54 protein-coding genes, 2 pseudogenes and 1 riboswitch (1 of these 57 running past the window's edge) are annotated in these 55,739 nt (G+C 69.8%); of the genes and pseudogenes, 21 read left to right on the plus strand and 35 right to left on the minus strand.

The annotated features are described in order from the left end of the window. Both GA0115254_RS01010 and GA0115254_RS01015 read right to left on the minus strand, forming a co-directional pair. Positions 1–1,493 (minus strand): DUF885 domain-containing protein (locus GA0115254_RS01010; RefSeq protein WP_093893437.1); only part of this gene is annotated, 1,493 nt, incomplete at its 3' end. 48 nt (positions 1,494–1,541) lie between these two features. After that, on the minus strand, positions 1,542–2,039 hold the full coding sequence (locus GA0115254_RS01015) for an Lrp/AsnC family transcriptional regulator (RefSeq protein ID WP_093893346.1): 498 nt from the start codon (positions 2,037–2,039) through the stop codon (positions 1,542–1,544). 59 nt (positions 2,040–2,098) lie between these two features. On the opposite strand from GA0115254_RS01015, the gene GA0115254_RS01020 reads away from it, so the two are divergent. Next, positions 2,099–3,373 carry a trans-sulfuration enzyme family protein gene (locus GA0115254_RS01020; protein WP_093893347.1) on the plus strand — a complete coding sequence of 425 codons (1,275 nt, stop codon included), beginning with the start codon at positions 2,099–2,101 and terminating at the stop codon, positions 3,371–3,373. On the opposite strand, the gene GA0115254_RS01025 is transcribed toward GA0115254_RS01020, so the two are convergent. The 5 genes from GA0115254_RS01025 to GA0115254_RS01045 all read right to left on the minus strand — a co-directional run bounded on the left by GA0115254_RS01025 (position 3,309) and on the right by GA0115254_RS01045 (position 12,329). Further along, positions 3,309–4,742 (minus strand): GNAT family N-acetyltransferase, encoded by a 1,434-nt coding sequence (locus GA0115254_RS01025; protein WP_176739925.1) that lies wholly within the window; start codon positions 4,740–4,742, stop codon positions 3,309–3,311. The two genes, GA0115254_RS01020 and GA0115254_RS01025, sit on opposite strands and share 65 nt — an antisense overlap. A 310-nt stretch (positions 4,743–5,052) precedes the next feature. Then, positions 5,053–7,725: a DUF7824 domain-containing protein gene (locus GA0115254_RS01030; RefSeq protein ID WP_093893348.1), complete on the minus strand. Its 2,673-nt coding sequence runs from the start codon at positions 7,723–7,725 to the stop codon at positions 5,053–5,055. Beyond that, the gene (locus GA0115254_RS01035; protein WP_093893349.1) at positions 7,722–9,095 is read right to left on the minus strand and encodes an SWIM zinc finger family protein; all 1,374 of its coding nucleotides are present in this window, start codon (positions 9,093–9,095) and stop codon (positions 7,722–7,724) included. Before GA0115254_RS01035 ends, GA0115254_RS01030 begins: the two co-directional genes overlap by 4 nt. 72 nt (positions 9,096–9,167) lie before the next feature. Continuing rightward, on the minus strand, positions 9,168–10,748 hold the full coding sequence (locus GA0115254_RS01040) for an alkaline phosphatase D family protein (RefSeq protein WP_093893350.1): 1,581 nt from the start codon (positions 10,746–10,748) through the stop codon (positions 9,168–9,170). Between the two features lie 111 nt (positions 10,749–10,859). Next, entirely contained in the window at positions 10,860–12,329 is a 1,470-nt protein-coding gene (locus tag GA0115254_RS01045) for a MocR-like pyridoxine biosynthesis transcription factor PdxR (protein WP_093893351.1), read from the minus strand. 47 nt (positions 12,330–12,376) lie between these two features. Here GA0115254_RS01045 and GA0115254_RS01050 point away from each other — a divergent pair. Continuing rightward, positions 12,377–13,225, plus strand: a pseudogene (locus GA0115254_RS01050) (DMT family transporter); the annotation flags it as partial. Between the two features lie 57 nt (positions 13,226–13,282). On the opposite strand, the gene GA0115254_RS01055 reads toward GA0115254_RS01050, so the two are convergent. Further along, complete coding sequence (locus GA0115254_RS01055; RefSeq protein WP_093893352.1) at positions 13,283–14,113, minus strand: alpha/beta fold hydrolase; 831 nt, start codon at positions 14,111–14,113, stop codon at positions 13,283–13,285. 152 nt (positions 14,114–14,265) lie between these two features. Here GA0115254_RS01055 and GA0115254_RS01060 point away from each other — a divergent pair, with 152 nt between their 5' ends. Both GA0115254_RS01060 and GA0115254_RS01065 read left to right on the plus strand, forming a co-directional pair. Next, a complete protein-coding gene (locus tag GA0115254_RS01060; RefSeq protein ID WP_093893353.1) occupies positions 14,266–15,150 on the plus strand; it encodes an RNA polymerase sigma-70 factor in 885 nt (294 codons plus the stop codon). A gap of 306 nt (positions 15,151–15,456) precedes the next feature. Then, positions 15,457–16,224, plus strand: a complete 768-nt coding sequence (locus GA0115254_RS01065) for a GntR family transcriptional regulator (RefSeq protein WP_093893354.1) — start codon at positions 15,457–15,459, stop codon at positions 16,222–16,224. A 49-nt stretch (positions 16,225–16,273) separates the two neighbouring features. Here the strand turns inward: GA0115254_RS01065 and GA0115254_RS01070 are convergent, their stop codons facing one another. The 3 genes from GA0115254_RS01070 to GA0115254_RS01080 all read right to left on the minus strand — a co-directional run bounded on the left by GA0115254_RS01070 (position 16,274) and on the right by GA0115254_RS01080 (position 19,359). Then, positions 16,274–17,431 (minus strand): ROK family protein, encoded by a 1,158-nt coding sequence (locus GA0115254_RS01070; RefSeq protein ID WP_093893355.1) that lies wholly within the window; start codon positions 17,429–17,431, stop codon positions 16,274–16,276. A 100-nt stretch (positions 17,432–17,531) separates the two neighbouring features. Next, entirely contained in the window at positions 17,532–18,182 is a 651-nt protein-coding gene (locus GA0115254_RS01075) for a response regulator (protein ID WP_093893356.1), read from the minus strand. A gap of 4 nt (positions 18,183–18,186) precedes the next feature. Then, positions 18,187–19,359, minus strand: a complete 1,173-nt coding sequence (locus GA0115254_RS01080; RefSeq protein WP_093893357.1) for a sensor histidine kinase — start codon at positions 19,357–19,359, stop codon at positions 18,187–18,189. Between the two features lie 108 nt (positions 19,360–19,467). On the opposite strand from GA0115254_RS01080, the gene GA0115254_RS01085 reads away from it, so the two are divergent. The 3 genes from GA0115254_RS01085 to GA0115254_RS01095 all read left to right on the plus strand — a co-directional run bounded on the left by GA0115254_RS01085 (position 19,468) and on the right by GA0115254_RS01095 (position 21,683). Next, positions 19,468–20,406 (plus strand): ABC transporter ATP-binding protein, encoded by a 939-nt coding sequence (locus tag GA0115254_RS01085; protein ID WP_093893358.1) that lies wholly within the window; start codon positions 19,468–19,470, stop codon positions 20,404–20,406. Continuing rightward, entirely contained in the window at positions 20,403–21,146 is a 744-nt protein-coding gene (locus tag GA0115254_RS01090) for an ABC transporter permease (protein ID WP_093893359.1), read from the plus strand. Before GA0115254_RS01085 ends, GA0115254_RS01090 begins: the two co-directional genes overlap by 4 nt. 99 nt (positions 21,147–21,245) lie before the next feature. Next, complete coding sequence (locus GA0115254_RS01095) at positions 21,246–21,683, plus strand: hypothetical protein (protein WP_093893360.1); 438 nt, start codon at positions 21,246–21,248, stop codon at positions 21,681–21,683. Between the two features lie 232 nt (positions 21,684–21,915). Here GA0115254_RS01095 and mug read toward each other — a convergent pair whose 3' ends face one another. The 8 genes from mug to GA0115254_RS01135 all read right to left on the minus strand — a co-directional run bounded on the left by mug (position 21,916) and on the right by GA0115254_RS01135 (position 31,484). Beyond that, positions 21,916–22,479 (minus strand): G/U mismatch-specific DNA glycosylase, encoded by a 564-nt coding sequence (mug, locus tag GA0115254_RS01100; RefSeq protein ID WP_093893361.1) that lies wholly within the window; start codon positions 22,477–22,479, stop codon positions 21,916–21,918. Between the two features lie 19 nt (positions 22,480–22,498). Beyond that, positions 22,499–23,941 (minus strand): adenylosuccinate lyase, encoded by a 1,443-nt coding sequence (gene purB, locus GA0115254_RS01105; protein WP_176739926.1) that lies wholly within the window; start codon positions 23,939–23,941, stop codon positions 22,499–22,501. Positions 23,942–24,000: 59 nt separating this feature from the next. After that, on the minus strand, positions 24,001–24,849 hold the full coding sequence (locus tag GA0115254_RS01110) for an SGNH/GDSL hydrolase family protein (RefSeq protein WP_093893363.1): 849 nt from the start codon (positions 24,847–24,849) through the stop codon (positions 24,001–24,003). A gap of 93 nt (positions 24,850–24,942) precedes the next feature. Beyond that, positions 24,943–25,599 (minus strand): LysE family translocator, encoded by a 657-nt coding sequence (locus tag GA0115254_RS01115; RefSeq protein WP_093893364.1) that lies wholly within the window; start codon positions 25,597–25,599, stop codon positions 24,943–24,945. 138 nt (positions 25,600–25,737) lie between these two features. After that, positions 25,738–26,757, minus strand: coding sequence for a hemolysin family protein (locus GA0115254_RS01120; protein ID WP_093893365.1), 1,020 nt, complete (start codon positions 26,755–26,757; stop codon positions 25,738–25,740). Continuing rightward, positions 26,754–28,091 carry a hemolysin family protein gene (locus GA0115254_RS01125; RefSeq protein ID WP_093893366.1) on the minus strand — a complete coding sequence of 446 codons (1,338 nt, stop codon included), beginning with the start codon at positions 28,089–28,091 and terminating at the stop codon, positions 26,754–26,756. Before GA0115254_RS01125 ends, GA0115254_RS01120 begins: the two co-directional genes overlap by 4 nt. Before the next feature lie 174 nt (positions 28,092–28,265). Next, positions 28,266–28,691 carry a GNAT family N-acetyltransferase gene (locus GA0115254_RS01130; RefSeq protein WP_093893367.1) on the minus strand — a complete coding sequence of 142 codons (426 nt, stop codon included), beginning with the start codon at positions 28,689–28,691 and terminating at the stop codon, positions 28,266–28,268. Between the two features lie 63 nt (positions 28,692–28,754). Next, the gene (locus GA0115254_RS01135; RefSeq protein WP_256102334.1) at positions 28,755–31,484 is read right to left on the minus strand and encodes a SpoIIE family protein phosphatase; all 2,730 of its coding nucleotides are present in this window, start codon (positions 31,482–31,484) and stop codon (positions 28,755–28,757) included. A 271-nt stretch (positions 31,485–31,755) separates the two neighbouring features. On the opposite strand from GA0115254_RS01135, the gene GA0115254_RS01140 reads away from it, so the two are divergent. Beyond that, positions 31,756–31,983 carry an antitoxin gene (locus GA0115254_RS01140; RefSeq protein ID WP_093893369.1) on the plus strand — a complete coding sequence of 76 codons (228 nt, stop codon included), beginning with the start codon at positions 31,756–31,758 and terminating at the stop codon, positions 31,981–31,983. Continuing rightward, entirely contained in the window at positions 31,980–32,351 is a 372-nt protein-coding gene (locus GA0115254_RS01145) for a fic family toxin-antitoxin system, toxin component (protein WP_093893370.1), read from the plus strand. Before GA0115254_RS01140 ends, GA0115254_RS01145 begins: the two co-directional genes overlap by 4 nt. Positions 32,352–32,382: 31 nt before the next feature. On the opposite strand, the gene GA0115254_RS01150 is transcribed toward GA0115254_RS01145, so the two are convergent. The 4 genes from GA0115254_RS01150 to bioB all read right to left on the minus strand — a co-directional run bounded on the left by GA0115254_RS01150 (position 32,383) and on the right by bioB (position 36,294). Then, entirely contained in the window at positions 32,383–33,060 is a 678-nt protein-coding gene (locus GA0115254_RS01150; RefSeq protein WP_093893371.1) for a class I SAM-dependent methyltransferase, read from the minus strand. A 79-nt stretch (positions 33,061–33,139) separates the two neighbouring features. Continuing rightward, on the minus strand, positions 33,140–33,829 hold the full coding sequence (gene bioD, locus GA0115254_RS01155; RefSeq protein WP_093893372.1) for a dethiobiotin synthase: 690 nt from the start codon (positions 33,827–33,829) through the stop codon (positions 33,140–33,142). A 1-nt stretch (position 33,830) separates the two neighbouring features. Next, positions 33,831–35,135: an adenosylmethionine--8-amino-7-oxononanoate transaminase gene (locus tag GA0115254_RS01160; RefSeq protein ID WP_093893373.1), complete on the minus strand. Its 1,305-nt coding sequence runs from the start codon at positions 35,133–35,135 to the stop codon at positions 33,831–33,833. Next, positions 35,128–36,294, minus strand: coding sequence for a biotin synthase BioB (bioB, locus tag GA0115254_RS01165; RefSeq protein WP_093893374.1), 1,167 nt, complete (start codon positions 36,292–36,294; stop codon positions 35,128–35,130). The genes GA0115254_RS01160 and bioB overlap by 8 nt, the downstream gene beginning before the upstream one ends. A gap of 142 nt (positions 36,295–36,436) precedes the next feature. Between bioB and GA0115254_RS01170 the strand changes: the two genes are divergently transcribed. After that, entirely contained in the window at positions 36,437–37,579 is a 1,143-nt protein-coding gene (locus tag GA0115254_RS01170; protein ID WP_093893375.1) for an 8-amino-7-oxononanoate synthase, read from the plus strand. Here GA0115254_RS01170 and GA0115254_RS01175 read toward each other — a convergent pair. Continuing rightward, entirely contained in the window at positions 37,572–37,778 is a 207-nt protein-coding gene (locus GA0115254_RS01175; protein ID WP_093893376.1) for a DUF397 domain-containing protein, read from the minus strand. The two genes, GA0115254_RS01170 and GA0115254_RS01175, sit on opposite strands and share 8 nt — an antisense overlap. A 24-nt stretch (positions 37,779–37,802) precedes the next feature. Continuing rightward, positions 37,803–38,663 (minus strand): helix-turn-helix domain-containing protein, encoded by an 861-nt coding sequence (locus tag GA0115254_RS01180; protein WP_093893377.1) that lies wholly within the window; start codon positions 38,661–38,663, stop codon positions 37,803–37,805. 204 nt (positions 38,664–38,867) lie between these two features. Between GA0115254_RS01180 and GA0115254_RS01185 the strand changes: the two genes are divergently transcribed. Beyond that, positions 38,868–39,299 carry an ATP-binding protein gene (locus tag GA0115254_RS01185; protein ID WP_093893378.1) on the plus strand — a complete coding sequence of 144 codons (432 nt, stop codon included), beginning with the start codon at positions 38,868–38,870 and terminating at the stop codon, positions 39,297–39,299. 43 nt (positions 39,300–39,342) lie between these two features. On the opposite strand, the gene GA0115254_RS01190 is transcribed toward GA0115254_RS01185, so the two are convergent. Beyond that, positions 39,343–40,278 (minus strand): LysR family transcriptional regulator, encoded by a 936-nt coding sequence (locus GA0115254_RS01190; RefSeq protein ID WP_093893379.1) that lies wholly within the window; start codon positions 40,276–40,278, stop codon positions 39,343–39,345. Positions 40,279–40,350: 72 nt separating this feature from the next. Here GA0115254_RS01190 and GA0115254_RS01195 point away from each other — a divergent pair, with 72 nt between their 5' ends. Then, positions 40,351–40,986: a LysE family translocator gene (locus tag GA0115254_RS01195; protein WP_093893380.1), complete on the plus strand. Its 636-nt coding sequence runs from the start codon at positions 40,351–40,353 to the stop codon at positions 40,984–40,986. An 82-nt stretch (positions 40,987–41,068) separates the two neighbouring features. On the opposite strand, the gene GA0115254_RS01200 is transcribed toward GA0115254_RS01195, so the two are convergent. The 3 genes from GA0115254_RS01200 to GA0115254_RS01210 all read right to left on the minus strand — a co-directional run bounded on the left by GA0115254_RS01200 (position 41,069) and on the right by GA0115254_RS01210 (position 43,104). Further along, positions 41,069–41,542, minus strand: coding sequence for a C40 family peptidase (locus GA0115254_RS01200; RefSeq protein WP_093893381.1), 474 nt, complete (start codon positions 41,540–41,542; stop codon positions 41,069–41,071). A gap of 3 nt (positions 41,543–41,545) precedes the next feature. Continuing rightward, positions 41,546–41,718: riboswitch (cyclic di-AMP (ydaO/yuaA leader) on the minus strand. Between the two features lie 434 nt (positions 41,719–42,152). Further along, a complete protein-coding gene (locus GA0115254_RS01205) occupies positions 42,153–42,461 on the minus strand; it encodes a hypothetical protein (protein ID WP_093893382.1) in 309 nt (102 codons plus the stop codon). A 7-nt stretch (positions 42,462–42,468) separates the two neighbouring features. After that, complete coding sequence (locus GA0115254_RS01210) at positions 42,469–43,104, minus strand: ATP-dependent Clp protease proteolytic subunit (RefSeq protein WP_093893439.1); 636 nt, start codon at positions 43,102–43,104, stop codon at positions 42,469–42,471. Positions 43,105–43,198: 94 nt separating this feature from the next. Between GA0115254_RS01210 and GA0115254_RS01215 the strand changes: the two genes are divergently transcribed. Then, the gene (locus GA0115254_RS01215) at positions 43,199–43,483 is read left to right on the plus strand and encodes a type II toxin-antitoxin system Phd/YefM family antitoxin (RefSeq protein WP_093893440.1); all 285 of its coding nucleotides are present in this window, start codon (positions 43,199–43,201) and stop codon (positions 43,481–43,483) included. Positions 43,484–43,564: 81 nt separating this feature from the next. Here the strand turns inward: GA0115254_RS01215 and GA0115254_RS01220 are convergent. Then, a pseudogene (locus tag GA0115254_RS01220) lies at positions 43,565–44,153 on the minus strand (ABC transporter permease); the annotation flags it as partial. Between the two features lie 274 nt (positions 44,154–44,427). Between GA0115254_RS01220 and GA0115254_RS47345 the strand changes: the two are divergent. The 8 genes from GA0115254_RS47345 (at position 44,428) to GA0115254_RS01260 (ending at position 50,974) form a co-directional block, all read left to right on the plus strand. Next, on the plus strand, positions 44,428–44,607 hold the full coding sequence (locus tag GA0115254_RS47345; RefSeq protein ID WP_370740805.1) for a hypothetical protein: 180 nt from the start codon (positions 44,428–44,430) through the stop codon (positions 44,605–44,607). Between the two features lie 138 nt (positions 44,608–44,745). Further along, on the plus strand, positions 44,746–45,048 hold the full coding sequence (locus tag GA0115254_RS01230) for an urease subunit gamma (RefSeq protein ID WP_093893383.1): 303 nt from the start codon (positions 44,746–44,748) through the stop codon (positions 45,046–45,048). A 14-nt stretch (positions 45,049–45,062) separates the two neighbouring features. After that, complete coding sequence (locus GA0115254_RS01235) at positions 45,063–45,374, plus strand: urease subunit beta (RefSeq protein WP_093893384.1); 312 nt, start codon at positions 45,063–45,065, stop codon at positions 45,372–45,374. Continuing rightward, the gene (locus GA0115254_RS01240) at positions 45,367–47,088 is read left to right on the plus strand and encodes an urease subunit alpha (protein ID WP_093893385.1); all 1,722 of its coding nucleotides are present in this window, start codon (positions 45,367–45,369) and stop codon (positions 47,086–47,088) included. Before GA0115254_RS01235 ends, GA0115254_RS01240 begins: the two co-directional genes overlap by 8 nt. Positions 47,089–47,101: 13 nt before the next feature. Continuing rightward, the gene (locus tag GA0115254_RS01245; protein WP_093893386.1) at positions 47,102–47,764 is read left to right on the plus strand and encodes an urease accessory protein UreF; all 663 of its coding nucleotides are present in this window, start codon (positions 47,102–47,104) and stop codon (positions 47,762–47,764) included. Positions 47,765–47,791: 27 nt separating this feature from the next. Continuing rightward, positions 47,792–48,469, plus strand: coding sequence for an urease accessory protein UreG (ureG, locus tag GA0115254_RS01250; protein WP_093893387.1), 678 nt, complete (start codon positions 47,792–47,794; stop codon positions 48,467–48,469). Then, positions 48,466–49,239: an urease accessory protein UreD gene (locus GA0115254_RS01255; protein ID WP_093893388.1), complete on the plus strand. Its 774-nt coding sequence runs from the start codon at positions 48,466–48,468 to the stop codon at positions 49,237–49,239. The genes ureG and GA0115254_RS01255 overlap by 4 nt, the downstream gene beginning before the upstream one ends. A gap of 157 nt (positions 49,240–49,396) precedes the next feature. Then, positions 49,397–50,974, plus strand: coding sequence for an alpha/beta hydrolase (locus GA0115254_RS01260; RefSeq protein WP_176739928.1), 1,578 nt, complete (start codon positions 49,397–49,399; stop codon positions 50,972–50,974). A gap of 75 nt (positions 50,975–51,049) precedes the next feature. Here the strand turns inward: GA0115254_RS01260 and GA0115254_RS01265 are convergent, their stop codons facing one another. The 5 genes from GA0115254_RS01265 to GA0115254_RS01285 form a co-directional block, all read right to left on the minus strand. Beyond that, positions 51,050–52,099 carry an NAD-dependent epimerase/dehydratase family protein gene (locus GA0115254_RS01265; RefSeq protein WP_093893390.1) on the minus strand — a complete coding sequence of 350 codons (1,050 nt, stop codon included), beginning with the start codon at positions 52,097–52,099 and terminating at the stop codon, positions 51,050–51,052. A 64-nt stretch (positions 52,100–52,163) separates the two neighbouring features. Continuing rightward, positions 52,164–52,883: a lysophospholipid acyltransferase family protein gene (locus tag GA0115254_RS01270; protein WP_093893391.1), complete on the minus strand. Its 720-nt coding sequence runs from the start codon at positions 52,881–52,883 to the stop codon at positions 52,164–52,166. A 503-nt stretch (positions 52,884–53,386) separates the two neighbouring features. Next, complete coding sequence (locus tag GA0115254_RS01275; RefSeq protein WP_093893392.1) at positions 53,387–54,028, minus strand: GntR family transcriptional regulator; 642 nt, start codon at positions 54,026–54,028, stop codon at positions 53,387–53,389. 49 nt (positions 54,029–54,077) lie between these two features. Then, positions 54,078–54,824, minus strand: a complete 747-nt coding sequence (locus GA0115254_RS01280) for an SDR family NAD(P)-dependent oxidoreductase (RefSeq protein WP_093893393.1) — start codon at positions 54,822–54,824, stop codon at positions 54,078–54,080. A gap of 38 nt (positions 54,825–54,862) precedes the next feature. Then, positions 54,863–55,739, minus strand: partial view of an ATP-NAD kinase family protein gene (locus GA0115254_RS01285; RefSeq protein WP_093893394.1) — the 3' portion only. The gene runs 497 nt beyond the window's last position; the window shows 877 of its 1,374 coding nt (coding positions 498–1,374); its start codon lies beyond the right edge, outside the window; it ends in the stop codon at positions 54,863–54,865.

The raw sequence follows: 55,739 nt of genomic DNA on the forward strand, positions 1-55,739 counted from the left end.
TCGCTCTCCACGAAGTCGGCCGGACGGCCGCTGTGGTTGCCGAAGAACTCCTGGGCCAGCTCAGGGGTCCACCGCTCGCCGGGGTGGAACGGGGAGTCCGCGGGAATCTCCATCTCCGCGTGCATACCGATGTCCACGATCACCCGGCAGGCCCGCATCATCTGCGCGTCCAGATAGCCGAGGCGGCGCTCGGCGTCCGGCAGGAAGCCGAGTTCGTCCATGAGCCGCTCCGCGTACAGCGCCCAGCCCTCGGCATTGGCGCTGACACCGCCGATCGATGCCTGGTAGCGGGAGAGGCTGTCGGCGACATGTGTCCACTGGGCGATCTGCAGGTGATGGCCCGGCACACCCTCGTGGTACCAGGTGGAGACCAGGTCGTACACCGGGAAGCGGGTCTCGCCCATGGTGGGCAGCCAGGTGCGGCCGGGGCGCGAGAAGTCCTCGGACGGGCCCGTGTAATACGGGGCCGCGGCGCCGCCGGGCGGCGCGATGCGGGACTCCACCTTCCTTACCCGTTCGGCGAGTTCGAAGTGCGTGCCGTCGAGGGCTTCGATCGCCTCGTCCATCAGACTCTGCAGCCAGGCCTGGACCTCATCGACCCCTTCGATGTGCTTGCCGTGCACATCGAGGTGGGCCAGTGCCTCCCAGGGACCCGCGCCGGGCAGGACCTTCTCGGCCTCGGTCCTCATCTCGGCGAGCAGCCGGTGGTATTCGGACCAGCCGTAGGCGTAGGCCTCGTCGAGGTCCAGGTCGGTGCCGTTGAAGTAGCGCGACCAGCGCGCGTACCGCTCGCGGCCCACCGTGTCCGGCGCACCCTCGACCGCGGGGGCGTACACATCGCGCATCCAGTCGCGCAGCGCCGCGACCGACTCGGTGGCACGGCGGGCGCCGTCGTCCAGATCGGTACGCAGAGACGCCGGGCCGGCGGCAGCGAAGTCCTGGAAGAATCCCGTCCCGTCCTCGCCGGACCACTCGTCGAGCTGGTCGATGAAGGTGGCCGTGGCGCGCGGGCCGCCGAGCAGCTTGCGCTCCAGGCCGAGCGCGAGCGACTCGCGGTAGCCCTCCAGGGCGGCGGGCACCGCTCGCAGCCTGTCCACGACCGCCGCCCAGTCCTCGTCGGTCTCGGTCGGCGTCACCGTGAACACCTCACGGATGCTGTGCGCCGGGGAGGAGAGGTTGGAGACCGTGCGCAACCCCTCATCGGCCTCATGGACGGCGAGTTCCGCCGTGAGCCGCTCGCGCAGCAGGCGGCCGCAGCGGCGCTCGGCATCGCTGTCCGCGCCGGGCAGCTGTTCGGCGGCATCGAGCTTCGCCAGGGTGGTGCGGGCGAGCTCGGCAAGAGCTTCCTGCCCCGCGGGGGAGAAATCGGGAAGGCGGCGCGAACTCTCCGCAACACCCAGATAGGTTCCGGCGATCGGGTCGAGTTCGATGAATGCGTCGACGTAGGCGTCGGCGACCTGACGGGGCAGCGCGCTGCTGGGAATGTCTGACATGCGGACATCCTCGTACGGCGGGGGCCTCCGCGTCATCATCATTCGGCCTCAGTGGCCTGTCCCGGCCGATCCTGCGGACGGTGGCAGCAGCGGTCCGCACTCCCACTGCTGGAATATCAGCCGGGTCTCGACCCTCGCCACTTCGCGGCGTGAGGTGAATTCGTCCAGCACGAGGCGTTGCAGATCCGCGGTGTCGGTGACCGCGACATGGACCAGATAGTCGTCGGGCCCGGTCAGATGGAAGAGCGCGCGGGACTCGGGCAGCGTCCTGATGCGTTCGACGAACGGGCCGATGAGCTCTCTGCGGTGCGGACGGACCTGTACGGAGAGCAGCGCCTCCAGGCCGCGGCCCAGTTTCGCCGGGTCCAGACGCAGCTGATGGCCGAGAATGACGCCGGAGCGGCGCAGCCTGGTCACCCGGTCCAGGCAGGTCGACGGTGCGACCCCGACTTCGGCGGCCAGCTCGCGGTAGGTGGTCCGGGCATCGTTCTGCAGCAGTCGCAGAATGTGCAGGTCCACCGGGTCCAGTACGACTGAATCGGCCATCTGCCGAACGTAGCACGGAGCTTTCGCATGAAGCCCCGGCGTTTGTTCAGGGTTATGTCATGGACACCGAATCATCGATGCCGCCCTCGACGACAACCCGCACCAGGGCGCTGGCCACCGAAGCCGTGCATGCGGGCCGCGACGATCTCGCGGCCCTGGGCCTGCATGCCCCGCCGATCGATCTGTCCACCACCTACCCCTCGTACGACTCCAGGGGCGAGGCCGAGCGGATCGACACTTTCGCCGCCACCGGAGCCAGGCTCGAAGGACCGCCTGTCTACGCACGGCTGGACAACCCGACGACGGGCCGCTTCGAGACCGCCCTCGCCCGGCTCGAAGGAACGGAGAGCGCCGTGTCGTTCGCCAGCGGAATGGCGGCGCTCACCGCCGTCCTGCTGGTCCGCGCGAGCATGGGACTGCGCCATGTCGTCGCCGTCCGACCGCTCTACGGCTGCAGCGATCACCTTCTCGGTGCCGGTCTACTGGGCACCGAAGTGACCTGGACCGACCCTGCGGGCATTGCGGAGGCCATCCGTCCGGACACCGGGCTGGTGATGGTGGAGACGCCCGCCAACCCGACGCTCGCCGAGGTCGACATCCGTGCGATCGCGCACTCCTGCGGTTCCGTGCCGCTGCTCGTCGACAACACCTTCGCCACGCCCGTACTCCAGCGCCCCGTCGAGCACGGCGCACGGATCGTGCTGCACAGCGCCACCAAGTACCTCGGCGGGCACGGCGATGTGATGGGCGGGGTCGTCGCCTGCGACGAGGAGTTCGCGGCCCGCCTGCGGCAGGTGCGCTTCGCCACCGGCGGGGTGCTGCACCCGATGGCCGGGTATCTGCTGCTCCGCGGCCTCGCCACGCTTCCGGTCCGGGTGCGGGCGGCTTCCGCCAGCGCCGCCGAACTGTCCCGCAGGCTGACGGCAGATCCGCGTATCGCCCGGGTCCACTACCCGAAGCTTGGCGGGGCGATGGTCTCGTTCGAGGTGTACGGGGATCCGCACCGGGTGATTTCGGCCGTCCGTCTCATCACACCGGCGGTCAGTCTCGGCAGTGTGGACACCCTGATCCAGCATCCGGCCTCCATCAGCCACCGCATTGTGGATGAGGGGGACCGGCAGGCGTCCGGCGTCGGGGACCGGCTGCTGCGGATGTCTGTCGGTCTGGAGGATGTCGAGGATCTGTGGGCCGATCTGTGCCAGGCACTGAGCTCACAGGAGGCGGGCGGCCGCAAGGAGATCGGTTCTCACGGCTTCGGCCGTCAGGGTGTCACCGGCCTGCCTGTTCGTACGGCGGCAGCGAGCGAACCGGAGTCGCTTCCAGCCGTGCGGTGATGACCAGCGTGCCCTCCTCGATCTGGTAGTCAAGCGGCAGGGACAGTGAACGCATGGCCGCGACCATCCCGGTGTTGGACGCCTGGGTGACGGCGTAGACGCTCTCGCAGCCTGCCTCGATGGCGAGCGTCACCAGGCGTCCGAGGAGCTCGGAGCCGATTCCGCGGCGCTGCCATTCGTCCTCGACCAGGAGGGCGACCTCGGTCTCGTCGCCGTCCCAGAGGAGATGTCCGAGGGCGACCAGCCGGCCCGAGGCCGTCTGTACGGTCAGGGTGCGGCCGAAGCGAGGGCTCAGCAGGTGGTCCAGGTAGCGGTCGGCGTCATGGGCCGGGCCGTGGTACCGCAGCCGCAGCGTCTGCTCGGAGCAGCGGTCGTGCATGGCGCGGGCCGCTTCGACGTCGCTGCGGTCCGCGCGGCGCACCGTGATCTCGTTGCCCTCGGGAAGCGTGAGCACCTGCTCGCTGCGCGGCACACGAGGGCCGAGCCGGGCGTCGAGCTCTACCAGGGCGCGGGCCCGGGCGAACTCGGTCGGGGTGAAAGGAAGGTAGGGCCGCTCGACGGTGATGGCACCGCCGGACGGGTCGCGCAGCCGCATCACCGTCTCCTCCAGCACGCCCTCGACGGGCGCGGTCTCACCGGTTGCGCGGCCGGTGATCGAGACGGCGGGCAGCGAGTGGATGGTGCAGCGGCCGAGCAGCTGACGCAGGGCGAGGGGGAGTTCGGCGGCGTCCAGGGCTGTGCGTGTGGCGAGGCCCAGGATGCGCGTCGGGGCGTCGACCAGGTCGTGCGCGTCCGCCCGCTCGATCCAGGTGGAACCGCCCCCTGCGGCGGAGATCGCCCGGCTCAGCTGCTGGGCCTGGAGCGGGGCGGGGGCGCGCAGCAGGAACTCGTCGACCGTGCCCTCTGCCAGCGGGTGCGTCTGCAGGGTGAGGATGTCGACCCGGTGCCGGGCCAGCGCGATGCACAGAGCGGCCAGACTGCCCGGGATGTCACGAACGGTGGTACGCATCCGCCACAGCGTCGTCTCCTCCGGGGAACGGGCCGGGCCTGCGGCGGTGGGCATGGTCCCGAGTGCGGTCGCGGCGGCGTCGGTGAGGTGGGACGCGCTGTCGCTCTCGGAGACGAGGCCGGTGCGCGTCGGCGGCGGGGCGTGGCTGTGACGACGTGCCCACCAGGTGTGGAACGCGGCTGTCACGGCCAAGGCCACGGCCGAGGCGATCAGGAGGTACGGTCCGTCCGGCTGGTGTCCGATCAGGTTGGCGATCGCGTCGGCCACCGCGACCGCGGTGAACAGTGCGGCCAGTTCGGTGACGTCCCGCCGCCAGTGGTGGGAGCGGCGGGCAGTCTTGGCGGATGTCACATCAGTCATGCCTTCACTGTGACTGAGCGGTGTTGCCTGACCACGAACGCTCTGTGACTGATGGGTTAAGTGTGGATCTGGTCCCCTATCGTCGGTTTTGGCGGATTAATGTCTTGATCAATTGTGGTTCGCAGTAGTACTGCGGCCCCCTCCGGGCCTGGGCCATGAGACGGCGGCACGGCAGCTGCCGTCCGGGCCCGGACCCCCGAGCGACGGGCCCGGACAAGGGGCCATCGCGCCGGACGGGACCTGCCCGGCTCGGGCCGAACCCATCGGCCCGGACGGGTCGCTGCGGGTTACGCCAGCATGTCCTGGGCGGTCAGGTCAGTACCGAACCATGCTCCCAGGCCGCTTTCAGGCGTGCTGCTTGACGTACCAGCTGCGAGGATCCGCCGCGCGCGGCAGTTTCGGCGAGCCCGGGTATCGGCTCGGTACCTGTCGCACCACAGTGCTCCACGCACTCGGCGGCCACGGAGAGCAGGTCGCTCAGCCCGCGAGGTGCCTTCTTGCGCGCCAGCAGCCGCGGCAGGACGACGGTCAGCACGGAGAGCACCGTTCGGTATGCCCCGGTGGCGGCCGCGGTGCGGGCGGAATCCGCGAGACGACTGGTCTTCACCAGGCTGTGGTCGAGGAGGGTCACCACCTCCTTGCCGAGCAACGCAGCGTCCAGCCGCTGCTGGGCCGTGAGTATCAGCAGGGCGTCCACCGCCGCCAGCCGGTCCTCCGAATGCCGGGCTCCCAGCCCGTATGCCACGGTCAGATGTGTGGCCTCGGAGGCGGGTCCGCCGAGTTCGACGAGTGCGGTGAGCGGCTGGGCCGCGCCCCTCAGCTCATCGGTCGCACACGTCGCGACGGTCGGCAACAGCCATGCGGCCAGGGTCTCGCCGTCCTCGGGCAGCGTGGCGAGCCAGGACTCCGGGTGGTCGCCCCAGTGGTAGCAGGTGCGATGGCGCGGGGTGTGCGGATGACCCAGCCAGTGAAAGGAACGAGGGAACTCCCGCTGGATGACCGGGCGTTCCTTGCTGGCCATCAGGACGCGCCGCGTCCAGTCGGTCGGCTGCCGCATCTCCCAACCATGAGCCAGGGACTGCTCCTTCTCCAGATCGAACCGGAAAACAGGCGCGAGCGGCTCATCGGCCTGCAGCCAGGCGGCCAGCCGGTCACCCTCCGGAGTGCCGAGCAGGGCGGCCGCCGCCGCAGCCTCGTGTTGACCGTTGCGGCGCACGCGCAGCAGGGCTTGAGCGAAATCCGCGTCGCCGGGCCGGATCCCGAGCTGCTGATACGTACGCAGCCGCTCGACCAGCACAGCTGGGTCGAGCGAGCCGGTGTGCCACGTCGGGAAAGCCAGCAGGAACGGTGCGCTGCCGCTCAGCACGGCGTCGGCGGCCTCCCACAGCCGGGCCTTCATCACCCCCTTGAGCGCGGCATGGACGCAAGTCCCGGTGCCGGTCCAGGCGGCACGTCCGTCATGCACGGCCTGCACCGACATCCGTCCGAGCAGTACGGCCACGACGAGCTCGATACCCGCCTCCGAGCGGAGCCGCCGATCGACCTCCGGCAACCGTTCGTCGTGGAGCCACCATTGACCCGCCAGCGCATCACGCAGTGCGTCGGCGAGCGTCGACCGATCGGCGTGGGCATGGCGGACCAGCCCGTCCAGCGCCCGCTCGAAGGCGGTGACATCCCGCGATGCGGATCTCGCCAGGACCACCACCTCCTCGACGAGCTCGGGCAGCGTCGCCGGTGCCGGTTCGACACGTTGCAGGGCCGGAACGGGGGGCAGCAACTCCTCGTACGGTTCCGTCGCCGACCGGTCGTCCAGCAGGTCGCCGAACACCTCGGCCGCAGCCGTGCGGTGCGCCGGTCCCAACAACGATGCAGCCAGGGCAAGTTCTTCCCGAACCGGGTCACCGACGGCGGGCAGGTACCGCGCCACGAGTTTGAGCGCCCGCTCCTGGACGGCGATGTCTTCGTGCCCGAAGGCTTCCGTGACGACGGGCAGCAGTTCGTCGGCCGTCGACGGATCACGGCGCAAGGCCTTGCCGATCAGCACGAGCTGGGCCCGGACCAGCTTCTTCTCGGTGCGGAACAGCATCGAACCCGACACATCCGCCAGTGCCCGCACGGGCAGTTCTCCGCGCTCATCCAGACGACCGAGCACCCCCTGGGCATGGCCGGCCACGGTGGAGATTCCGTCCGCGGCCATTCCCATCCAGTCGGCGACCCGCTCGGCCTCCTCCTGCTCGGTCAGCGCGAGCCGGCGCAACACGGCCAGGGAGAACCGGAGATTGCCGGGCTTTCCGCCGCGCAGCAGCCGGGTCACACAACTGTTGACGAGCATCGACCGCTCCAGCAGGCCCTCGTCCACGAGGCCGGCCAGTGCCTCGGGCCAGTGGCACGGGTTGTCGGCTTCGTCGATCCAGGTCACCTGTGGCGGCAGTTCCGCAACCTCGAAGAGCCGCGGCACCAGAACGGTCAAATGCGGTTCGGCACGGAGGATGTCGCGCAGCGGTTGCGTCCTCTGCCGGCGCCAGGGTGCGGCCGACACTGTCTCGGCCCAGCCCTGCACGAAGCCGTCGGTGGTGGGAACCGGGCATTGAGCGATCTTCACCAGCCCGGAGATGAGCTCGTATGCGGTCTCCGCCGTCGCGGCCCGCCCCGCCAGCCGCTGCGCGACGTCACCGAGCCAGGCGGGGTCACGGTCCGCCAGGACTTCGAGAACCAGCGGGTACGGGGACCGTGCCCAGCCCAGCAGATCCCGGGCGCCGATCCAGGTGGCGCAGCCCGCGGCGCCGGTGTGACAGCCCGCCCCGGCCACCAGCAGGGCCTTCCGGATCTTGTCCTGTTCGCGCCAGTGCCAGCTCCGGGCCTCCTTGCGGAGCACCTTCAACTCCGCCAGCGCCGAACGGCGTTCGGTCTTGTCCAGCCGGGCCAGCAGCGCCGGCACGTCCTGCTTGCGGCCTTCCCGTACCGCGGTGAGCAGCTCCTTCATCGCGCACCTCCGACGACCGGTGCACCGCGACGGACCATCCGGGCGGCCAGCGCGTGCTTGCACGGGCCCCGCCGCCCGCGGTAGTCCGCCCACCACTGGCACGTACAGCTCAGCATCCCGTCTTTCTCCCTCACCTGGTAGCGGTGCTCTCCCGAGGCCACGGCCGCCACGTCCCCGTCGAGCACGACAGCGCCCGAGCCGGCCAGCTGCCGGGCCGCCACCAGCCGCGGATTGTGCCGCTCGGCCCGGTCGGCGTCGTACGGCGGCTCGCGGTGGAAGTAGGCCGTGTCGGCGAGGTCGTAGCCGACCCGGCCGGCTGTCCCCAGCCGGGTGAGCGCGGCCCGTACCCGCTCCACCGTCAGACCCGACTGCTCCGCGAGGTCGGCGGGTTCGATCCGCGGCTCCCAGGCCAGGAGCACGGAGACCAGCTCGGCGTCGGCCGCGGCATCGTCGGTGGCCAGTGCATCGAGCACCCCGCCCTCGCCGGAGAACCCGCGCGAGGCATCGGGCGACAGCGTCAGGGTGAGCCGCATGCCCGGCAGCACCACCTCCCAGGCGCTCGCGGTTGCCGTCCCGTCGGCCACCGGCCCGTACACCCGCAGTGATGTCGCATGACGCAACACCCGCTGCAGCGCAGCCAGCCGCTCGGGGCCCGGCAGACACACTGCCCCCGCCATCGGCCGTGTCGTCGGCCGCAACGTCTTTCCGGCGGGAACCACCCACTGAGCGCCCCGCGAGGCATTCCCCGACGAACGAGGGAGCGAATGCAGGAACCGCACAGCCTCCGCGGCCGACAGCTCGGCCCGCAGATCGAAAGCGGCGGACACCACCTGCGCCTCGGCGAAGCCGCGCAACCACCGGTCGGGCAGGGGCACCTTTTTCTCCACGACGGAGCCGTCCATGGTGGTGACGGCCAACTCGTCCGGGCCCACCCGCATGTGCAACGGATCGTCCCCCGCTATCCGCGAAAGCGCCTCCCGCAGCGGATTGTTCACATCCACATTCGTCGTACCGTGACCCGTCTGCGCACCGTCCAGACCGTCCCGCAGCACATCGAGGCGCGCATACACCCCGCAACAGCCGGAGAACGACTCGAAGCGCAACCGATCGCCGTTGCCCGTCACCACCGGGTCGAGCGAGGCGGCCAGGGTGCGCCGGTAGTAGCGCGCGGATGCCACGTCCGCGACGGCCAGCAGGCCGCGGGCAGCAATCTTCGGCGATGTGAGAAAACCGGAGAAGAACCGGGGGTGGGGCTCGGCGCCCCGCGGCGTGTGACCACCGGCGGTCTCCAGGCCGAGGAGCTGTCCGGCCTGCGAGGACTCCAGAGCGGACGGGCGTGCGTAGGCCAATGCCTGAACGGATCGGGTCATACAAGAACCGTAGAACCCACCACTGACAGTCGGCCCCGACCACTTCCCGGGGCCGACTGCCGGCGTGCCGGTTCACTGCCCGACGCGCCCCGGCTGCAACACCTTGCTGAACAGCACAGAACCGCCCTGCGCCCGCAGCCGCACGGTCAACTCGCCGCTGCCGCCGTCGATGTCGACCTCGCCGAAGAACTGCGGAGACTCCATCGGAGACACGTTCGCGCGGTCGGGCGCCCGCACGAAGACCCGGTCGGGACCGAACGTCGCGTCGAGTGCGTTGGCCGGGAACTGACCGGCCGCCAGCGGTCCGGACACGAACTCCCAGAACGGTGCGAAGTCCTTGAACGCCGCGCGCTCGGGCTCGTAGCGCTGCGCCGACGTGTAGTGCACATCGGCCGTCAGCCAGACCGTGCCGGTGATCCGCCGGTGCTTGATGTACCGGAGCAGTTCCGCGATCTGGAGCTCACGGCCGAGCGGGGCTCCAGGGTCGCCCTGTGCGACCGCTTCGAAGTCCGTCGCACCGTCGGTGACCACCAGCCCGAGCGGCATGTCCGCGGCAATCACCTTCCACACCGCGCGGGACCGCGACAGCTCGTGCTTGAGCCAGCTGAGCTGCTCGGCGCCGAGGATGCCGGTGGTGTCGTCGGGCTGCCGGCCGGGGGAGTTGGCGTTGCGGAAGGACCGCATGTCGAGGACGAACACATCGAGCAGCGGACCGTGCCGCACCACGCGGTGCATCCGGCCCTCGCCCGACGAGGCATGCAGAGTGGACACCGGGAAGTACTCGCGGAACGCCCGCATCGAGCGATCCGCCAGCACATTGACGTTCTTCTCGGTGTAGCGCGAGTCGTCGAGGATCTGCCCGGGATACCAGTTGTTGCGTACCTCGTGGTCGTCCCACTGAACGATCGAAGGCACCTGCGCGTTGAACGCGCGGAGGTTGCGGTCGAGCAGGTTGTAGCGGAAGTTCCCGCGGTACTCGGCAAGGGTCTCGGCGACCTTCGCCTTCTCCTCCGTGGTGACATTGCGCCAGACACGCCCGTCGGGCAGGGGCACGCTCGGCTCGATCACCCCGTCCGCGTAGATGTTGTCGCCGCTGCAGAGAAAGAAGTCCGGGTCGAGGCGGCGCATTTCGTCGTACACCACGTAGCCGCCGATGTCCGGGTTGATGCCCCAGCCCTGGCCCGCGATGTCGCCGGACCACAGGAAACGCACCCCGTCCCGGCGCCGGGCGGGCGCGGTCCGGAAGGTTCCGTACACCGGTTCGCCGGTGCGGCGGGGGTCTTCGGCGTCGCAGAGCGTCACCCGGTAGTGCACCTGCTCACCCGGTGGCAGCCCGTACAGCGGTGTCGTCCCGGTGAAGTCCGTGTCGGAGCCGACCAGCGGACCGTGCCATGTGCGGGCCCGACGGAAGGACTCCGTCGCCGATGTCTCCACGACCACCCTGGCCGGACGGTCCGACCGGACCCAGACCAGCGCGGACGACGCGGTGACATCGCCCACCTGCACCCCCCATGCCGCGCGCGGCCTGCCGGACAGCGCGAAGGCGGGGGCCGCGGCGCCCGCCACGGGGAGCATGAGCGCCGCCGACGCGACGAGTGAACCGCGCAGCACACCGCGGCGGTCGAGGGACGGAATACGCGGACGGTACGACATCGAGGCGCCTCCGGGGGCAGTGGACAGCGGACGAACGGGTGGCTGGTCGACCGACCCCACCCTTGTGCCCGTCGGCGGCGCGCACACCAACCTCAGATGAACACCCGGCCCTCACCGATGTCCGGTCCGTTTCTCGTATCGCTGAGCCGCTGCCAGCAACCGCACACCCTGCGTGATGTCCTGGGGGGCCAGATGCGCGTAGCCGAGAACCAGGCTCACCGTCCGGTCCGTGGAGGGCACGCCGCCGAAGTCGCCCAGTGGCCGCAGGGCCACTCCTGCCGCGGCCGCGCGCGCCATGAACACCGGCTCGGGGCCGTACCGTTCGGGCAGTCGGGCGATGATGTGCAGACCGGCGGCGATCCCGCTCACCTCGGTGCCGGGGAAGTGCTCAGCCAGCGCCGCGGCCAGCGTGTCGCGCCGCTCACGGTAGGTGCGCTGGCAGCGGCGCAGCTGCCGGTCGTAGCCGCCGCGGCTGATGAAGTCGGCAAGGACCGCCTGATCGACGGCCGGATTGCCGAGATCCATCGTGCGTTTGCGGGCGACGATCTCGTCGGTCATCTTCGCCGGTGCGAGCAGCCAGCCCAGCCGCAGTCCGGGGGCCAGCGATTTGCTCACCGAACCGGTGTACGCGACATGCTCCGGGTCGAGACCCTGCAACGCGCCGACAGGCGCGCGGTCATAGCGGAAGTCGCCGTCGTAGTCGTCCTCGACCACCAGCCCGTCCGTGGCGCGTGCCCAGTCCAGAAGCCTGCTGCGACGGGCGGCGGAGTAGACGATTCCGGTGGGGAACTGATGCGCCGGAGTGGTCATGACGGCGCGCACGCCCGAGCGTACGAGGGGCTCGGCAGCCACCCCTTCGTTGTCGAGCGGTAGTCCGGTGGTGGCGATTCCGGCAGCTGCGAACAGTGCGGCGTGCTCGGGGCTCCCGGGATCCTCGACGCCGACGGTACGTATCCCCCGCCCGTGCAGCACAAACCCGAGCAGAGTCGTCGCCTGCGCCACGCCGGAGCACACCACCAGGCGCTCCGGATCGGCGACCACTCCCCGGCGCCTGGTAAGCAGTGCGGCCAGGGCCTCTCGCAATTCGGGCAGCCCACGCGGATCGGGGTAGCCGAGTGCGCTGTGCGGAAGTCGGCCGAGCACCGAGCGGTACGTGGCGGCCCAGGCGCTGCGCGGAAACAGCGAAAGATCGGGCGTGCCGGGCCGGAAATCCGCACGAGCGCCCGGGGCACGAGGAGCTAGATCGCGCGCCCCCGGCGTGGCGGCCCGGACCGCCCCGCTCACCCACGTGCCCGCACCCCGTCCGCTGCGCAGATACCCCTCCGCCGTGAGCTGCTCGTACGCCTCGGTGACCAGTCCCCGCGACACCCGCAGATCGGCGGCGAGGGCACGGCTGGACGGCAGCCGCGTACCCGGAACAAGACGGCCGGCGCGCACGGCCTCCCGCAGTGCCGACTGGAGTGCGCGGCCGCGTCGACGGGCCGGGGCCGCGGCAGCCGGAAGCAGCAACTCCCAGGCAGCGGACACGAACCCCCCGGACTCCACGCCGTCCGATGGCGAATTGGTCCCCGAAGACATCATGAAAGTGGACCTTAAACCGGACCGTCCGGCTGCCTACCGTCGGCTCCATGAACGCCACTTCCCTGCGCGGGGCGCTCCTCGCGGCTGTCGCCTGCATCCTCGTGGGCGCCTCCTTCACCGCCAACAGCGTGCTCGGCGACTACCCGTACGCAGGCGGCCAGGCACTGCGCTACGGCCTGGCCGCGCTGCTGTTCCTGCCGCTGCTGGCTCGCGACGGGCAGCCCCGGCCGACCGCCGCTCTGCGCACCCTCACCCTGCGCGAGTGGGGACGGCTCGCGCTGCTGGCTGCCGTCGGCATGGTCGGCTTCAACCTGGCCGTACTCGGCGCGGAACGATCCGCGGAACCCGCCGTTCCGGGGGTGTTCGTCGGCTGCGCCCCGATCCTCGTCGCCGTTCTCGTACCGCTGCTGGACGGCCGCCGGCCGATGCGCACGGTCCTGTATGCGGCCGCGCTCGTTGCCACCGGGGCCTTCGCCGTTCAGGGGTGGGGCCGTACGGATCCGGCGGGCATCCTCTGTTCGGCCGGCGCGCTGGTGGGCGAGGTCGGCTTCGCCGTCCTCGCCGTACCCGCGCTGCGCCTGCTGGGACCGAAACTGCTGTCAGCCACGGTCTGCGGCGTCGCCACCGCGGAGTCCGTGCTGCTCGGTGTGCTGCTCGACGGCGGAGCCGTTCTGCGGATGCCCACACCTGGCGAGGCCGTGGCGCTGCTCTGGCAGGCGGCCGTGGTCACCGTGGTCGGCTTCGTCTGCTGGTACATGGGCATGCAGCGCATCGGCGCCGAACGCGCCACACTCTTCTCCGGCCTGATCCCGGTCTCCGCCGCGCTCACCGCACCGCTCGTCGGCACCGGTTCGTACGGGATCCCGCAGGCCGGCGGCAGCCTTCTGGTCGGGCTGGGTGTGGTGCTCGGCTCAGGCGTCCTGCCGCGGCGCGGCGCGGCGCGGGGTGCCGACTCAGCGGCTGGTGTCGAGAATGACGCGCGCCACCAGCGCCGGATCATCGTTCATCGGAACATGTCCGCAACCGGGCAGCCGCACCAGCCGGGCACCGGGAATGGCGTGCTTGGCCCTGATTCCCTGGCGACGCAGCAGCAACCGGTCGCGGCTGCCCCAGGCGACGGTGACGGGCAGCCCCGGCACGTCGTCGGTGAACGCGGCACTCCGCCCGACGGCAAGTGTCGGGTGGAAACCGGTCGCCTCGCGCAGGGCGATGGTCTCCGCGACAACGGCACCGGGTGAACGGCGGCCGGGCCGGGCGTAGATGGTGCTGGTCAGCGCCGCCCGTCCGGCCGCGCTGCGCGAGAGCCGTTCGATCAGCGGCACGGGCATCGACAGCGCGCCGCGACGCATCGCCCGCAGCGTCCCGAAGGCATAACGCCGCTCGCTCTCCGTCCAGAAACCGGCGGGCGACAGCGCCGTCACCGACCGCACGAGCTGCTCGCGGCCCAGCTCCAGCGCCAGCAGACCGCCCAGCGAATTGCCTGCCACATGCGGCCGGTCCAGGCCGAGCTCCTCGCAGAACGCACCGAGCACCGGGACCATGCGCGCCAGGTCGTACGGAACACCGTCGGGCAGCGCCGAGGAGGCACCGAAACCGGGAAGATCCACGGCTATCACATCCCGTTCCACGGCCAGGACGGGCAGCACCGGATCCCAGGCCTGACGGTGGTGGCCGATGCCGTGAAGCAGGAGCAACGGCTCCCCGGAACCGGTCCGTTCATACGCCATGGACACGGCCCGAGACCCCTGAGGTGAGTCGACGTTGAACGAGACAGTGGCGGCCATGTGGCGCTCCCGGGGTGATCCGGCATGAACGGGCCATGCCCGAAGGCGACTTGGACGTCTCGTCAACAACAATTACCTCTCGGTAGCTTGTAGTTCAAGAGGCCGGGCGGTCCGTGCTGGACAGTCTGCGAACTCTCGGCTGGGATGGAGGTGTGAAAGCCGACACCGCGACCGATGTCTTCGAGGATCACCGCCCCGTGCTCACCGGGGTCGCCTACCGCATGCTGGGCAGGATCGCCGACGCCGAGGATGTGGTGCAGGAGGCATGGCTGCGCTGGTCGTCCGCATCACGTGAGGAGGTACGGGAGCCGCGCGCCTTTCTTGTGAGGATCACCACCCGTCTCGCCATCGACCGGCTGCGGCAGGTGCAGTCGCGGCGTGAGGCGTACGTCGGACCGTGGCTGCCGGAGCCCCTCGTCACCGATTTCGGGCCGGCCGTGCCCGACACCGCGGAACAGGCGGTTCTCGCCGACTCCGTATCGGTTGCGGTGCTTGTCGTCCTCGAATCGCTGTCGCCGCTGGAGCGGGCCGTCTTCGTCCTGCGCGAGGCGTTCGGCTTCCCGTACGCCGAGATCGCGGCCACCCTGGACCGGACCGAGGCCGCGGTGCGGCAGCTCGCGGGGCGTGCGCGGCACCATGTCGAGGAGCGCAAACCGCGCTACGACGTCGACCCGGCCCAGCGCCGTGATCTCACGGAACGGTTCCTCGCCGCGGCGGCGGGCGGTGACATCGAGGAGCTTCTGGCCCTGCTCGCACCCGATGTGCGCCTCGTCGGCGACAGCGGTGGAAAGTCCAAGGCGCCGCTGCGGGTCATCGAGAGCGCCGACAAGGTCGGCCGCTTCCTCTTCGCCGTGACTCACGAGCAGACCCAGGACCTCGACATCCGGTTCCTGGAGCTCAACGGTGCGCCGGGCCTGCTGGTGCTCTCGGGTGGAAGGCCCGACTCCGTCTTTCAGGTGGACGTCAAGGACGGACTCATTCAGTGCGTATATATCGTGCGCAATCCCGACAAGCTCTCCGGCCTGGCCGGAGAATAACGGGACCCCCCGGCCGCTGGGCGCCCTCCCCGCCGTCGCAAGCTCCTCCGGTTTGGTCAGGTATCCCTCTGCCGTAACTGTCCGAAGCCCCACGGTCTGCCCGGCCGTGGGGCCTTGTGCTGCGGGCGGCTCACGGCATCACGAACGTCCTGTGAACGCTCTGCGGCAGAGGACCGTTTCGCTGCGTGACCGAAGGAGGATTGGTCTTGACCAAGGGTGTGTCCCGTCCTATGGTCTCAACGTTAAGACAGGAACCTTTAATAAATAACGTCGCGGAAAAGCCGCTGGGCGATTGCGGAGGACAGGGTGGGGACCACGCAGCTGGAAACGGTGCAGGAGCCGAAGTACTGGCACCTCAAGACCGTGCTCAGTGAGGCACTCGACTCGGACTTTGCGGTGGGCGAGATCCTGCCCAACGAGCGCGAGCTCGCCGCCCGGTTCGGAGTCGCCCGAGCCACGCTCCGGCAGGCTCTGGAACAGCTCGAACTCGAAGGCAGGCTGCAGCGCCGCCGCGGCGTCGGGACCACCGTCGCCCCGCCGCGCGTCGGGGTCGCCGTCTCCACGGCACAGCGCGACTGGTCCGACGGCGGTGCCGGCGAGGCATGGCAGCCCGTGGACTGCACGACGGCGCTCGCGCCGGCATCCGTGGTGGCCATGCTCGACGTGGACGGCGACGAGCCGGTGCACATCGTCCGCCGAATCCGCGTCACCCACGGTCAGGCGGTCGCGGCGGAACTCCTGTACGTCCCGTCGTCGTCCGTGCCCGAACTCTCCGCGATCGACGCACCGTCCGGTCCCGCCCGAGCCCGCAGCGTCCTGCGCGAACTGCACCGCCTCGGTCTCGACGGCCAGGACCGTTCGGTGGAGCTCGGTTCGGCGCGCGCGGACGACGCCAAGGAGCTCGACCGGCTTCCCGGCGCCCCTGTTCTCGTCGTCACCACCCGGTATCTCGTGGCGGGCGGCACTGCGGCGCTCTCCGTCGCCACCTACCGGGCCGACACCTGCCGACTCACCTTCGGTGACGCGGGCGACCTGGAGATCAGCCATCACGGCCAGGAGCGCCAGGCCTCCTGAGCACGACCGGCTCCGCCGGCCCGCCCTGTCTGCGTACGGCCCGTCGCTCTCAGCGGCGGGCCGTCACCGTTCCCTCCACCGCGAAGAGCTGCTCCTCGACATGGTCGAGAGCCAATCGCAGAGCCCCCGTGGCCACCGCCGCCTCGCCGAGCAGCGACAGCGTGACCCGCGGCGGCCGAAGACAGTAGCGGGCCAGCTCACGGCGGAGCGGATCCAGTACACCATCCAGCCCCGCGGCCCAGCCGCCGATCACCACAAGCTCGGGGTCCAGCGCCAGCACCAGCGCCGCGACATCATGCACCAGGCGTTGGATGAACCGCTCGACCGCCGCCTGCGCCCGGACATCGCCATGCCGTGCCTCTGCGAACACGGCGGCGACCGCAGGCTCGTCCAATGGGTCCAATGGCGTGTCCGTCGTCGACAGAAGCTTCTCCGGTGTCGCCTCGCGACCCAGGAGATGCAGCGCGCCGATCTCCCCCGCCGCACCGCCGAAACCGCGGTGCAGCCGCCCGCCGATCAGCGAACCGGCGCCCGGGCTCAGCCCTGCCAGGACGAACACGATGTCGTCGGACTCGGTGGCTGCACCCTTCCAGTGCTCCGCGACCGCCGCGGCATTGGCGTCGTTCTCCACGAGGACGGGGCAGCGGAAGGAGCGCCTCAGCCGCTCACCCAGCGCCAGGCCGGTCCAGCCCGGCAGGGCGGTGCCCAGCCGTACGGTCCCGTCGGCCTCCACGATGCCCGGGCTGCCGACCCCGACCGCACGGAGACTGCTCCGGGCCACGCCCGTCCGCCGCAGGACATCGGCGACCACAGCCCTGACCTTGTCGAGCCGGTCGTCGGCGCAGGCCGTTTCCGACACCTCGCGTGAGCCCGCCCCGATGATCCGGCCGTCCAGCCCCGACAGCAGTGCGGAGATCCGATGCGGGCCGATCTCGATGCCGAGCAGATGCCCGGCCTCGGCACGGAACCGGAACCGGCGGGCCGGCCGCCCCTGACGTCGGGTCTCACCCCCGTCGGGCAACGACTCCACGACCAGTCCGGCCTCGAAGAGCCCCTCCATGACGCCCTCGACCGTCGGCCGGGACAGACCTGTGATCCGGGTCAGGTCCGTGAGGGTGGGGGAGTCGGCACCCCGGAGGGCGTGCAGCACCACTGCGGAATTGATCCGTCGCAGCAGTGACGGATCCCCACCGGTCAGCCGGCTCACGGTGTGTCCTCCCAGCTCGTGCGCATGTCAGGCGGATGCTACTCGCTGCCCGGGTGCAGGGCGACTGCGGGCCGGAACGGGTATCCGGGACCGGCGACCCTCAGCTCGGAGCGACGAACCCGGACTCGTACGCTGCGATCACCGCTTGCGTACGGTCCCTCGCACCCAACTTGGCCAGTACGGCGCTGACATGGGTCTTCACCGTCTCGACACCGACCACGAGCTTGGCGGCGATCTCCGCGTTCGACAGGCCACGGGCCATCAGCCGGAGGACCGCAGCCTCACGCTCGGTCAGCGACGCCCTGTCCATGGCCGCCCGCGCCTTGCTCGTGCCGTACTCGGCGGCCAGTTGCCGGACGGCCGCCGGGAACAGCAACGACTCGCCCTCTGCGACCAGGCGCACCGCATGCACGATCTCGGCGGGCCGGGCACGCTTGAGGAGAAAACCGTCCGCTCCGGCGCGCAGCGCCTCGTACACGTACTCGTCGTTCTCGAACGTGGTGACCACCAGGATCTTCGGTGGCTCCGGCACGGTCCGCAGCACCACCCGCGTCGCCTCTATGCCATCCATCAGCGGCATCCTGACGTCCATGGCCACCACATCGGGGCGCAGCTGATGCAGCAGCGGGATCACTGCGGCGCCGTCACCCGCCTCGCCCACCACCTCGATATCGGGCTGAGCCTCAAGAACCGCGCGCAGCCCCGCGCGGACGAGGGGTTCGTCATCGACCAGAAGAACGGTAACCGGCATCAGGTCAGCCTAGGCCGTTCAACGGAAGACTTGCATGCACCCTCCATTCGCCGTCGTACGGACCTGCCTTGGCGTTGCCGCCCAGCAGCGCGGCACGCTCGCGGATGCCCCGCAGCCCGCTTCCTCCGCCCGGTGTACCCATCGAACCAGTGAGCGGATTGGTCACCTCCATCTCCAGCCGGCCGTTCGTGACGCTGATCCTCACCCGGACGGGAACCGCCCCGGAGTGACGGAGCACATTGGTGAGGGATTCCTGAAGGATGCGGTACCCCTCGCGGGAGACCGCTCCCGGAACCTGCTCCAGCGGACCGGAGACGTCCGCGTCGATCTCAGCGCCCGAACCACGCGCGGAGTCCAGGAGCCGGTCCGCTTCCGCGAGCGTCGGCCGCTGCCCCACTGGTGTTGCCGATTCGCGCAGAACCCGCAGAACCCGCTCCAGATCGTCGAGCGCGTCCCTTCCGGTCTCCTCGATCGCAGCCAGTGCCCGCTCGGTGAAATCCGGGTCGTTGGCCGCCCGGGCCGCACCTGCCTGCACGACCGCGACCGTCAACGCGTGCCCGATCGAGTCATGCAGTTCCCGTGCGATGCGATTGCGCTCCAGCAACTGCTCGGTGCGCTCCTCCAGAGCAGTAAGCCGCTGCACCGGCGAAGGACCGAGGAGCCGACGGGCGGTCGCAGTGATCAGCTCTCCGCTCGCCGCGACCACGGCAAGCAGCACCAGGATGGGCAGAGGCGCCAACAGGGTGTACCACCAGTGCGGCTCCACTCCGCGGACCAGCCATTCGCCGCTCGGGCCTGCGCCCGCTGCGGTGAGGACGAGGTCAACCGCGGTCGCCAGCAACCACACCGTTGCATACCCCACGGCGACGCAGAGCAGCAGTCGTATCTCCAGCCACAACACGGTTCTCCAGCGATCCGCCCAAGTGGCCGCGGCGCTTGTGGAGATCGCGGCGTGGGGGCTGCCGCGCTCGGCAGGCGTGAGCAGGAGCTGTGCCTGAACGCCCTCGGCCAGCCGCATGGCGGGCAACAATCCCACTGGCACAGCGAAGACCATGGGTGCCCACGGTGTGTCCGGGGAGATGAACAGCCACACGCTGCAGACCGCCCCCGGGATGAGGAGATGCAGCCACCGGCTGTAGGTGGCAGAGGTGGTCAGTGGGCGGAGAAGGCGGAACATGCTGCCATCGTGTCAGCCCGCACTGGCCCGGCGTCTCCCCCGAGCGGGGGAGACGATCCCCACCTCCGGGGGAGGCCAGGCACCGGGCGCGACTGTGAGGCTGAGGACATGACCAGCATCGACGTCCATGAGCTCACAAAGGAATACGGCACGACCCGCGCCGTGGACAGCCTCACGTTCAGCGTGCGACCCGGCCGCGTCACCGGCTTTCTCGGCCCCAACGGTGCCGGGAAGTCCACCACCATGCGACTCGTTCTCGGCCTGGACCGGCCCACCCGGGGCACGGCCACGATCGGCGGGCAACCCTACGCCACACTCGACGATCCGCTGCGCCGGGTGGGCGCCCTGCTCGATGCCCAGGCCGCCCATGGCTCGCGTACCGCGCGGAACCACTTGTTGGCCCTCGCAGTCAGCAACGGCATGGGTGCGCGCAGAGTGGAGGAAGTCCTTGAGGAGGCAGGCCTCAGCGCGGTCGGCGGAACGCGCATCAAGACGTTCTCACTCGGCATGCGGCAGCGACTGGGCATAGCGGCCGCGTTGCTCGGTGACCCGGAGGTCGTGATGCTGGACGAGCCGTCGAACGGGCTGGATCCGGAAGGCATCATCTGGATCCGCGAGCTGATGAAGCGGCTCGCCCGAGAGGGCCGCACGGTCCTGGTCTCCAGCCATCTGATGAACGAGACATCATCGTTCGCCGACCACCTGGTGGTCCTCGGCAGGGGCAGGCTCCTCGCCGACCTGCCGATGCAGGATTTCCTTGACTCCCGCAGCCGGCCCCGGGTGCGGGTGCGCACGACCGAACCCGCTCGGCTGCGTGATGTCCTGATCCGTAAGGGGTATGAGCCTGCGCAGGGTGACGACGGTCGTTGGACCGTCGAGGGCGCAAAGGCCGGGGAGATCGGTGCGATAGCCGCCGCCGAAGGCATTCCCGTTCTTGAACTCATCGACGAGCAGACCACGTTGGAACAGGCCTACCTCGACCTCACCTCCGACGCCATGGAATTCGCGTCCGCGGCGACCTCATCCACCAACCGTCAGGAGGCCTGACCGTGTCGACCACCGCAGTGCTGCGCTCCGAGTGGATCAAGATCAGATCGGTGCGGTCCGTCACCGGATCCCTGATAGCGGTCCTGCTCGTGACGCTTGCCATCACCGTGCTCGCATTCGCCACCGTCGGCCAGGCCGAGGCGGACAACGCGGACGCCGAGCCGCTCTTCGACGCCTTCTACGCATTGAACTTCGGCCAGATCGCAGCCATCAGCTTCGGGGCAACCGCGATCTCTTCCGAGTACCTCAACGGCGCCCTGCGGATATCCCTTGCCGCGGTGCCGAGCCGCAATCTCTTCTACGCGGCGAAGATGGCTCTCGTCGGTGCGCCGGCTCTCGTCGTCGGCCTTGTCACCAGCTTCAGCGCCTTCCTGGTGGGACAGATGTTCATGGGGAAGTACGCGATCGGCCTGGGGGAGCCGGGTGCCCTGCGGGCGGCCTTCGGGGGAGGGATATATCTGGCCCTGATGGCCCTGTTCGCAGCCGGATTGACGGTGCTGCTCCGTAGCGCCGTGGCTGTGCTCAGCCTGCTCATTCCGTTCATCCTCATCGTCTCCTTCGTGATCGGAGACGTCGCCGGTGGCGCGGCACAGTATTTGCCCGACCGGGCAGGGCAGTTGGTGCTCCACCAGAACCCCGAAGGCAGTCTCGGACCATGGAGCGGACTCGCGGTGGCAGCGGCGTGGGCGGCGGCCGCGCTGCTGGCAGGCTGGTGGGCGATCCGGCGAAGGGACGCATAGCCCGCTGCCACGTCCTCAAAGATGGTGCAAGACGGCTGAAAGCCCCTCAAAGCCCATGACGCGGGGCGGCTTGTCAGTGCTGGGCGGTTTACTAGCGGCATGACCACCGCACATCACCTCCGCCTCATCGACGGGATGCGCACCCGGGAATTCCCCGCGGAGCGCATCCGGTCAGGCTCGGGAGTCAGCGGGCCCGGCTATCACACAGCGTCCTTGCACGCGGACATTGATCACTGGGACGACGACGAGGTAGGGCGACTGGAGCACAGGGCCCAGTGCCTCGCAGAGCACGACGCGCTGCTGACGCTGTTCACCGGGCGCTGGGGCGAGCCACAGACGATCAGTCTGTGGAGTGCGCAGGAGCGGATGATGGCCGGTGAGGAGGTTCCGGAGGCGTGGGCCGAGACGATTGCGGGCTGCGAGTACCTCCAGCTCTGGCGGATCGAGGACCGATGGGTTGCCATGGGGCTCTACCTGGAGGAGGAAGGCCCCGGTTGCGAGCTGAGCGTTGTAGTGACGGAGATTGATCCGCCGTGACATGAGCAGGCTGCTGCCCGCTGAGACGGAACGCGGCAGCTGTCCGCTGTCTCCGGCCCGGGTATCCGCCTCCTGCGGACGGGCCGTGTCACCAACCCTCCGCGTCGGCCGGCCCTCCGCACGCCCCGCCACCGCTCGCCGTGATGGGCCGGGCACCAGCAGCCTCCTGCCACGGACACAACGACAATCAAGACGGCCATCGGCGTCGAGCCGCCGTACAGGCGTCGGTGAGTCAGGATCCTTCGGTGGTGCTGATGCCGTCGCATTCGACAGAAGTGCGGAGGCGTCCGTACTCCTGCGCCATCGTCTGAGCGGTCCAATGCGCGTTCAGGCCGCTGGGGTTGGGCAGGGCCCATACTCGGGCGCCGCCGATCGTGTGGTCCTGCGGACCGATCCGGGCGGTTCGCCTGCCGAAGGCGGTGCGGTACGCAGTGACCCCCACGACTGCCAGCCACCGCGGTCGCAGTCGCTCGACCTTGGCTGCCAGGATCTGTCCGCCCTCGCGGAACTCCTCGGTGGACAGCTCGTCCGCCCGTGCGGTGGCCCGGGCGACCACGTTGGTGATGCCCAGGCCGTATCGCAGCAGTTCGGTCTGTTCTGCCGGCTTCAGTTGCCGAGGGGTGAAGCCGGACCGGTGGAGTACTGGCCAGAAGCGGTTGCCGGGGTGGGCGAAGTGGTGGCCCGTTGCCCCTGTCATCAGGCTCGGGTTGATCCCGCAGAACAGCACACGCAGGCCACCCGCGACCACATCGGGAACGGTGCTGTCGCGGGCGGCCTGGAGTTCTTCGGGTGTCATCCGGTTGCGGCGGCGGCCGTCAGAGGATGGAGCCGGGCGTGTAGGCGGCGGCCTCGGGGTGCTGCTTGGCGATCTCCTCGATACGGGAGGTCAGCGCGGTGACCTGGTCGCTCGCCGCTCCCGTGAAGGAAAGCTTGTCGGCCATCAGCGCGTCCAGCTGCGCGCGGTCCAGCGGGATGCGCTCGTCGGCGGCCAGCTTGTCGAGCAGCTCGTTGCGCTCGGCACCCTGCTCACGCATGGCCAGGGCCGAGGCGACCGCGTTCTCCTTGATCGCCTCGTGGGCGACCTCCCGGCCGACACCGGCGCGCACCGCACCCATCAGGACCTTGGTCGTGGCAAGGAACGGGAGGTAGCGGTCCAGCTCGCGGGCGACGACGGCCGGGAACGCCCCGAACTCGTCGAGCACCGTCAGGAAGGTCTCCAGGAGACCGTCGAATGCGAAGAACGCGTCGGGGAGCGCCACGCGGCGGACCACGGAGCAGGACACATCGCCCTCGTTCCACTGGTCGCCGGCCAGCTCGCCGGTCATCGACGCATAGCCGCGCAGGATGACCATCAGGCCGTTGACGCGCTCGCAGGAGCGGGTGTTCATCTTGTGCGGCATCGCGGAGGAGCCGACCTGACCCGGCTTGAAGCCCTCGGTCACCAGCTCGTGCCCGGCCATCAGGCGGATCGTCTTCGCGACCGACGAGGGCGCCGCGGCCAGCTGCACCAGTGCCGTCACCACGTCGTAGTCGAGCGAGCGCGGGTAGACCTGGCCGACCGATGTGAAGGCCTGAGCGAAACCGAGGTGCCCGGCGATGCGCTGTTCCAGCTCGGCGAGCTTCCCGGCGTCGCCGCCCAGCAGGTCGAGCATGTCCTGGGCCGTGCCCACAGGGCCCTTGATGCCCCGCAGCGGGTAGCGGCTCAGCAGATCCTCGAGCCGCCCGTAGGCCACCAGCAGCTCGTCCGCCGCGGTCGCGAAGCGCTTGCCGAGCGTGGTCGCCTGCGCGGCGACATTGTGCGAGCGGCCGGCCATGACCAGCTCGCCGTACTCGCCCGCCAGCTTGCCGAGCCGAGCCAGGACCGCCACCGTGCGGTCGCGCATCAGCTCCAGGGAGAGCCGGATCTGAAGCTGTTCGACGTTCTCGGTGAGGTCACGGGAGGTCATGCCCTTGTGGACCTGCTCATGGCCGGCGAGGGCGTTGAACTCCTCGATGCGGGCCTTGACGTCGTGACGGGTGACCTTCTCGCGCTCGGCGATCGAGGCCAGGTCGACCTGGTCGACGACACGTTCGTAATCGGCGAGGGCGGCGTCCGGCACCTCGATCCCGAGGTCCTTCTGAGCGCGCAGCACCGCCAGCCACAGCTGGCGTTCCAGCTTCACCTTCTGCTCGGGGGACCAGAGGACGGCCAGCTCCGTGGAGGCGTAGCGGCCGGCCAGGACATTGGGGATGCGAGGCTTCGCAGACACAGCAGTCACGTGTCCAGATTCTACTGGCGGTTTGTGCAGGCCAGCGCCGCGGACCGGTTTGTGGGTTGCTACGAGAGAGGAGTCACATCCACCTGGCGCCACGTCGCCACAGGGCCGGGGTCGCGGGCATCCTCGGGGGTGACCCAGAACGCTCTCCCCAGTTCGGCGCTGTACTGGGCGCCCGCCCGTCCGTCTCCGGACGAACGGCCGGTGAGACGGCGGCCGATCCACGGTATGAGGTGCCGGCGGGCGAAGCGGAGGTCGTCGACGCGTCGTATCGCCCATGTCGGAGGTACGGAGGCCGGGAGCGGCGTTTGCCAGTCGTTCTCCGGCGGCAGCCCCAGCGTCTGCCAGACCGCCTCCGCCACCCGGCGGTGGCCGTCGGCCGTCAGATGCAGCCGGTCGACATCCCACAGACGGGGATCGCCCAGGGCCGGTGCTCCGTACAGATCGACGACCGACGCTCCGTGGCGGACAGCCAACTCGTCGACCAGGGAGAACAACTCCTCCATCCGAGGACGGAAACGTTCCATCACCGGGCCGTTGCGACCGGGGCTGCGCATGAGCACAAGCTTCCTGCACGAGGGCGCGAGACGCTCCACGGCCTCTTCGAGCCTTCCGCGGACCATGCCCATGTCGCACTTGGGCCGCAGCGTGTCGTTGAGACCGCCGACGAGCGTGATGACATCCGCCTGCAGGGCGGCGGCCGCATCAACCTGCTCGTCGACGATCTGGGTGATCAACTTGCCCCGTACGGCGAGATTGGCATAGCGAAATCCCGGAGTGCGGACCGCGAGCCGTCCGGCGAGGACGTCTGCCCAGCCCCGGTACGAGCCGTCGGGCAGCAGGTCCGACATGCCCTCGGTGAACGAGTCGCCGACCGCGACGAGACTGGTGTAGGAGGCATTCGTTTCCATGGCGCTGCGATCGTATCGCGGTGGGGGCCGACCCTTTCCGGAAGGCGTCGGCCAGGTACCGGGCGTCGCAGTGCGCTGACGCTGGTCGCGTCCTCAGTCGCTCATGGCCAGCCGCAGGCCGAACCCGGCGATGACGGTCCCGGTGATCCGGTCGAGCAGCCGACGGGCCTGCGGGCGTTGCAGCCGGCCGCGCAGCACCTGGGCGAAGGAGACCAGCAACGCCGACCAGAGCAGGCCGAGCACGATATGCACCCCGGTCAGCAGGAGTCCTGTGGCGAAGTGCGGGGCGCCTGCCGGGATGAACTGGGGCAGGACGGCCACATAGAACACGCCCATCTTCGGATTCAGCAGATTGGTCAGGGCACCCTGCCGCCACCCCGCAGCGAGCCCGTCGGTTCCTTGAGGAGCCAGGGCGCGAGCCTCGGTCCCTGGCAACTCCACCCCCTCGGCGACCCGGTCGCGCAAGGTGCGGATGATCATGCGTCCGCCCATCCAGAGCAGATACGCGGCTCCGGCGTAACGCAGCGCTTCGTATGCGACGTGCGAGGCAGTGAGCAGTGCTGTGACACCGAGCGAGGTGAGCGCGCCCCAGACCAGGGTTCCGCTCTGGATGCCGAGGACGACACCGAGTGCACGCTTGCGGCGACCGAGCGCCGAGGTGCGAAGGATGAGGGCCGTGTCGAGGCCCGGAGTGAGGGTGAGAAGCCCTACGACGAGGGCGAATGACCATAGTGCGGTGCTGATTGCCATGGACTGTCAGCGTAACCGAGCCGGGTGGCGCCCCCTGCGGGAGGGCGCGGCCGAACCCGCACCGCGCCCCCGCCGGCCACTGGTCGGCCTGCCTGCGTCAGAACACCGCACCTGGCCCCCAGCGGCCCCCGCCACCCGTCAGCGCGCCTGCGGTCGGCCCACCAGTTCGCGCAGCACATCCTCCATCGTGACCATCCCGGCGAGTCGATCGTCCTCGTCCAGAACCGCGGCCAGATGTGTGCGGCTGCGCCGCAGCGCGGTCAGTACGTCGTCGAGCGGTGTGGCGGCCCGCACCCGGGCGATCGGCCGCATTGCCGACACAGGGAACGGCACGTCGCGCGGTGTGGCGTCCAGGGCGTCCTTCACATGGAGGTAGCCCAGGATCCGCTCCTCGCTGTCCATCACCGGGAAACGCGAGAAACCTGTCTCGTACGAGAGCTGTTCCAGCTGTTCCGGCGTCGTTCCGATCCTGGCGTACACCACCCGCTCCACCGGCATCACCACATCCCGCACCGGGCGACGGCCCAGTTCAAGGGCGTGGTGCAGCCGCTCGGCCGCGCGATCGTCGACCAGCCCGGCGTCCCCGGCGTCCTTCACCAGCCGGGCCAGTTCGTCGTCGGAGAACGTGGCGGACACCTCGTCCTTCGTCTCGACCCGCAGGAGCTTCAGCAGCGCGTTGGCGAAGGCATTGACGGCGAAGATCACCGGGCGCAGCGCCCTGGCGAGGGTCACCAGCGGCGGTCCGAGCAGCAGTGCGGTCCGTACGGGCTCGGCCAGAGCGATGTTCTTCGGCACCATCTCGCCGAGCAGCATGTGCAGATAGGTCGCCAGGGACAGCGCGATCACGAACGAGATCGGATGGATCAGTCCGAGCGGCACACCCACCGAGGTGAAGACGGGTTCCAACAGATGCGCGATGGCCGGTTCGGCGACGATGCCGAGAACCAGCGTGCAGAGGGTGATGCCCAGCTGTGCCGCCGCGAGCAGCGCCGATACGTGTTCGAGGCCCCAGATGACGCTGCGCGCCCGCCGGTTCCCGTTCTCGGCCTCCGGCTCTATCTGGCTGCGGCGTACGGAGATCAGCGCGAACTCCGCGCCGACGAAGAAGGCGTTGACGACCAGTGTCATCAGTCCGATGAAGAGCTGGACGGCGGTCATCGTGCTTCCTCCGTCTGCTCGTCGTCGCCGGGCAGCGGCGCATGCAGCAGGGCCCGCGCGGCACGGCGCCCGGAGGCGTCCACCACATCGACCCGCCAGCCGGCCAGCTCGATCGAATCGCCGACGGCAGGGATGCGGCCGACCTCGGTGGCGACAAGTCCGGCGAGTGTCTCGTACGGTCCGTCCGGCACCCGCAGTCCGATTCTCTTCAGCTGATCGAGGCGGGCGGCACCGTCGGCCGACCACAGGGTCCGTCCGTCGGCGTCCTCGCCCGCCGGTGCGAGGTCCGGCGTCTCGTGCGGGTCGTGTTCGTCGCGCACCTCGCCGACCACCTCCTCGACGATGTCCTCCAGGGTCACGACGCCGGCCGTCCCGCCGTACTCGTCGATGACGACGGCCATGGCGAGCTTGCCGGACAGCCGGTCCAGGAGCCGGTCCACGGTGAGGGTCTCCGGTACGAGCAGGGGCTCGCGCAGCATCTCCGAGACGCGTGTACGGGGCCGCTGCTCGACCGGGATGGCCAGCACGTCCTTGATGTGTGCCACGCCGACGACCGTGTCCAGGTTGCCCCGGTAGACGGGGAAGCGGGACAGCCCGGTCGCACGGGTGGCGTTCGCGACGTCCTCGGCGGTCGCCTGCACTTCAAGTGCGGTGACCTGAACCCGCGGGGTCATGACGTTCTCCGCCGTGAGCTCCGCCAGATTGAGGGTGCGGACGAACAGTTCCGCGGTGTCGGCCTCCAGCGCGCCCGCCTTGGCCGAGTGCCGGGCCAGCGCCACCAGCTCCTGCGGGCTGCGGGCGGAGGCCAGCTCCTCGGCCGGCTCCAGGCCGATGCGGCGCACGATCCGGTTCGCGGTGTTGTTGAGGTGGCTGATGAACGGCCGGAAGACGGCGGTGAAGGCCCGCTGCGGGGTCGCCACGGCCTTCGCCACGGCGAGCGGGGAGGAGATCGCCCAGTTCTTCGGGACGAGTTCGCCGACGACCATCAGGAACACGGTGGACAGCGCGGTTCCCAGGACGAGGGCCAGGGAGGACGCCACGCCGGGGGACAGGCCCACGGCCTCCACGGGACCGCGGATCAGCTTCGCGATCGACGGTTCGGAGAGCATGCCGACCACCAGGTTGGTGACGGTGATGCCGAGTTGTGCGCCGGAGAGCTGAAAGGTCAGGCTGCGTACGGCCTTCATGGCGCTCGCCGCGCCGCGCTCACCCTGCTCCACGGCCCGTTCGAGCTGACCGCGCTCCACGGTCGTCAGAGAGAACTCAGCCGCGACGAAGGCGCCGCAGGCGAGCGAGAGCAATACCGCCACGAGCAGCAGAAGCACTTCGGTCATCGGTTCACCTCCGTCCCATGATCGGGCAGGGGCAGGAGGATCGCTCGATGTCGGCGATGTCGACTACTGGGAGGCTCGCCCATGGGCGGACGCTCACACCTTTCGGAAGGATCGGTCAGGAGACCACCCATCGTAAAGGATCGGCAAAGTTGTCCACCCTTTCGGGTGATCGTGTCAGTCCGTGAGGGGCTTCACCCAGCGCCGCCAGTGATCCTCGCGGTGGTAGCCACCCGCAGCCCACGTGTGGTGCGCCCGTTCGTTGGCTTCCAGGACCATGGCGTCCACCCGTCGCCCGCCCAGAGCGATGAACCGCTGCTCCGCTGCTGCCATCAAGGCGGTGGCGATGCCTTGCCGGCGGCAGTCCGGGTGTACGGCCAGCCGGTAGGCGGAGCATCGCCAACCATCGAAACCGGCTATGACGGTTCCCGCGAGAAGGCCGTCGCGCTCTGCGAGAAGCAGGGCTCCGGGGTCCCTCGAGACGAGCCGCGTGACCCCGTCGTGGTCGTCGCTGATGCTTGTTCCTTCCGCGGCTTCGCGCCAGAACCGCAGCACGGGGTCGATATCGGTGAGGCCGGCGCAGCGGATGTGGAGATCACTCATGGGGGCGAGCCAAGCAGAGGGGCGGCCTGTTCGGCGAACGAATTCCGCGCGGAGATCCGGCCGTCAGAGTTCCGCGTCGAGGATGTCCAGGAACGCCGTGCCGTCCATGCCCCCGTCGGGTCGGGGCAGAGCCAGCTCCGCCCAGATGACCTTTCCCTGGGGGGTGTAGCGGGTGCCCCAGCGTTCGGCGAGTTGGGCGACGAGGAACAGGCCGCGGCCCCCTTCGTCCAACGCAGCGGCATACCGCAGATGGGGCGAGGTACTGCTGCTGTCGGCCACCTCACAGGTCAGGGTGCGGTCGCGCAGCAACCGTATCGTGACCGGTGCGGAACCGTGACGGATGGCGTTGGTGATCAGCTCACTGAGCACGAGTTCCATGGCGAACGCGAGCTCGGACAGACCCCAGTCGTCGAGCTTCTCGGCCACGGCGGCGCGCATCCCCGCCACAGCGGCCGGATCGAACGGCACATCCCAGTCGGCGACGTGGTCGGGCGGGATCGCCCGTGTGCGAGCGATGAGCAGCGCCACATCGTCCTTCGGCCGGCTGGGCAGGAGCTCGTCGAGCACCGCCTGGCAGCTCTCCTCCGGCGGCCGGTCGGGATGGGACGCCAGCGCCTGGCGCAGCATCTCCATCCCCACGTCGATGTCCCGGGTGCGGTCCTCGATGAGCCCGTCGGTGTAGAGGACGAGCTGCGTGCCCTCCGCCAGCTCCAGTTCCGCGGTCTCGAACGGCATACCGCCCAGGCCCAGGGGCGGCCCGGCCGGCAGATCGGGGAACGACACACTGCCGTCGGGCTGGACCAGCGCGGGCAAGGGATGCCCGGCCCGCGCCATGGCGCAGTGACGGGAGACGGGATCGTAGATCGCGTACAGGCAGGTGGCGCCTGTGATCACCGCACCGGCGGTCGTCTCCACCTCCTCCTGGTCGATACGCCCGACCAGGTCGTCGAGGTGATTGAGGATCTCGTCGGGCGGCAGGTCGAGCGTGGAGAAGTTGTGCACGGCCGTGCGCAGCCGTCCCATCGTGGCGGCTGCGTGCAGGCCGTGGCCGACGACATCCCCGACGACCAGCGCCACCCGACTGCCCGGGAGCGGGATCACGTCGAACCAGTCGCCACTCACCCCGGAGAGCGCGGGCAGGTAACGATGGGCGACCTCGAGGGCGCTCTGCTCGGGCAGGGCCCGCGGGAGCAGGCTGCGCTGCAGAGTCACGGCCATGGCGTGCTCACGGGTGTAGCGGCGGGCGTTGTCGATGCTGACCGCCGCCCGGGCGACCAGTTCTTCGGCCAGGGACAGGTCGTCCTCCTCGAACGGCTGGGGCTTCTCCGAGCGCCAGAAATTGACCATGCCCAGGATGTCGCCCCGCGCCTGGAGGGGCACCGTTATGAGCGAATGGATGCCGTACTCGACGATCCTGCGTGTCCGCTCCGGTTCCTGGGCGAGCCAGCCGGGTGCGGCGGACAGGTCGGGCACCAGCTCCGGCCGGCCGCTGCCGAAGGCCCGTGCCTGCGGCGTGGAGGGGAGGAAATCGATCAGGCGGCCGCGTTCATAGAGGGGATGGTCGTCCCGGATGCCCTGGATGGCGGTGCGGCGCATGTCGGTGCCCGTGCTGGTCGGCTCGTCCCCGTGCAGGACCGGGTCGGCCAGATCGACGGTGACGAAGTCGGCGAGCCGGGGGACCGCGACCTTCGCCAGTTCCTCGGCCGTACTCACCACGTCGAGGGTGGTACCGATGCCGAGCCCGGCGTCGTACAGCAGTCTCAGCCGCTGGCGGGCCACCTCCGCCTTTCCGGACAGCGCCCGCAACTCTGTGGAGTCACGCAACGTCGCGACCGTTCCCTTGGGGCCACCGTGACGATCCGTGGGCCGCTGGTTCACCGCGAGCAGCCGGTTCCCGGCGAGGAGCACTTCGTCCGTGGCCGCACGGCCCGAGGTCAGCAGTTCCACCGTCCCGGGATCGAGGCTGGGCAAGTCCGCGATGTGCCGCCCCTCGGCGTCGTGCGGCAGATCCAGCAGCCGTCGGGCCTCATCGTTCGCCAGCAGCAGCCGACCGTCGTTGCCGACGATGAGCACGCCTTCGCGTACGGCGTGCAGCACCGCGTCGTGATGCTCGTACATGCGAGTCATCTCGGCGGGGCCCAGACGGTGGGTCTGCCGCCGCAGCCGCCTGGCCACCAGCGCCGTCCCTGCCGTGGCCACGACAAGCGCGGCGGCTCCGGTGCCGAGGATGATCGGAATCTGTCTGGACACCACGCTGGTCACGTTCTCGACCTTCATGCCGGCCGACACCAGGCCCACGACTTTTTGACCGAGGTTGTAGATGGGGACGGTCGCCTGCACCTCGTGGCCGAGCGGGCCTTTGACGGTCTCGGTGTACACATGGCCTGCCAGCGATGGCCCGATGGTGCCGACGAACCTCTTCCCGATCTGGCTCGGCTGGGGGTGCGTGTAGCGGATCCCCTTCGTGTCCGTCACCACGATGAAGTCGACGCCGGCCGCTTTCCGGGCCGCCTCGGTGAGCGGCTGGAGCACTTTGGAGGGATCGGGTGACTTCAGCGCGGCCAGGACGCCCGGTGAGTGCGCGAAGGTCTCCGCGACGGCAATCGAACGCTGTCTCGCCTCCGCGTTGGTGTCGTGCCGGGACTGCAGCAGGAGTGCCAGCACCGCGGCGGCCACGAGGAACACCACCAGAGCCACCTGCAGGGCGAAGACCTGCCCGGCAAGGCTCCAGGGGTGTTTCTCCGTGAGTGACCGAACCGGTGCGTTCCGGAATCGGCCGAAACGTCTGGCCACACTGCCCTTTTTAACACCGCAAGGTCGACGGCGCGTGAGGCGAAGCAGGCCGGGCAGGGCCTTTCGGGCGGGAGCACACGGCCGTCGCAATCCGCTTCCGAGGAGCCGTCGCATCCCGGCGGCACCTTTCTCCTTGCCCTGGGCGGCGCCCTCGCGGAGCCGACGGAGCATGCGGAGGACGAATTCCGCCATGCGGTCACCGGCGACCGGTGTATGGGGCACCGGAGGGCTCCCCTTGCCGGTGCTAGCGCTCCCGCGCTAGCGTGTTTCTGTGCCCAAGACTCAGCTGAACGTGAGAGTGGACGAGGCCACCGCAGAGGCCGCGCGACAGCGCGCGCTGCAGAGGGGAATGAGTGTGAACCGCTACATAGAGGAGCTCGTGAAGCAGGATGCGGGCGAGGTCGGACACACCTTTGTCGAAGCCGCGGCCGACTTCATGAAGCAGTACGAATCGGTGTTCGCCGAGGAGTTCGGCCCGGAGTGCAAAGGCACGCGTTGAACCTCCAGATCGACCTTTCCTGGCTGCTCATGGTGGCCGAGCACAAGACCCCCGGCGATCCGCAGGTCGCCGACTGGGGTGCGCTCGTGGCTGCGGTGGCCCGTCATGAGGCCGAGATCTTCGGCAGCCCCGTCTACAGCGACCCGCACTCCAGGGCCGCGTCCCTTCTGCAGTTGCTGCTCCACGTTCCAGCGCTCGAACACTCGAACGCGATGTTCTCCTCGGCCGTCGCGTACGGCTATCTCGTCGCCTCCGGGCAGAAAGTCATCACCTCGCCCGAGCAGGTGCGCGACCTGGCTCGGCTGGTGAAGGAGGGCAAGGCGGACGTCCGGGCCATCGCCGACGAACTGCGCCAGTGGAGTCTGTGACACCGCCGTTACGCGGTGGTGGGCCGATGCGTCAGCCGATCACGGCCGGCCGCCGCGCCACGCCCAGCACACATGCGGACGTGGGCAGCCGGATTCCCCAGTCGGGCATCCTCACCCTGCGATAGGTCTCCACCGTGAACCCGGCCCTTTCGATGGCGGCCAGGGTGTCGCGCGCCGTGTGGCACCCGCCCGTCACGAGTGGCCAGACCGTACGGTCCAGCGCCCGCTGGGTCGCTGCCATGGCCCGGTCATCGGCCCGCACATGCTCGAAGAAGCGCAGCTCGCCGCCCGGCCGCAGCACCCGTACGATCTCCGCGAGCGAACGCTCCACATTCCGCACGGTGCACAGCACCAGCGAAGTGACGGCCCCGTCGAACGCCTCGCTCTTCACCGGCAGGGCCTCCGCCGCGCCCGGCACCACATCCACCGGAATTCCGGCATGCAGCGCCGCCCGTACCGCCAACTGCCGCAGACTGCGTTCGGGTTCGACGGCCACCACCTCCGACACCGCGGGCGGATAGTGCGCGAAGTTCAGGCCGTTGCCCGCGCCTATCTCGATGACCCGGCCGGACATGCCGGCCAGCAGCTCCGAGCGCACCGCGCCCAGTCCCGCCCCGGTCTCCGCGGCCACGCTCATCCGGGCGTAGAACCGGGCGAAGACGGGGTGGTGCACCGTGTCCTCCGGGATTTTCGTGCTGCGCAGACGCATGACGGACCTCCTCGACACGGTGCTCGACCGGAAAGGTACGGCTACTTCGATTCTCCCCCGTCCCGCGCGGCTCAGCCGCTCAATCGGCCGGCCGATTACCACCCAGTTCCGCCGCCAGCCAACTCCCGGCCAGGACACGGAAGTCGGCAGGCGCCAGCGCCCCCGCACCGGCCGGTACGGCACCCAGCAGGGGGGCGCCCGCAGCCACCGGAAGGTCCGCCAGATTGCAGCGCGCCGCGAGGTCCGGCTCGGCGGGCATGCTGCCCACCACCACACCGAGGCACTCCAGTCCCCGGGCCCGCAGGGCCTCCGAGGTCAACGCGGTCGTATTGAGCGTGCCCAGCCCGGCCTCCACCACGACCAGGACCGGTGCGCCCAGCAACCGTGCCGCGTCGGCCAGGGTCGCGCCGTCGTCGTCGAACCGTACGAGCAGTCCCCCCGCACCCTCGACCAGCACCAGATCATGTTCGCTCGCCAGCTTCTCGGCCGCCTCGGCGATCTCGTGCGGCTGTACCGGCGGGAGACCCGCCCTGCGTGCGGCCGTGCCGGGTGCCAACGGCTCGGGGAACCGGGCCAGTTCGACCGCAGTCACATGGCCGCCCGCCAGCCGCACCACCTCTGCGGCATCCCCGGGCTCGCCGGGGGCCAGGCCCGTCTGCGCGGGCTTGAGCACCGCGACGCTGCGATCCCGGGACGCCGCCGCCACGGCCGCGGTCACGACCGTCTTGCCGATCTCCGTGCCCGTGCCCGTCACTACCAGAACTGTCATGTCAGCCCTCCCGCGCAGCCGCGCACACGGCGCGGCAGATCCGCGCCACATCCTCGTCACCGGTCACATACGGCGGCATCGTATAGATGAGATCGCGGAACGGCCGCAGCCACACGCCCTCCCGTACCGCCGCCCGGGTCGCGGTCTCCATGTCCACCTCGCGATCGAGCTGTACGACGCCGACAGCGCCCAGCACCCGCACATCCCGTACCCCGGGCAGCTCCGCCGCCGGGGCGAGACCGTCCCGCAGCCCGCCGCCGATCCGCTCGACCTCCTTCTCCCAGTCCTGGCCGAGCAACAGGTCGATGGAGGCGCACGCCACCGCGGAGGCGAGCGGATTGCCCATGAACGTGGGCCCGTGCGCCAGCACCGGCACGTCGCCGCGCGAGATGCCCTCGGCCACCCGCGAGGTGCACAGCGTCGCCGCCATCGTCAGATAGCCGCCGGTCAGCGCCTTGCCCACGCACATGACGTCGGGCGAGATCCCCGTATGCTCCGCGGCGAACAGCTTCCCCGTACGGCCGAAACCGGTGGCGATCTCGTCGAACACCAGCAGCACGTCATGCGCATCGCATGCCTCGCGCAGCACTCGCAGGTAGGCGGGGGAGTGAAACCGCATCCCGCCCGCGCCCTGCACCACAGGTTCCACGATCACCGCGGCCAGCCGGTCGGCGTGCTCCGCGATCCGTTCCCACAGGTGCTGTACGTACGCGGCATCCGGCTCCGCGTCGAAGCCGGCCGGTGGCTCGTCCGCGAAGATCTGCCGGGGCAGTACGCCCGACCACAGCTCGTGCATGCCACCTTCGGGGTCGCACACCGACATCGGCTGCCAGGTGTCCCCGTGATAGCCGCCGCGCCAGGTCAGCAGCCGCTGCTTGGCCGGACGCCCGGACGAGCGCCAGTACTGCAGACACATTTTCACCGCGACCTCGACCGACACCGACCCGGAGTCGGCGAGGAAGACATGCTGCAGCGGCTCCGGGGTGATCTCGACCAGCCGCGTGGCCAGCCGCACGGCGGGCTCATGGGTGAGCCCGCCGAACATCACATGACTCATCCGGTCGAGCTGACCGCGTGCCGCCTCATTGAGCACCGGATGGTTGTAGCCGTGCACCGCAGACCACCAGGACGACATGCCGTCGACCAATTCGTGCTGCCCGTGGGCCGGTTCGGCGAGCCGGATCCGTACCCCGGACGCGGACTCCACGACCAGCGGCTCCTGACGCCCCGGCATGGGGCCGTACGGATGCCAGACGTGGGCCCGGTCAAGGGACCGAAGCTCGGACGGCGAGAGGGCCTCAGGCATTGGGGGCGAGATCCGTTCCTGCGCCGCGACGGCGGACCGCCACCAGATCCGTGCGTGCAGCCGGAATCTCGCTCGGCTCGGCAGCGGCATCTGCGGGCGCGTCGCCACAGGGTGCACACCCGCCGTCGTGCGAACCGCAGCCGCCACCCGCCTGCGCACGGTGCGCAGGCAGCGTCGTCGTCCCCGCTCCCTCCACCTCGAAACCGGCGTCCGCGATCATGTCCAGATCCGCCTGTCCCGCCTGTCCCTCGCTGGTGAGGTAGTCGCCCAGGAAGATCGAGTTGACCAGGTGCAGCGCGAGCGGCTGCATCGAGCGCAGATGCACCTCGCGCCCGCCCGCGAGCCGTACCTCCACGTCCGGGCAGACGAACCGGGTCATCGCCAGAATGCGCAGACACCGCTGCGGGGTGAGGTTCCACTCCTTGGCCAGTGGGGTGCCCTCGAACGGGATCAGGAAGTTCACCGGCACCGAGTCCGGGTCGAGCTCACGCAGCGAGAAGACGACATCGACCAGATCGGCGTCGCTCTCACCCATTCCGGCGATCAGCCCGGAGCACGCCGAGAGCCCGGCGGCCTGCGCCTGCTGCACGGTCTCCACGCGGTCCGCGTAGGTATGGGTAGTGGTGATGTCCCCGTACGTCCCCTCGGACGTGTTGAGGTTGTGGTTGTACGCGTCGGCGCCCGCCGACCGCAGCCGGTCGGCCTGTCCGTCGGAGAGCAGACCGAGGCAGGCGCACACCTCGACGCCCTCGTGCTGCTCCTTGATCGCCTCGATGGTCTCCGACACCCGGTCGACATCCCGGTCCGTCGGACCGCGACCGCTGGCCACCAGACACACCCGCTTGGCGCCACCCGCCACCCCGGCGGCGGCGGCCTTCGACGCCTCGTCCGGTTTCAGCCAGGTGTACTTGAGGATCTCGGCCTTCGAGCCGAGCCGCTGCGAGCAGTACGAGCAGTCCTCGGGGCAGAGCCCGGACTTGAGATTGACCAGATAGTTCAGTTTCACGCGCCGCCCGAACCACTGACGGCGCACCTTTCCGGCCGCGGCCACCACTTCGAGCAGATCGTCGTCCGAGGTCGCCAGTACGGCGAGTGCTTCTTCGCGGGTCGGCAGTTCGCGCCGCAGTCCCTTGTCCACCAGCGTGTTCAGGAGGTCCATGGCGTTGATCCTGGCCTACCGCAGCGCCCACAGCCAAGGAGGAACCGGACAACAGAGTCCGTCTGGGGTGTGTGTATTGCCACACCATGACCTGCTGCGTGCCCGGTTAGGGTCTGTGAGCTGCCTACAAAAGGGACTGCTCATGCCCTTCGCTCCGTTCGACTGGATCGACGACGAGGCGCGCCGCCGCGCGGACGCCGGACTCGTCCGCACGCTCCGCCCGCGGCCCGCCGAACCAGAACTGCTGGACCTCGCGAGCAACGACTATCTCGGCCTGACCCGGCACCCCGAGGTCACCGCCGCCGCGGCCGAGGCCGCGCACAGATGGGGAGCGGGGGCGACCGGGTCGCGGCTCGTCACCGGTTCCACCGCATTGCACGCCGAACTCGAACGCGAGCTGGCCGATTTCTGCGGTTTCGAGGCGGCCCTGGTGTTGTCATCGGGCTACGCGGCCAATCTCGCCGCCCTCACCGCGCTCACCGGCCGTGGCTCGCTGATCGTCTCCGACGCGGGCAACCACGCCTCGATCGTGGACGGTTGCCGGCTCTCCCGGGCCGAGACCGCCGTCGTCCCGCACGCCGATCCCGATGCAGTGCGCAAGGTCCTGCGGGCACACGGGGGACGCGCGCTGGCGGTCACCGACTCGGTCTTCTCGGTCGACGGCGATGCCGCGCCGCTGCCCGAACTGGCCGACATCTGCCGGACGGAGGGCGCCGCCCTGCTCGTCGACGACGCGCACGGCCTCGGAGTGCTGGGCGAAGGCGGCCGGGGTGCGCTCGCCGCCGCCGGTCTCGCGGGCGGCGAGGGAATCGTCACCACGCTCACCCTCTCCAAGTCCCTGGGCAGCCAGGGCGGGGCGGTCCTCGGTCCGACCCGGGTCATCGAACACCTGGTCAACACGGCCCGTACGTTCATCTTCGACACAGGCCTCGCACCGGCCGCGGCGGGCGCCGCTCTCGGGAGCCTGCGGCTGATCCGTCGCGAGCCGGAACGCGCCGGCAGGGCCCGTGCGGTCGCCACCACTGTGTACGAGCGGCTGACCGAGGCCGGTCTGACCGCCGTTCGCCCCGACGCGGCCGTGGTCTCGGTGCGGGCACCCTCGGCGGACGCGGCGGTGCGCTGGGCGGCCGACTGTCGCGCCGCGGGTGTCGCGGTGGGATGCTTCCGGCCGCCATCGGTGCCGGACGGCGTCTCCCGGCTGCGGCTGACCGCGCGAGCCGATCTGACCCAGGAGCAGATCGCCACCGCCGTGGCGATCGTACGGCGGACCGCTCCCGTCAGCTGAACGAACCCCGGTGCAGGCCGTAGACGAAAGACGTCCAGGCCGCCGCGGAGAACCGCAGCGGTGGCCTGGACACATCCTTGGAGTCCCGCACGGCCAGCCGTCCGTCCGGGAACGGCGCGGCCTCCACGCAGTTGTTCATACCCGTGCTGCGGCTGCTGCGCCGCCACCGTAACTCGTGCTGTGCGAGGCAATCCGACATGAGCCCCCCTCGGGCAGTCCGGGGTCACTGACCGTCGCGGTCGATCGCGGCGATGAGGTCCAACGAGTGCTCCGGCGACAGCGCGTGCGCCTGCATCGTGCGGAAGGCCGAGCTGTACGCCTCAAGGTCTTCTTTCCGCTCCAGATAGAGGCTACTCGTCAAATGGTCGAGAACTACCACGTCCAGATCAGAAGTGTTCGGAAATGAGAAGATAACGAAAGGGCCGGTGAGGCCGGCATAGCCACCGACCGAGAACGGCAGCAACTGAAGGTCAACGTGGGGCAGTTGAGCAACGCGAGTCAGATGGCGCAGCTGTTCTCTCATCACCCGGCGACCGCCGACCTCGCGCCGGAGCACTGCCTCGTCGAGCACCGCGCTCAGTCGCAGCGGCGGATCGGTCCGCAGCACCCCCTGCCGGGCGAGCCGCACCTCCACCAGCGAGTCCAGTTGGCCGGCGGGCAACCCGTCCAGCGCGGCCCGGGTCACCGCACGTGCGTAGTCGGCCGTCTGCAGGAGCCCCGGCACCACCGAGGTCTCCAGGGTCCGCGCGGTCCGCGCCTGGGACTCCAGACTGATGAAGTCGCGGTACTGCGGCGGGATCAGACCGCGATAGGCATGCCACCACCCGGTGCCGCCACCGCCCGCCGAACCCGCCAGCGCCGCCAGGAGCGTCCGCAGCTGTGCGTCGTCCACGCCGTACGCGTCCAGCAGCCGGGTCACATCGGCCGGCCGCACCCCACTGACACCGGTCTCGATCCGGCTCACCTTCGACTGGTGCCAGCCGAGCATCCGCGCGGCGTCCCGGCTCGTCAGTCCGGACGCATGGCGCAGACTCCGGAGCTCCTCCCCGAGCTTGCGGCGCCTCACCGCAGGGCCGTGCTGCATCTGCGGCCTCCCTCCCTCTTCTGCCGAGCGGACAGTGTGACGCCCGCATACGGTCTTGCGTGGCAGGGTTCACCGCATTGAGCGACAGATATATGCATATCTTGGTGGATCGCCGTCACAGAGGGCAGCATCAGTGGGAATCTGGCGCGAAGCACAACCGGGACCGGTCGCGGGTCGGTCCACGTGGGAAAGGGACGGCTCGCCATGGCAGACCATCAGGAAGCAAGCATCACTCTGCCGAGCGATCCGGTCTCGGTCTCGTCGGCCCGGAGATACGTGGCAGGGGTGCTGACCGAATGGGGTCTGGCCATCGACACGGAGTTCGCCGACAGTATTCGACTCATCGTCTCGGAACTCGCGACCAACGCCGTCCAGCACACCTTCGGGCAGTCGCCCACCTTCACCGTGGACCTGAGGCTTGAGCGGGAGGAACAGCTGCATCTGGGGGTGACGGACAGTCACCCCCGCTGGCCCCGGCGGCTGCCCGCCGCCGTTCAGCAGGACAACGGACGCGGCATGGTGATCATTCGCTGTCTGGCCAAGGAGTGCGGGGGCCGGCTCACCGTCACCCCCACTGCCGACGGCGGCAAGACGGTCTGGATCGCACTCCCGTGGACCATGCCAGTGCAGAGCTGACCGACCGTCCGATCCGCCGCCTCCGCGTCTTCCGATCGCGTGATCACCCGCCGCCGCCCGGCCGCTGCGCCGCGGCCGCCCGCCCGAACCCACTGCGCAGCAGCGCCTGGAGTGTTGCCGCCGCGGCGCTCGCCCGGTCACCGCGGTGCACCATCGAGATCGTCCGCCGGAACGAAGCGGGTTCCAGCCGCCGCACGGACAACGGCGTCGACGACATCGCGGCAACCATCTCCGGTACGACCGCCATTCCGATGCCTGCGCTGACCAGCGCACACACCAGCGCATAGCCGGGCGACTCGCAGACCACGGCGGGTGTCGCCCCTGCTTCGGCCAACGCCTGCTCCACCCCACGGCGCGGTGGATGCGTCGGCGCGCTGCTGATCAGCGGCCGCCCCGACAGTTCCGTCACCGGCAGTCTCCCGGTGCCTTCGGACAGCATCTGCCCGACCGCCGTGATCAGGACCAGTTCCTCGACCAGCAGCGGTTCGGCGAATACCCCGGAGGGCCAGGCCGCTGCGGCAGCCGGCTCGTACACATGGGTCAGCGCGAGATCGACCTCGCCCGCGGCCACCGCCGCGACCCCGTCCGGCGGCTCGTACTCGGTGACCGCCAGTTCCACATCCGGGTGAGCGCGACGGAAGGCGCTCAGCACCGGCGGCAGCAGATGGATGCTCGCGGTGGTGAACGTGCCGACGCGGAGGCGTCCACCGGAGAGTCCGGAGAGACGGGCCAGTTCGTGGCGGGCCAGGTCCATCTCGTCGAGGATCCGCCGTGCGCGTCCGACCAGCAGCTCGCCGGCGGCCGTGAGGCGGGCCCCTCGGTGGTGGCGCACCAGCAGTGCGGCGCCCGCCTCCCGCTCCAGCTTGGCGATCTGCTGGGAGAGCGCGGGCGCCGTGTAGCCGAGCCGGCCGGCGGCCCGGGTGATCGATCCGGCCTCCGCGACCGCTACCAGCGCCGCGAGCCGTGTCAGGTCGTACATTAAGCGTTCCTTTTGGCAGACCCAGAAGATTGCAAGTACACGCTAAAGGCTCTGCCGGTCCAGGGTGGACCCATGGACGCACAACTGATCGCCTTCATCGGGGTCGCCGCGGGAATGGTCGCGCTGCCGGGTGCGGACTTCACCGTCGTCGTACGCAACGCGCTCGCCTCACGGTCAGCGGGGGTGTCGACCGCGCTGGGTGTTGCCGGTGGACTCCTCGTGCACACCGCGCTTGCCGTCGCCGGCCTTGCCGCTGTGCTGGTGACGCTGCCCGTACTGTTCCGCACCGTTCAACTGCTCGGAGGGGCCTATGTCCTCTACCTCGGCATCAGCGCCCTGTACGCGGCGCGGCACCGCACCACGGGCAGGACGGGCGGGGCAGAGGGCGAACCGGCAGGGCAGGGAACCGTACGCGCACTGCGCCAGGGCTTCCTCACCAACGCCCTGAATCCCAAGGCACCGGTGCTCTTCCTGAGCCTGTTGCCGCAGTTCGTTCCCGACGGGCAGCCCCCGCTCCCGAGGACCTTGCTGCTCGCCATGATCGTGGTGCTGCTTGCGCTGATCTGGTTCCCCGCCGTGGCCCTCATGGTGGACCGGCTCGGCCGGTGGCTGCGCCGGCCGCGTACTGCCCGCGCCATCGAGGGCGGCAGCGGCGCGGCGCTCACCGGTCTGGGGCTGGTGTTGGTGTCCGGCCCCCTGCTGCATTGAGCAACGAGCGGGTCAGCGGCGGAGCCCAGGGCCTGTCCGGCGGATCACGGCCGGGGACGCGGCCCGATCCGCCGGACAGACATCAGCGGACCCGCCCGTAATAGACGCTCTTCGTCCAGATCTTCTCCAGCCGGACCACCGCGCCGGTCCTCGGCGAGTGCCAGATCCTGCCCTTACCGGCGTAGATCCCCACGTGGTAGATGCTGCGGCCGTAATGGAAGAAGACCAGATCGCCGCGTTGCCGGTGCGAGGTCGAGATATGGCGGGTCTTGTTGTACTGCTGCTGGGCCGTGCGCGGGAGCTTCTTGCCCGCCTTCTTGAACGAATAGACCGTCAGACCCGAGCAGTCGAAGCGGTTGGGGCCGGTGGCCCCCCACCCGTACGGCGATCCCTTCTTCGACGCGGCGATGTCGAGTGCCTTCATCGAGAGGGTCGCTGCCTGGGCTTGCGGCGTGGCGCCGGGGGCAAGCATGGTGCCGCCGACGGCGGCCAGTGTCAGAACCGAGGCCGTGCCGGCCCGGGCGAGCAGAGACGGGACATGAACCTGCGCAGTCATGCGCAACCCTTCGTCAGCCGCCTGTGAAGGATGACCTGTCGGGTTCGGGCTGGCGAAGTTGCCCGGCCGCGCTCGGCGGCTTCACCCCGAGGGTCGACCGGTGTTCCGGTCGACCCGTTGTGCTCGGGGCCTCCACTCCTGCCGATCCACTTCTGTCGACCAGGCATCCGGACGGCGGCAGGACTCGGCGTCCGCCCGGACCGCCCCGCCGCGGCGGCGGGGGCTTGTCGTCCCAGGGATCTTGACGCACCGACTGCCGGATTTCTGAAGAGAAACGACGATATGCGAGTCTCCTCGCGAATGCCCCGTTCGGGTGGGTCTGATGATGTTGAAGAGTGCACACATCGGTCGGACCGGTCTCGTACCAGGGGTGAAAGGATCGATTCCGATCGCTGTCCTCGCAAAAACGCAAGTTGAGATGTCGCTCGCAAGGGGGAATTCCTACGCCGAACGAGCTAGGGATTTTGATGTGCCTGCCGGGCGTGTCGCGCAGGGGAGTTGAGCGAAGTCCGTCGGAGTCGGGGTGGGAGTGAGTTGAGCAAACCCCGTCGGGGCTGAAGGCGGGGGGAGTTGGCCGTACCCGGCCAGGGGCGCAGACGGAGTGGGCTGATCAACTCGCCTGAGCGGGGGGTACGGTGACGCGTCCGGCCCGCCGTTCCCCGTCCAGCACGCGCAGCGCCCGCGCCAAGGTGGGGGCGTGGATCTGCGCCTCGCCGCGCTCATGCATCAATGCGAGGGCATCCCGCAGCGCGCCCGCCCGTGAGGCCAGTGCCTGCGCGGCGCGCAGTGCGCCGTAGGTGTCGCTGCCGCGGGCCGGGTTGATCCGGCCCAGTTGGTCCAGGACTTCGAGGTAGCAGTCGATGAACTCCCCCTCGGCGCGCGTCAGTGCGGGGAGGGGCGGCAACTCCGGCGGCTGCATCGGGCGTTCACCTCGCGCCGTGCGGCGGGAGTGACGACTTCCGGTTCTCCATGATGTGGTCCACCAGGCCGTACGCCTTGGCACCCGCCGCGTCGAGGATGAGGTCGCGCTCGATGTCGGTGGCGATCTGCTCGGCGCTGCGGCCCGTGTGACGGGCCAATAGTGTGGTGATCATCTCGCGGACCCGTTCCAATTCCTGTGCCTCGATCTCCAGATCGGACGGCTGGCCCTCGACCGGCTCGGTGAGCGCGGGCTGCTGCACGACGACCCTGGCGCCGGGCAGTGCGTGCCGTCGGCCGGGAGCGCCCGCAGCGAGCAGTGCAGACGCGCAGGAACCGGCCTGGCCGAGGCAGTAGGTCTCCACCTCGCACGTGAGGTACTGCATCGTGTCGTAGATCGCGGACATGGCTCCGAACGAGCCGCCGGGGGAGTTGATGTAGAGCGAAATGGGCCGGTCCGGGGTGTCGTGTTCCAGATACATGAACTGGGCGATCAGATCGGTGGCGGCGGTGTCGTCGACCGGCGTACCGAGGAAGACGATCCGTTCGGCGAGGAGTTTGGAGTACGGATCGAGGGTGCGGGTCCCGTTGGCCGTGCGCTCGGTGAATTCGGGCAGCACGTAACGGGCGGTGGGGCGGAACAGCATGGCGTTGCCTTTCCTCCGGGGCTGTACACGCGGATCTGCACAAGCTTCTGTAAAAAATGTACAGGACGTACAGAAGGTTATGATGGGGAGCATGGCCTACGAGATTCCGGTGACGCAAGCCCGAGCTGAGCTCGCCGAACTGATCAACCGCGTTGTCTACGGCGGCGAGCGAGTGGTCGTGACCCGGCACGGCAAGCCGCTCGTGGCGCTCGTTTCGGCTGCTGACCTGGAGCGACTCGAAAACGACGAGGCGGCTGCCGAGGAGCAGGTGATCAGCTCGGTCTCCTCGATCGGCTCCTCCGTGTCCGCTCCCGGCGAACGGCGGCGTTTCGGCATCGCGGCGGAACACAGGGGGCACCGCGAGCCGGGCAGCTGAGTGCCCATTGACGTCCCGTAACGCGGAAATGCCGTGCGCCCCGTCCTTTGCGACGCGGGTGCGCGGCATGCTCGAACGGGGTCAGCCCACCAGGGCCGGCTCCGGCAAGCCGGGAGCGGGCGCGGCCGGATGCTGGGCCCGGTGTCGGCCGCCGATGAGTACCGCCGTCAGCCCGAGCGCAGCCCACAGCATGAGCGTGAGCAGCGCACCGCCCGCGCCGCTGCCGTCGAAGAAGGCGACCGACCGCAGCAGTGAGCCGCCCGCACCCGGCGGCATCAGCTGCCCGATCGTCCCGATCGGCCGGGGCAGCAACTCGGGAGCGCTGGTCACGCCGGAGAACGGGTTTCCGAGCAGCACCATCAGCAGGGCGCCGAGGTCGACGCCGGGCGGACCGATCACCGCGGCGAGCCCCGTTACCGTCCCGCCGATGGCCAGGGCGGTGACCCAGCGTCCCGGCCTCGGCCCACCAGTCGCCGGTGATCACGCCGAGCCGTTTGTCGGTCAGCGCCGCCGCGCCGATCCCGACCAGCGTGGCCGCGCCGATGAGCGCCAGCGCGGCCCGCCGCCCGCGCAGCCGCAGTATCGTGACCGCGGAGCCCGAGAGGACGCCGGCGATCGCCAGTGGCAGGAAGCTCGCACCGAGCGCGCTGCCGCGCGGATCCCCGGCGGGCACACCTGATCGCGGCCATCGCCGATGAGGCAGTCGGCGGCGTCAGGCGGGCGTTCGAGGAGGCCGCGCGTGTTTCGTCGCCGCCTCCGCCCGACGTGCTGATCGGCCGTGTCGCCCGCTCGCCGCTCGAAAGCACCGGACGGGGCATGACCCGACAGGCCTGTGCCGGGCTGATCGTGCAGGTGTGGTCCGAGACTCTGCGCAGTGAGCGGCTGGCTGCCACGCTCGTCGAGGCCTCGGGGGTTTGCGGGCGGCGTGGACGGAGCTGGTCGACGTGTATCGCGACATCGGCCTGCTCGGCTCCGATGTGTCCGCCGATCATGTGGCCCGCACGCTGATCGCCACCGCCCAGGGATTCATCGCCCAGCCGGCGATGTTCGGTGACGCCGAACCCGAAGTGCTGGAAAACGGTCTGCGCGGCCTGATGTCCATGGATCTGCAAAAGATCAGTTAACGCGCCGGAAAAACTTCGGCTCTAACGTGCAATACCTCGCCGCGAGAGACCGGTTCGTTGTTCAACAGTCTGTTGATGGCGGCTAGTGTCTCGCTGCGCCCAGGGCCGGTACTGGGCACCGGACTGTGAGGTGGAAGCATGCAACTGACCCCGCATGAGCAGGAACGCCTGCTCATCCATGTTGCTGCCGACGTGGCTCAGAGGCGTCGGGCGCGCGGACTGCGGCTCAACCACCCCGAGGCTGTCGCTCTGATCACCACCCATCTGCTGGAGGGTGCTCGCGACGGTCGAACGGTCTCCGAACTGATGGCATCGGGCCGCAAGGTGCTCTCCCGCGAGGATGTCATGGACGGGGTGCCCGAGATGATCCATGACGTCCAGGTCGAGGCCACCTTCCCGGACGGCACCAAGCTCGTGACCGTGCACGAGCCGATCGTCTGAGGGAGGTGTCATCGATGATTCCCGGAGAGATCCTCCACGGAGACGGGCCCGTACCGTTCAACGAGGGCCGGTCCGTCACCCGCCTCACCGTTCTCAACGCCGCCGACCGGCCCGTCCAGGTCGGTTCGCACTATCACTTCGCCGAGGCCAACCCGGGCCTGGACTTCGACCGTCCGGCCGCCCGCGGACTGAGGCTGAACATCGCCGCCGGGACTGCCGTGCGCTTCGAACCCGGCGTACCCGTCGACATCGAGCTCGTCCCCCTCGCCGGACGGCGCATCGTCCCCGGCCTGCGCGGCGAAACCGGAGGTGCCCTCGATGGCTGAACTCGACCGCGCGGTCTACGCCGACCTGTTCGGCCCCACGACCGGCGACCGCATCCGGCTCGCCGACACCGATCTGCTCATCGAGATCGAGGAGGACCGCTCGGGCGGCCCCGGACTCGCGGGAGACGAGGCGGTTTTCGGCGGTGGCAAGGTGATTCGCGAGTCGATGGGCCAGGCGCGCACCACACGTGCCGAAGGAGCCCCCGACACCGTCATCACCGGCGCCGTCATCATCGACCACTGGGGCATCGTCAAGGCGGACATCGGCATCCGCGACGGCCGGATCACCGGGATCGGCAAGGCCGGCAACCCGGACACGATGGACGGCGTCCACCCCGACCTCGTCATCGGCCCCGAAACCGAAATCATCGCGGGGAACGGGAAGTTCGTGACGGCCGGCGCCATCGACGCGCACGTCCACTTCATTTCGCCGACCATCGTCGACCAGGCGCTCTCCGCCGGTGTCACCACGCTTGTCGGCGGTGGCACGGGACCGGCCGAGGGCACGAAGGCGACCACGGTCACTCCGGGCGCCTGGCACCTCGCCCGGATGTTCGAGGCTCTGGAGGCCTGTCCCGTCAACATCGGGCTGCTCGGCAAGGGCAACACGATGTCGGGCGATGCCATGCGCGCCCAACTGCGCGGCGGTGCCCTCGGATTCAAGATCCACGAGGACTGGGGTGCCACTCCCGCCGTCATCGATGCCTGTCTGAACGTGTGCGAGGAGAGCGGCGCGCAGCTCGCCATTCACACGGACACCCTCAACGAGGCCGGCTTCGTCGCCGATACGCTCGCGGCCATCGCCGGTCGCTCCATCCACGCGTACCACACCGAAGGCGCCGGCGGCGGGCACGCCCCGGACATCATCACCGTGGTCTCGGAGCCGTACGTCCTGCCCAGTTCCACCAATCCGACCCGGCCGCACACCGTCAACACCATCGAGGAACACCTCGACATGCTGATGGTCTGTCACCACCTCAATCCCGCTGTACCGGAGGACCTGGCCTTCGCCGAGTCCCGGATCCGTCCCTCCACCATCGCGGCCGAGGACATCCTCCACGACCTCGGGGCGATCTCGATCATCTCCTCCGACGCCCAGGCGATGGGCCGCATCGGCGAGGTCGTTCTGCGCACCTGGCAGACCGCCCATGTGATGAAGAAGCGCCGCGGCGTCCTTCCCGGCGACGGTCGGGCCGACAACCACCGGGTTCGTCGTTATGTCGCCAAATACACCATCAACCCCGCGGTCGCCCAGGGCCTCGACCGGGAGATCGGTTCGGTCGAGACCGGCAAGCTCGCCGATCTGGTGCTGTGGGACCCGGCGTTCTTCGGCGTCAAGCCGCAGACCGTCATCAAGGGCGGGCAGATCGCGTACGCGCAGATGGGCGACGCCAACGCGTCCATCCCCACCCCGCAGCCGGTGATGCCGCGGCCGATGTTCGGCGCACTCGGGCGGGCGCCCGCCGCCAACTCGTGCAACTTCGTGGCGAACGCGGCCATCGAGGACGGGCTGCCCGAACGCCTCGGTCTCGGCAAGCGGTTCGTTCCGATCATCAGCACGCGCGGCGTCACCAAGGCCGACATGCGGGAGAACGACGCACTGCCGCAGGTCCACGTCGACCCCGACAGCTTCGCCGTGACGATCGACGGCGAACCGGTCGAACCGGCACCCGCCGCCGAACTGCCCATGGCCCAGCGCTACTTCCTCTTCTGATGCGGACCATGTGATGAGTCGCGCAGCTCTGCTCATCCTCGCCGACGGCCGGTTCCCCGCCGGTGGCCACGCCCACTCCGGCGGCGCCGAACCGGCCGTGAAGGAAGGGCATATCCGTAACACCGAGGACCTCGCCGAATTCTGCCGGGGTCGCCTCCACACCACCGGACTCACGGCCGCCGCACTCGCCGCGGCGGCCGCCCACGGCCATGACCCGCTCGCGCTCGACGAGGCCGCCGATGCCCGCACCCCGTCACCCGCGCTGCGGACCGTCGCGCGGAAACTCGGCCGGCAACTGATGCGGGCGGCCCGCGCCACCTGGCCCAGCCCCGAACTCGCCGCGCTCGCCCGGGCCCGACCGCGTGGCGCCCACCAGCCCGTCGTGCTCGGCCTCACCGCACGCGCGGCCGGACTGGGGCCCGAGGACGCTGCGCACTGCGTCGCCTATGAGACCGTCAGCGGACCGGCCACCGCTGTTGTCCGGCTGCTCTCCCTCGACCCCTTCGAGGCCACCGCCGTCCTCGCCCGCCTCGCACCCGAACTCGACCGGATCGCCGAACAGGCCGTCGCTGCGGCGCACGGAACCATCGATGCGCTGCCCGCCGCCTCCGCCCCTCTCCTCGACATCACCGCCGAGGCGCACGCGGCCTGGACTGTCCGCCTGTTCGCCTCGTAAACCTGCAAGAACCAGGAGCCGAACACCATGCACCTCGACCACGCCCAGCACGGGCCCGCCGCCGTGAGCGCCGATGCAGCCCGCCCCGACGGCACCCGCCGCGCTCTGCGCATCGGACTCGGCGGACCGGTCGGCTCCGGCAAGACCGCGACCGTCGCGGCCCTCTGCCGGGCCCTGCGCGACCAGCTCTCCATCGCTGTGGTCACCAACGACATCTACACCCGCGAGGACGCCGCCTTCCTGCTGCGCCATGCCGTCCTGCCGCCCGAACGCATCCAGGCCGTGGAGACCGGCGCCTGCCCGCACACGGCGATCCGGGACGACATCTCCGCCAACCTCGAAGCCGTCGAGGACCTGGAGGACACCGTCGGGCCGCTCGATCTGATCCTGGTCGAATCCGGCGGCGACAACCTCACCGCCACCTTCTCCAAGGGGCTGGTCGACGCCCAGGTCTTTGTCATCGATGTGGCGGGCGGCGACGACATCCCGCGCAAGGGCGGCCCCGGCGTCACCACTTCCGACCTGCTCGTCATCAACAAGACCGACCTCGCCCCGTACGTCGGTTCCGATCTCGACCGAATGGCTCAGGACGCCGCACGGCAGCGCGGGCCGCTCCCCGTGGCCTTCACCTCACTCACTTCGGAGGAAGGTGTGGGGCCGGTCGCGGACTGGGTGCGGGGACAGCTCGCCGCCTGGACCGCATGAGCGTCCAGGCCACCGCCCGGATCGCCGCGGTCCTCGACAGCCGGGGCATCACCTCGCTCCCTGTGCTGGAGAGCGACGGGCCGCTCGCCCTGCGCCGCACCCGGGCCGCGAACGGCTCGAACGCCCGTGTCACCATCGTCGGCGCGATGAGCGCGCCGCTCGGCGGCGACCGGCTCGCCATCGAGGCACAGGTCGAGGAAGACGCCCGGCTCACCGTCGACTCGGCCGCGGCCACCGTCGCCCTGCCCGGACCGGGAGCGGCCGCCGAGCCCGCCACGTACGACATCCGGTTGAACGTGGGGGAGCGGGCCGGACTCCGCTGGCTGCCGGAGCAACTCGTCTCGGCGCACGGCAGCGTCCTGCACATGACCACACGGGTCGAACTCGCCCCCACCGCACGGCTGGTGCTGCGCGAGGAGCAGATTCTCGGACGCCACGGCGAGAGCACCGGCACCCTCACCAGCCGCCTCACAGTGCACCGCGCCGGCCGTCCGCTGATCGACCAGCAGGTGGCGTACGGGCCGGGGGCACCCGGAGGCTGGGACGGCGCGGCCGTCCTGGGCGGCCACCGTGCCGTCGGTCAACTCCTCGTCGTTGAGCCCTCGTTCGAAGAGAAATGCCCCGAAGCGCGCCTGCTGGGGCCGACCTCCGTTCTCACCCCACTCGTCGGTCCGGCTGTGCTGGTGACGGCGGTCGCCCCCGATGCACGCCTGCTGCGCAGGGTCCTGAGCGATGCGCTGAGCGATGTACTCGACACCCCGACCGGATGAATACCGCTCAGCGGGACACGGCTCTCCGGTTATCGATTCGGTAAAGAAGTGGGTCTGTGGCCTGTTCTCAGGAACCTCACAGACGACAAGATCCGCAGGAGGTCCCGAATGAATTGCGCCGCCACCGGCGGTGCTTCAGATATGGGGGAGGTTCCACTTGAGACGCACAGCAGTGCTCGGCTCGGCCGGGGCTCTGATCGCAGGCACGCTCATAGCGGGCGCGGTGACCGCACCGGCGGCCACGGCCGAAGACCGTCACCACCGCGGTTCCGAGGCGCGCGGCGTTCAGGTCGCCGCGGCACGGGCGGCCAGGTCCGGCATCGACTGGAAGGACTGTCCGGCCGACTGGGCCATAGCCAAGCCGATCCAGTGCGGCTGGGTGACCGTGCCGCTCGACTACGCCAGGCCCGACGGCAAGCAGATCAAGATCGCCGTCGACCGGCACGTCAGCACCGGTACGAAGGACGAGCGACAGGGCGCCCTGCTGTACAACCCGGGCGGCCCCGGCGGTTCGGGGATGCGGTTCCCCACCCGGATCACCAACAAGAACCCGCTCTGGGCGAACACGGCGAAAGCGTACGACTTCGTCGGCTTCGACCCTCGCGGCGTCGGGCACTCCGCGCCGATCTCCTGTGTCGATCCCCAGGAGTTCGTCAAGGCCCCCAAGGCCGACCCCGTACCCGACTCCGAGGCCGACAAGCGCGCCCAGCGCAAGCTCGCCGCCGAGTACGCGGACGGTTGCGCCCAGCGCAGCGGTGACATGCTGCCGCACATGACCACGCCGAACACCGCCCGCGACCTGGACGTCATCCGCGCCGCTCTCGGTGAGGAGAAGCTCAACTACCTGGGCGTCTCCTACGGCACCTACCTGGGAGCGGTCTACGGCACGCTCTTCCCGACCCACGTCCGCCGCATGGTGGTCGACAGTGTCGTCAACCCGGCCAAGGACAACATCTGGTACCAGGCCAACCTGAACCAGGACATCGCCTTCCAGGGACGCTGGGACGACTGGAAGGCATGGGTCGCCAAGAACGACTCCGTCTTCCACATCGGCAACACCCCCGCGAAGGTCGAGCAGGCGTGGCTGGAGCTGCGCGCCGCCGCGAAGAAGAACCCGATCGGCGGCGTCGTCGGCCCCGCCGAGCTCATCGGCTTCTTCCAGAGCGCGCCGTACTACGACTCCTCCTGGGCGCCCGTCGCCCGGATCTGGAGCGACTACCTGGGCGGCGACACCCAGGCTCTGGTCGACGCAGCAGGCCCGGACATGTCCGACACCGCCGGGAACATCTCCTCGGAGAACGGCAACGCCGTGTACACGGCGGTCGAGTGCACGGACGCCAAGTGGCCCACCAGTTGGCAGAAGTGGGACCGCGACAACAGCCGGCTGCACAAGGAATACCCGTTCATGACCTGGGCGAACGCCTGGATGAACCTGCCCTGTGCGACCTGGTCGGCGAAGCAGCAGACCCCGCTGAACGTGAAGACCGGAAAGGGCCTGCCGCCCGTGCTGATCGTGCAGTCCACGCGTGACGCCGCCACCCCGTACGAAGGCGCCGTCGAACTGCACAAGCGCTTCAAGGGCTCGCGCCTCGTCACGGAGCGGGACGCCGGTTCGCACGGCGTCACCGGTCTGGTCAACCCCTGCATCAACGAGCGGGTGGACACCTACCTGCTCACCGGCAGGACCGACCGCAGCGACGTGACGTGCGCCCCGCACGCCACACCCAAGCCGTAACGGTCATACCTTATGGGCACGGGCGGCCGGTGGCCTCGAACCACCGGCCGCCCGTTCTCGCGTACGGGCTCCGACTCACGCCTTGCGGTCGTACGTCTCCAGCCAGGCGTCCTCCGCCGCGTAGTCGAAGAGCTTCCTCCCGTATGCCCGCAGCATGAGGGGAAAGGCGTCCGTCCAGTCCTCGCCCTCCAATTGCGCGCCGATCCACTCGACCGTTTCCGGAAGCGACTCCACATAGTCCGTCACCGGCCGGTACCCGAGTTCCCGCTCGGCGGCCGTCATGTCGTACACGATGGGATGGGCAGCGCTCCAAGGCGTCGAACCGACGCCATCGTCCCCGGGCGCGCCGGCCATCAGCACGGTCTCGGTCCTCCGGCCGAGCACCGCGTCGACGGCCTCGCCGATCTCCGCGACCGTCGGCGCCTGCGGATCCCCGGCATTGAGCACCCGCGAACCGGGCCGCCCGGCGGCGAGCCGGATCAGCTCGGCCAGGTTGGATACATGGACCGGGTGGAAACGGGACGTCCCGCCGTACGAGAGCACCCGCCGCCCGCGGCCGTCCAGGAGCCGCTTCACGAAGTACAGCTCTCGGGGCGAGCGGCAGTACGCCCCGTGAATCGCCCCCGCACGCAACAGCGTCACAGGCAGTGCCTCCCCCGCCGCGAGCAGATCCTGCTCCAGCTGTATCTTCCGCGTCCCGTAGGTGGCATCGCCGGCCGGCACGGTGCGCTGGGTCTCCGGGACCGGCACGGGGTACCGCGGAGCTCGGTCGGGCTCGCCCTGTGTGTCGAAGCTGCGACCCTGATCGTCCTCGTACACCGCACCGCTGGAGATGACCACCGCCGAACCGATCCGGTCCGCGAGGCCGGTCAGCTGCCGGGCGTGATCCGCGCCGTACGCGACCATGTCGACCAGTACGTCACAACCGTCACCCAGAGCCGCCGCCAGCACTCCGTCCTTGTCCCGGTCGAGAGCCGTCGTGCGCACCGCGCCGCCCCACCGCGCGTCCCGGCCGCCGCCGCGTGAAGCGGCCGTCACCTCCCAGCCGTCCTCGACGAGGGCCTGGACGGCCACCCGCCCGATCTGTCCCGTCGCTCCCAGAACCCATGCGTTTCCCCTGCTCATGAGAGGCACGCTAGGACGAGGCCGTCGCCCGGACCAGTGGAGTTCACCCAGCGCGGATTCGCCGTCAGCGTCGCAGCTTCGGGAACTTCTTCGACTGCCCTACCTGCTCGGCCTGCGTGGCCTTCACCTTGGCCGCGTACTCGTCGACGTACTCCTGTCCGGAGAGGCCGAGAATCGCGTACATGATCTCGTCGGTGACCGCCCGGATCGCCGCCTTCTGGTTCTCCAGACCTGCGTAGCGGGAGAAGTCCAGCGGCTCACCGAAGCGGATGGTGACCCGCTTGATGCGCGGGACGACCTGTCCCGGCGGCTGGATCTCGAACGTACCGACCATCGCGCACGGCACCACCGGCACCTGCGCCGTGATCGCCATCACGGCCACGCCGACCTTGCCCTTGTACAGCCGGCCGTCGTGCGAACGGGTGCCCTCCGGATAGATCCCCAGCAGCTCACCCCTGCTCAGCACCCCGAGCCCTTCGCGGATCGCCGCCTGCCCGGCGTCCTTGCCGGACCGGTCCACCGGAATCTGCCCGATGCTGTGGAAGAAGGCGGCGGTCAGCCGCCCTTTCACCCCCGGTCCGGTGAAGTACTCGGCCTTGGCGAGAAACGTGATGCGCCGTTTGAGGATCGCGGGCATCAGGAAGTGGTCGGAGAACGACAGATGGTTACCGGCGACGATGGCCGCGCCGTCCTCCGGGATGTGTTCCAGGCCCTCGATCCTGGGGCGGAAGAACAGCCGGAGGAGCGGTCCGAGGATGGCGTATTTGAGCACGTAATAGAACACGGGGGGCTCCTAGCTCTACCGGATCGGCTCCAGGGCTGCATTCTGCCGGGTCAGCGGACATCTGACGGGAGGACAGCCTAGGTGCAGCCGTCCTCCCGCGTATCCGTCTCCGGGCAGGTCGATGCTGACCCGACGCCGACTCCACTGATAAGGCATCGGGCCGGACTCTCCTGTCGGAGCAGGTGCGGGCCGAGGCCGGTCCGTCGGCGTCTCGATGTGCGGCTCGGCAGTATCTGGCGGCACTCACCGACCAGTTGCACGCACTGAGCCGCGGCGAGGACCCGCGGTTCGTGCTGCAGTGACTGACCGCGCCGGCTGTTCGGGATGGATGGCGCTGATCTGCAGAGTCATGCGGTCACAGTCCCTGGGCCGCGCGTCGGGTCGATGGATGGGTTCCGTTTCACGGTGAGGGGACCCCCGAGGAGCCGTGCGGGTCAAGCCTTGGCGTCTCGACCCGCACCACTGCGTCTGCGCTGTCCCCGTCGGGGTCGCGCAACCCGCGGTCAGTCCTTCAGATGCTCCAGGATCCGGTGCATCCCGCTGTTCCAGTTCTCCTTGAGTGCCGCGACGGCCGCGTCGAGGTCGCCGCGCTGCAGGCACTCGGCGATCCGCTCGTGCTCCACCGCCGACCGCTCCAGGATGTCCTGGTCGCCCAGGGCCACCCGCTCGTAGCGGTGCATCGTCACCTTCAGGGAGGTGATCAGCTTCATCAGGCGGTTGTTCGTGCAGCCGGACAGGAGCAGGTCGTGCCACGCGTCGTCGTAACGCTCTATGACGTCGTGCGGCGCCTGCGGGGCCGAGAACGCACGCGCCTCCTCGAGGAGGCGGGGGGCTGTCGCCGCCAGGTGCTCGGGATCGCTGGACTCCAGGGCGAGCGCCTCCAGCGTGGCGACGATCGCGGACAGGTGACGGAACTCCTGCGCGCTGAGCGGCGTGAAGCGGAAGCCCTTGCCGCGCTCGCTGGTGATGACGCCCTCGCGCTCCAGCGTGATCAGTGCCTCGCGCAGCGGAGTACGGCTGACGCCGAGTTCGGTGGCCAGCTGCCCCTCGTTGATCGGCTCGCTGGTTGCGATCGTGCCGCGCCCGAGGCGCTTGATCAGTTCCTCCTTGACCTGTTCGCGCAGCGGGCGATTTTCGATTGGCATGTGAGGCTGCCCTCCCCTTCGGTCCGGTCGATTATCCGCTACCGGCGGGTCACGCGGTACCGGCGCCGTCGACCGGGATGATCGCCCCGCTCAGGAACGCCGAGGCGTTGGAGGCGAGGAACGCCACGGTCTGGGCGATGTCGCGGGGCTGCCCGATCCGGCCGAGCGGCCGGTCGGCGGCGTCGGCGTAGAACGCGTCGGAGCTCTCGCCGAGCTGGCGGGCCTCCTCGGCGAGCATCCCGGTCGCCGTGTCACCGGGGCAGACACAGTTGACGCGGATGTTGTCGGGGCCGTGGTCGATGGCCATGGCGCGGGTCATGTTGACGACGGCGCCCTTCGACGCGCAGTACGAGACGGCCCGGCCGCCGCCGCGGATGCCCCAGCCGGACCCGGTGTTGACGATGGAGCCGCCGCCCCGGGCCGCCATCCCCGGGATCACGAGGCGGCTCATCAGCATCACCGAGCGGATGTTCACGGCCATCACCAGGTCCCAGTCGTCCTCGGTGATCTCGCAGACCGTGGAGCGGCGGATGATGCCGGCGTTGTTGAAGAGGACGTCCACGCCGCCGAACTGCTCCTGCGCCGTGTGCACGACGGCCTCGCAGTCCTCGCGCCGTGACACGTCGCAGCGTACGAAGGTCCCTCCGGTGTCCTTCGCGGTGCGTTCGCCGCCGTCCGTGTCGATGTCGGCGATCACCACGCGGGCGCCGAGCTCCGCGAGGACCTGGGCGGTGGCGCGGCCGATTCCGGCTCCGCCTCCGGTCACGAGGGCACGCTTGCCGTCAAGAGAGATCATCGTGAGCTCCTTCTGGGGGTGATGGGAGGCATGAGGGGTCATCCGACCAGGCGGTACAGCGATGTGCGCCGCCTGCCGGTGATGACGGGCAGGTGGCCGGACAGCTCCGCGTTGAGCGCGTCGTCTCCGGTGTCGAGGAGAAGAGGGCGGCCGCCGAGCGTGGCCAGTTTCTGTTCCGTGCACAGCACGAGCAGGCGCTCGCGGCCGCCCGCCGCGCGCAGGACGCGCGGCGAGATCTGCTGGTTGCCGCGGCCGAGGAGGAAGCCCTGGCCGCCGATGGGGGAGAGGGCGATCCAGGCCGGGCCGACGGAGAGGAGTGTGTCCTCACCCGCGTCGCGGGCCACGATTCGCGGCCGGTGGCCGGGCCGCAGGCGGAGCACGTCGACCCCCGTGAGGGAGACGTCCGCGCCGAGCCTTGCCGCGACCGCCCGGGTGGTGCTGCCGGGGCCGAGCACGAGCAGCCCGTCCCCGACGCGCTCGGCGACGTCGGTCGCGATGCCGCCGACCGCCTCGGGCGTGGTGGCGGTGCTGCCGGTCTTGCGCTGCTGTACGCGGGCCGGTACGTCGGGAACGCGCAGCCACCCGAAGAGCTGTGAGGCGACGCGGCCCCTGCTCAGGGCGTCCTCGTCCCGGTCCATCACCTCGGCGTCCCGCAGCCGAACGGTGCTGCTGCGGGCGAGCCACGCCGCCGCGACCTCACCCGCGGCGCGTGGGCTGATGGCGAAGACGGCCGAGTGCATCTTCACGCCGGTCGGTATGCCGAGGACCGGGCAGGGCACGTCGCGGAGGACGCCGAGCACGTCCCGCGCGGTGCCGTCGCCGCCGGCGAAGAGCAGGAGGTCGACGCCCTCGGCGACGACGGCCCGCACCGCGGCGGCCGTGTCCTCGGCCGAGGTGTCCCGTCCGGCGCCGGCG

It is taken from the genome of Streptomyces sp. Ncost-T10-10d (assembly GCF_900091955.1).
GTDB lineage: Bacteria > Actinomycetota > Actinomycetes > Streptomycetales > Streptomycetaceae > Streptomyces.

Bases quoted from the DNA above. Each gene is read 5' to 3' on its own strand.
- GA0115254_RS01235 (WP_093893384.1), top strand. From the start codon at position 45,063: ATGATTCCCGGAGAGATCCTCCACGGAGACGGGCCCGTACCGTTCAAC.
- GA0115254_RS01255 (WP_093893388.1), top strand. From the start codon at position 48,466: ATGAGCGTCCAGGCCACCGCCCGGATCGCCGCGGTCCTCGACAGCCGG.
- GA0115254_RS01045 (WP_093893351.1), bottom strand. From the start codon at position 12,329: ATGATGTCTTCGGGGACCAATTCGCCATCGGACGGCGTGGAGTCCGGG.
- GA0115254_RS01245 (WP_093893386.1), top strand. From the start codon at position 47,102: ATGAGTCGCGCAGCTCTGCTCATCCTCGCCGACGGCCGGTTCCCCGCC.
- mug (WP_093893361.1), bottom strand. From the start codon at position 22,479: ATGACACCCGAAGAACTCCAGGCCGCCCGCGACAGCACCGTTCCCGAT.
- GA0115254_RS01020 (WP_093893347.1), top strand. From the start codon at position 2,099: ATGGACACCGAATCATCGATGCCGCCCTCGACGACAACCCGCACCAGG.
- GA0115254_RS01025 (WP_176739925.1), bottom strand. From the start codon at position 4,742: ATGACTGATGTGACATCCGCCAAGACTGCCCGCCGCTCCCACCACTGG.
- GA0115254_RS01200 (WP_093893381.1), bottom strand. From the start codon at position 41,542: ATGACTGCGCAGGTTCATGTCCCGTCTCTGCTCGCCCGGGCCGGCACG.
- GA0115254_RS01115 (WP_093893364.1), bottom strand. From the start codon at position 25,599: ATGGCAATCAGCACCGCACTATGGTCATTCGCCCTCGTCGTAGGGCTT.
- bioB (WP_093893374.1), bottom strand. From the start codon at position 36,294: ATGGACCTCCTGAACACGCTGGTGGACAAGGGACTGCGGCGCGAACTG.
- GA0115254_RS01195 (WP_093893380.1), top strand. From the start codon at position 40,351: ATGGACGCACAACTGATCGCCTTCATCGGGGTCGCCGCGGGAATGGTC.
- GA0115254_RS01265 (WP_093893390.1), bottom strand. From the start codon at position 52,099: ATGAGCAGGGGAAACGCATGGGTTCTGGGAGCGACGGGACAGATCGGG.
- GA0115254_RS01215 (WP_093893440.1), top strand. From the start codon at position 43,199: ATGGCCTACGAGATTCCGGTGACGCAAGCCCGAGCTGAGCTCGCCGAA.
- GA0115254_RS01180 (WP_093893377.1), bottom strand. From the start codon at position 38,663: ATGCAGCACGGCCCTGCGGTGAGGCGCCGCAAGCTCGGGGAGGAGCTC.
- GA0115254_RS01280 (WP_093893393.1), bottom strand. From the start codon at position 54,824: ATGATCTCTCTTGACGGCAAGCGTGCCCTCGTGACCGGAGGCGGAGCC.
- GA0115254_RS01075 (WP_093893356.1), bottom strand. From the start codon at position 18,182: ATGCCGGTTACCGTTCTTCTGGTCGATGACGAACCCCTCGTCCGCGCG.
- GA0115254_RS01095 (WP_093893360.1), top strand. From the start codon at position 21,246: ATGACCACCGCACATCACCTCCGCCTCATCGACGGGATGCGCACCCGG.
- GA0115254_RS01040 (WP_093893350.1), bottom strand. From the start codon at position 10,748: ATGTCGTACCGTCCGCGTATTCCGTCCCTCGACCGCCGCGGTGTGCTG.
- GA0115254_RS01085 (WP_093893358.1), top strand. From the start codon at position 19,468: ATGACCAGCATCGACGTCCATGAGCTCACAAAGGAATACGGCACGACC.
- GA0115254_RS01170 (WP_093893375.1), top strand. From the start codon at position 36,437: ATGCCCTTCGCTCCGTTCGACTGGATCGACGACGAGGCGCGCCGCCGC.
- GA0115254_RS01015 (WP_093893346.1), bottom strand. From the start codon at position 2,039: ATGGCCGATTCAGTCGTACTGGACCCGGTGGACCTGCACATTCTGCGA.
- GA0115254_RS01110 (WP_093893363.1), bottom strand. From the start codon at position 24,849: ATGGAAACGAATGCCTCCTACACCAGTCTCGTCGCGGTCGGCGACTCG.
- GA0115254_RS01125 (WP_093893366.1), bottom strand. From the start codon at position 28,091: ATGACCGAAGTGCTTCTGCTGCTCGTGGCGGTATTGCTCTCGCTCGCC.
- GA0115254_RS01055 (WP_093893352.1), bottom strand. From the start codon at position 14,113: ATGGCCGCCACTGTCTCGTTCAACGTCGACTCACCTCAGGGGTCTCGG.
- bioD (WP_093893372.1), bottom strand. From the start codon at position 33,829: ATGACAGTTCTGGTAGTGACGGGCACGGGCACGGAGATCGGCAAGACG.
- GA0115254_RS01150 (WP_093893371.1), bottom strand. From the start codon at position 33,060: ATGCGTCTGCGCAGCACGAAAATCCCGGAGGACACGGTGCACCACCCC.
- GA0115254_RS01205 (WP_093893382.1), bottom strand. From the start codon at position 42,461: ATGCAGCCGCCGGAGTTGCCGCCCCTCCCCGCACTGACGCGCGCCGAG.
- GA0115254_RS01185 (WP_093893378.1), top strand. From the start codon at position 38,868: ATGGCAGACCATCAGGAAGCAAGCATCACTCTGCCGAGCGATCCGGTC.
- GA0115254_RS01230 (WP_093893383.1), top strand. From the start codon at position 44,746: ATGCAACTGACCCCGCATGAGCAGGAACGCCTGCTCATCCATGTTGCT.
- GA0115254_RS01120 (WP_093893365.1), bottom strand. From the start codon at position 26,757: ATGACCGCCGTCCAGCTCTTCATCGGACTGATGACACTGGTCGTCAAC.
- GA0115254_RS01240 (WP_093893385.1), top strand. From the start codon at position 45,367: ATGGCTGAACTCGACCGCGCGGTCTACGCCGACCTGTTCGGCCCCACG.
- GA0115254_RS01030 (WP_093893348.1), bottom strand. From the start codon at position 7,725: ATGAAGGAGCTGCTCACCGCGGTACGGGAAGGCCGCAAGCAGGACGTG.
- GA0115254_RS01275 (WP_093893392.1), bottom strand. From the start codon at position 54,028: ATGCCAATCGAAAATCGCCCGCTGCGCGAACAGGTCAAGGAGGAACTG.
- GA0115254_RS01160 (WP_093893373.1), bottom strand. From the start codon at position 35,135: ATGCCTGAGGCCCTCTCGCCGTCCGAGCTTCGGTCCCTTGACCGGGCC.
- GA0115254_RS01175 (WP_093893376.1), bottom strand. From the start codon at position 37,778: ATGTCGGATTGCCTCGCACAGCACGAGTTACGGTGGCGGCGCAGCAGC.
- GA0115254_RS01190 (WP_093893379.1), bottom strand. From the start codon at position 40,278: ATGTACGACCTGACACGGCTCGCGGCGCTGGTAGCGGTCGCGGAGGCC.
- ureG (WP_093893387.1), top strand. From the start codon at position 47,792: ATGCACCTCGACCACGCCCAGCACGGGCCCGCCGCCGTGAGCGCCGAT.
- GA0115254_RS01080 (WP_093893357.1), bottom strand. From the start codon at position 19,359: ATGTTCCGCCTTCTCCGCCCACTGACCACCTCTGCCACCTACAGCCGG.
- GA0115254_RS01130 (WP_093893367.1), bottom strand. From the start codon at position 28,691: ATGAGTGATCTCCACATCCGCTGCGCCGGCCTCACCGATATCGACCCC.
- GA0115254_RS01035 (WP_093893349.1), bottom strand. From the start codon at position 9,095: ATGACCCGATCCGTTCAGGCATTGGCCTACGCACGCCCGTCCGCTCTG.